Origin of the sequence: Micromonospora haikouensis (genome assembly GCF_000876225.1) — a bacterium.
Taxonomy (GTDB): domain Bacteria; phylum Actinomycetota; class Actinomycetes; order Mycobacteriales; family Micromonosporaceae; genus Micromonospora; species Micromonospora haikouensis.
In genome coordinates this window covers 3,677,508-3,734,905 of the sequence record NZ_JXSX01000001.1, presented here as the reverse complement: position 1 = coordinate 3,734,905, position 57,398 = coordinate 3,677,508, and the positions used below count along the sequence as shown (strand labels likewise).

Here is a 57,398-nt window from a genome sequence, read left to right as displayed (position 1 = left end):
GAGCGCGGCGAGCGCCAGCGCCGCACGGCGGGCGCGGCCCGGGAGCCCGGGCCGCACCCGCCGGCGGGTCAGAGCCGGGTCCACAGGGCGGGCACGTTCGGCGGCTCCCAGCCGGGTAGGGCGGTGTGGGCCTGCACGCACCGGTACGTCGCGCCGCCGTAGGTGACCTGGTCGCCCACCCGGTACGCCTGACCGGCCGTCCAGGTGCCGCCAGGCGCGGGGGTGGTCGGGGCCGGGGTGGTCGGCGCGGGGGTGGCCGTCCTCGTCGGGGACGGCGTCGGGGTGGGGGTGGGCGTCGGGGTGCCGCCGGTGCCGACCTGGAGGTCCACGCAGGAGTAGAAGGCGTTGGCGGTGTCGGCGATGTTCCAGATGGCGAGCACCTTCTGCCGGCCTGACCAGCCACCCAGGTTGACGGTGTGCGAGACGGTGGCGTCGGGCTGCCGCCCGCCCCCGTCGACGACGGCGACCCGGGTGCCGCCGATCCAGTATTCCCAGTTGCTGGTGGCGTGCCGGGCGGTGTTGGTCCAGGTGAACGTGACGGAGCTGCCGACCTGGGTGGCCGGCCAGCCCCGGGCGTCGTCGTCGAGGACGGCGAACTGGCCGATACCGGCGCTGCAACTGCGCAGCCCCTTCGGGCCCTCGACGCTCTGCGGCTCGTACTTGATCTGGCCGCAGTCGGGGACGCGACCCTGGGCGCAGAGCGCCTGCCGGCTCGGCGGTCCGGACACGTAGCCGTGCGCCTGGGCGGGCACCGCGACGGCCAGGGAGGCGACGACGGCACCCGCCGACGCCAGCGGAAGGGCGATTCTTCGACGCATGTGACGCTCCTTCGTTTCGGGGCAGGCGTCGGCGCAGCGCACCGAGCTGGGCCGACACGCCCGCCGGAGGCATGCGATGAACATAAATTAAACTTTCTTAACAGTAAACCCCACCCCCTGCCCCTCCCCGCCACCTCACGCCCCTCCCCCACCCCGGCGATCAAGAGGTTTGCGTCAACACGGAGATCAACTCTGACGCTTTTCTCTTGATCACCGGCGCGAGCCGGGCGGGGGCGGGGTGGGTGGGGGCGGGGTGGGTGGGGGCGGGGCCAGGCAGAGGCGGGGCGGGCCAGGGCGGGGTGGGGGTGGAACAGGGTGGGGCATTGGTCGGGTGTGCCGTTCGGGCAATTCATACGGATGCCACCGTGGGGACAGATAGTCGGTTCCGCTCGGACAACACGCCATTGATGGCTGTTGACCAGCTTTGCGCCCCACCGAAGGCGAAAAGGCTGCCTATCCACTAGGGAATTGGAATTGCGGGGTCGACATTCCGGCCGCCACGCAATGCCGCCGGGAAGCCCTTACCGAGGGTGATCACCGCGAGGGCGTGGCGGAGGAGGTCCGCCCAGCTCAACGACGTACCAGCGGCCGACTGCGACACGGTCGACGACCGGCGGTCACCGGACCCCTCGTCGACGACCGGACGGAACCCGCCGGAAACCGAAGACACGGGTTGACGGGCCGCACCCCCAAGGCAATCATGACTGTCACTGGGCGGCGATTGACGCGATTCCGGATCGACGAATTCTCCCACGTCAGTGGGGCTATTCGTGCTGTCCGCACGACGCGCGCCGGCCACCGTTCCGCAGGTCGGAGAAAAGCCGGCGGAACACCCGTCAGGAACGAGCGAGGAGTCCGCCGGTGAACGGGAACGACGAAGCTCCCGCGCCGCCCCGGCCACTGCCGGCGGCGCGCCCTGATCGACCGGAGGACCGCCTCGCCCTGCACGGCGGCGCACCCGTCCGGCACACCCCCTGGCCCACGTACGACAAGGGTGCCGTCTTCGTCCACCCCGAGGACGAGGAGGCCGCCTGCCGGGCCGTGCGCAGCCACCTCTACTTCCGCTACGACCACCGCCCCCAGCACGAGACCGAGTGCGGCCGGTTCGAGGACGAGCTGTGCCGCTTCTTCGGCACCCGGCACGCGCTCGCCGTGTCCAGCGGCACCGCCGCGCTCGCCCTGGCCATCATGGCGGCGCGGGTGCCCCCGGGTTCCCTGGTCGCCTGCCCCGGGTTCACGTTCGTCGCCACGCCGAGCGCGATCGTCATGGCCGGCTGCCAGCCGTTCCTCGTCGAGGTGGACGAGGACCTGCGGATGGACCTCGACGACCTGCGCCGCCGCTGGCAGCCGGGGATCCGGGCGATCCTCGTGGTGCACATGCGCGGTTTCGCCGCCGACGCCGAGGCCCTCGCCGCGTTCGCCGCCGAGATGGGCGTGCCGCTGATCGAGGACGCGGTGCCCGCGCTCGGCGCGGAGCTGCGCGGCCGCAAGCTCGGCACGTTCGGGGCGGCCGGCGCGTTCAGCACCCAGTCGGACAAGGCGCTCAACTGCGGCGAGGGCGGCTTCCTGGTCACCGACGACACCGAGCTGTTCGCCCGCGCGGTGGCGCTGTCCGGGGCGTACGAGGGGCGGCTGCGGCGGCACTTCCCCGACGCCGAGCCGCCGCTGACCGGCCTCGACCTGCCCCTGCTCAGCCTGCGCATGGACGAGATCCGGGCGGCGCTGCTGCGCGCCGAGATGGCCCGCCTGCCGCAGCGGCTGCGGCTGTTCCACCGCAACTACGACCGGGTCGCCGCCGCGCTGGCCGACGTGCCGGGCATCGCGATCCGCCGGCCGGTCGCCCCCGGGGCGTACCTCGGGGAGGCGTTCGTGTTCCGGGTGCCCGGCGGCGACGCCGGCTGGTTCGCCCGCGCGCTGTGCCGGGAGGGCATCGACGCGCGCAACATCGGCGCCGACGACGACCTCAACGTCCGCGCGTTCTGGAACTGGCGGTTCGCGTACGACACCGACGACGTGGACGCGATCCGGGCGATGCTGCCGCGCACCGCCGGCTACCTGCGCGAGGCCGTCGACGTGCCGCTGTCGTCGAACCTGACCCCCGACGACTGCGACGACCTGGTGCGGGCGGTGCGCAAGGTGGCCGCCGCGCGGGACGCGGCACCCGCCGGGCCGCCGTCGGACGGGCCGGCAGGGCCCGTGGTCGCGCCGGCCGGGGCGGCGGAGCCGGTGGGCCGATGACGGACCACCCCGCCCGCGCCGTGCCGCGCCCCGCCCTGGTCGGCATCTTCGGCGGGCTGTTCGCCGGCTACCTGGGCCTCACCGCCGTGATCCCGGTGCTGCCGGCGTTCCTGCGCGACCGGCACGCCGCCGGGGACCTGGTCGTCGGGCTGGTCGTCACGGTCACCGCCGGGACGGCGCTGCTCGTGCGGCCCGTCGCCGGCGCGCTCGCCGACCGGTACGGCCACCGCACCGTGATGCTCACCGGCGCGCTCGTCGCGGCCCTCGGCGGGCTGCTCTACTTCCTGCCGCTCGCGGTGCCGGCGCTGGTGGCGGTGCGGCTGCTGCTCGGCGCGGGCGAGGCCGCCCTGTTCACCGCCGGGGCGGTGTGGACGGTGGCGCTCGCCCCGCACCACCGCCGGGGCCAGCTCATCGGCCTGTACGGGGTGAGCATGTGGGGCGGCATCTCCGCCGGCACCTTCCTCGGCGCGACCCTGCAACAGGTCTCCTTCACCGCCGTCTGGGCGCTCGCCGCCGCCGCTCCCCTGCTGGCCGCCGCCCTGATCGCCCTGGTCCCGGTGCCGCACGGGGAACCCGGTACCGCAGCGCCCCGGGAGCCCGGGACCACCGCGCAAGGGAAATCCAGGGGCGGCGGTGGGCTGCTGCTGCGCCCGGCGCTGCTGCCCGGCACGGCGCTCGCCCTCGGCGCCGCCGGGTACGCCGGCCTGGCCGCGTTCGTCGTGCTGCACCTGGACGCGCGCGGCATCGGCTCCGGCGTGCTGGTGCTGAGCTGCTTCAGCGCCGTGTACGCCGGCACCCGCCTGGTCATCGGCCACCTGCCCGACAAGCTGGGCCCCCGCCGGGTGGCGGCCTGGTCGGCGGCCGGCGAGGCGGTCGGCCTGACGATCGTCGCGCTCGCGCCGAACCTGCCCGTCGCCGTGGCCGGCGGCGTGGTCACCGGCGTCGGCTTCTCGCTGCTGCACCCGTCGCTGGCGCTGATGGTGATGAACCGGGCCGAGCCGACGCGGCAGGGGGCGGCGATCGGGGCGTACACCTCGTTCTGGGATCTGGGGCTCGCGGTGTGGGGGCCGGTGACGGGCCTGGTGGCCGCGACCCTCGACTACCCGGCCGTGTTCGGCGTCGGCGCGGCCTGCGCCGTCGCGGCGGCGGCCATGGCGGCCTGGATCGGCCGCCCGGCGGGCGGCCACGGCGGCACCGGCAGGCCCGGGAAGCCCGGGAGCGAACGGACGGAGGCCCGCGCGGCATGAGCGACCTGACGGTCCTGTGCGTCACCGGCTGGTGCCGCAACGGCAGCACCATCATCGGCAACGTCCTCAACGAGGTGCCCGGCTTCTTCCACGTCGGCGAGCTGCACTTCCTGTGGAAGAACTCCACCGGCCGGGGCGTCAACGGGCTGTGCGGCTGCGGCCGGGAGCTGACCGCCTGCGACATCTGGTCCCGGGTGCTGCCCGTCGGGCGGCCCGCCGGCCTGTCGGCCGACGCGCACGCCGCGCAGGTGATCGCCCGCCAGCGCTCCCGGGTGCGCACCCGGCACACCTGGCGGGTGCTGCGCCGGGGCCTGCACGACGGCGAGATCCGCGCCCACGCCGAGCTGATGGGCCGGGTCTACCGGGCGGTCGCCGAACGCACCGGCGCGCACACCATCGTGGACACCACGAAGATCCCCGGGGAGGCGGCGCTGCTGGCGCACCTGCCCGGGATCACCCCCTACTACGTGCACCTGGTGCGCGACCCGCGCGCCGTGGCGCACTCCTGGCGGGAGCCGAAGCAGTACGTGTACGCGATGTCGGCGGCGCGCAGCACCGCGTACTGGCACGGGTTCAACCTGGCCTCGGCGGCGATCACCCGGCGGCACCCGCAGCGGTCGACGCTGCTGCGCTACGAGTCGTTCACCGCCGACCCGGCCGGGACGATCGACGCGCTGCTGCGGCTGTGCGGGGCCGACCCGGCCGGCAACCCGGTGCGCGGGCGCACCGTCGAGCTAGGCACCAACCACACGGTGACCGGCAACCCCGACCGGTTCCGAAGCGGCCCGACCGTGATCCGCGACAGCGACGAGGCGTGGCGGCGCACCCTGTCGGCCGCCGACCGGCTGGCCGCCACCGCCCTGGCCCAGCCCCTGTTCACCCGCTACGGCTACCGGTCGGCCGGGGCGGGCCGGCTGTCACCGACCGGCGGAAGGTAGGAGACGTGGATCTGGGGCTCACAGGACGGGTGGCGCTCGTCGCGGGCGGGTCCAGCGGCATCGGGCTGGCCTGCGCGAAGGAGTTCGCCGCCGAGGGGGCGCACGTGGCGATCTGCGGGCGGGACCCCGGCCGGCTCGCCGCCGCCGAGCGGGAGCTGGCCGGGGTGGCGAAGGGCCGGGTCAGCGCCACCGCCGTGGACGTCACCGACGCCGACGCGGCCCGCCGCTGGGTCGACGGGGTGGCCGCCGACCTCGGCGCGGCGCACGTCCTGCTGGTCAGCGGCGGCAGCCCGCCGATCGGCCCGGCCAGCCTGTTCGAGACGGCCGACTACCGGGCCGCCGTCGACCGGGTGCTGCTGCCGGCCGTCGGGCTGGCCCTCGCGGCGCTGCCGCACCTGCGCGCCGCCGGCTGGGGGCGGCTGCTCTTCGTCGCCTCGGAGACCGCCGCCGTGCCGATCGCCCCGCTGCTGCTGTCCGGGGTCACCCGGGCCGCGCTGGTCCGCTTCGCCCAGGGCCTCGCCGTGGACGTGGGCCGCGACGGGATCACCGTGAACGTGCTCGCCCCCGGCTCGGTGCGCACCCCGCCGATGGAGCGGGCCGCCGCCCGGCTCGCCGGTGACGACGGCGACGTCGAGCGGCAGCTCGCCGCCATGGGCCACCACAGCGCGCTGGGCCGGCTGGCCCGCCCCGAGGAGGTCGCGGCGGTGGCCGCGTTCCTGGCCAGCGAGCGGGCCTCGTTCGTCACCGCCGGGGTGCACCTGGTCGACGGCGGCGCGAGCGCCACCGGCCCGGACCTGCCGCACCTCACCGGCGTCCGGAAAGACACCTACGCCTGAGATCCCCATCCCGGCGGCGGCCTCGCCGGCCGGCGGCACAGCACGGAGGAGTGCGCGATGTCCACGACCAGCCCCACGTTCACCGAGCGGGACGTCTCCGAGTTCTTCGACCAGACCACCCAGACGTACCTCAGCTTCTGGGACAGCGAGGGCGTGCTGCACACCGGCTACTTCGCCGACGACGCCGACACCGACTACCACGCCGCCGCCGACCGCACCTCGGACCTGCTGGCCGCCGAGGCCGGCATCGACGCCGCGTCGACGGTGCTCGACGTCGGCTGTGGCTGCGGCAACTTCCTCCTGCGGCTCGCCGGGCAGACCGGCTGCCGGGGCGAGGGCCTGGACCTGAGCATCGAGCGGGTCCGGTTCGCCCAGGCGAAGCTCGCCGAGCGGGGCACCGAGGGGGTCACCTTCCGGCACGGCTCGGCCACCGCAATGCCGTACGACACGGCGACCTTCAGCCACGTGGTCAGCCAGGACGCGCTGTTCCTGGTGCCGGACAAGCCGCGCAGCCACGCCGAGATGCACCGGGTCCTCGCCCCCGGCGGGATCCTCGCGGTCACCGACTTCCTGCAGCCCACCACCGACATCGGCGAGGCCGCCCGCCGGCACGTCTACGACCGGGTGCGGTGGAGCGGCGGCTACTCCCTCGACGGGTACGCCGAGGCCCTGACCGCCGCCGGCTTCGAGGTGCTGACCGCCCGCAGCCTCGACACCCACATCCGGCAGACGTACCGGGTGCTCGGCGAGACGGCCCGGCAGCGGGCCGCCACCACCGACGACCCGGCCGCCCGGGAGTGGATCCTCGGCTTCGCCGCGTCCTGCGGCGAGATCCAGGCCGCCATCGACCGGGGCGAGTTCGGCTGGGGCATGTTCGTCGCCCGCAAGCCCACCGCACAGTGACGACCCGCCCCACCGCGCAGTGACGACCCGACCCCGACCGGAAGGTGTGCGCCCGATGCAACGAACCGACGTCATCAAACGGACCATCGCCGAGGTCGTCGAGGACCGCCGCAAGCAGCTCTCGCCGGGGCAGGTCTTCGTCGACGCCTTCGCCGAGGGCGGCTTCGACACCCGCGTCGACTACGACGTCACCATCACCGACTCGCTGACCAGCTCGCGGCGCAAGCCGCGCTACCCGTCGCGCAACATGCTCAAGGTGGTGGACCTGTCCCGCGACCCGCAGGAGTTCTACTGGCACGAGAGCCCCGCCCGCCCCGGCGACCCGGCCGTGGACGGCGCGGACCTGCGGCGGGAGGCCGCCAACCACTTCCACCGGTCCCCCATCCCGCCGCTTCACACCACGAAGGCGTGGGTGCAGGTGCCCGACGGGCTGTGGGACGACCCGACCAGCTTCGCCGAGTTCATCAACTACCGCCTGGTGGTGCGGCTCGCCACCGCCGAGAACGTCACCATCCTGCGCGGCGAGGGCGGCCTGCTGACCATGCCGGACATCGCCCGGCTCACCGACCCGGGCCCGTTCGGTTCCACCATCCTGTCGGCCTGCAACGAGGTGGAGCAGAACGGCAGCACCGCCGACGGGCTGATCATCAACCCGGCCGACTACTACCGGCTGCTCGGCTCCGGCACCCTGATGCGCGACGTCGAGGAGAACGGCGTGTTCATCGTCCGGACCCGACTGGTCGACCCGGGCACGGCGATCGTCGGCGACTTCGGCCACGGCGCGCTGCTGTTCGACGCCGGCCGGTCGATGATCTCCTTCGCCGAGCCGCCGCCGGGCACGTTCGCCGAGCCCGGGGTGGCGCTGACCGCCGAGATCTACGAGCGGGTGGTGCTCAACCTGCCCACCTGCTTCTTCGTGGTCAGCCTCTAGGCCGCCGCGATGTCGACGACGCCCGCGCCGCGCCCACCCGGCGACGACCCCGACGTGCTGGTCGTCGGCGCGGGCGTCGTCGGCCTGTTCTGCGCCTGGTTCCTGGCCCGCGCCGGGCACCGGGTCACCGTCGTCGACCGGGGCGAGATCGGAGACCCGGCGGCCTGCTCGTCGGGGAACACCGGCTTCGTCGGCACCCAGGGCGCCGCGCCCCTGGCCGAGCCGGGCGTGCCCGCGAAGGGGCTGCGCTACCTGCTCGACCCGGAGAGCCCGTTCCACGTGCGGCCCCGCCCCGACCCGGCCCTGCTGGCCTGGCTGTGGCACTTCCGCCGCCGCTGCACCGAGCAGCACGCGCGGGCCGCGTTCGACGTGCTGCTCACCCTCAAGCAGCGCAGCCTCGCCATCCTGCGCGAGGTGTGCGCGACCGGCCCGCTCGCCGACACCCTCACCGCCCAGGGGATGCTGCTGGCCTGCAGGACCCCGGAGGGCTTCGCGGCGGCCCGCGCCTCCGTGCCGGCGGCCGTCGCCCGGGGCGTACCGCTGCGGGTGCTCGACCCCGGCGAGCTGGCCGCCCTCGAACCGGGCGTCGCGTTCGACGTGGCCGGGGCCCTGCTCAACGCCGAGGGGGCCGCGCTGCGCATCCCCGCGTTCCTGGTCGCGTTCGCCGACGCGCTGCGGGCCGCGGGCGTCGACATCCGCACCCACACCGAGGTACGCGACTTCGAGGTGGCCGGCGACCGGGTGCGGGCCGTGCGCACCAGCGGCGGCGACCTGCGTCCCGCCGAGGTGGTGCTCGCCGCCGGGGTCTGGTCGGTGGCCTGCGCCCGCCGGCTCGGCGTCGACCTGATGCTCCAGCCCGCCAAGGGGTACGCGGTCGACGTCGCCGCCGGCGCGCACCCGCCCCGGCTGCCGATCCTGCTCAGCGAGGGGAAGGTGGCCGTCATGCCGCTGGGCGACCGGCTGCGGCTGGCCGGCACCCTGGAGCTGGTGGGGATGGACACCAGCGTCTCGCCGCGCCGGATCGACGGCATCGTGCGCACCGTCGCGTCGTACCTGCCGGGGCTGGACACCGACCGGCGGGTGCAGGTGTGGAGCGGGCTGCGCCCCTGCACCCCGGACAGCCTGCCGCTGATCGGCCGGCCCGGGGCGTACCGCAACGTGGTCGTCGCCGCCGGCCACGGGCACATCGGGATGGGCCTGGCCCCGGCCGGCGGCCGGCTCGTCGCCCAGCTCGTCGGCGGCGAGCGCCCGGAGCTGGACCTCGCGCCGTTCGCCGTGGACCGGTGGCGGCGTCGCCCGTTCGCCCGGAGGAACCGATGATGCCGTCGCGGCGCAACCGACTCGCGGAGGAACCGATGACCGACGCCCCGATCGGCGTGCTCTGCCTGGACACCTCGTTCGAGAAGATCCCCGGGCACATCCGCAACCCGGCCACCTTCGACTTCCCCGTCGTCTACCGGGTCGTCGAGGGGGCCACGCCGCAGCGGCTCGTGCGGGAGGCCGACCCGACGCTGCTGGAGCCGTTCGTGGCGGCGGCCCGGGACCTAGAGGCCGCCGGGGTCGCCGGGATCACCGGGGCGTGCGGGTTCCTGGTGCTGTTCCAGGCCGAACTGGCGGCCGCCGTGTCGGTGCCGCTGTGGTCGTCCAGCCTGCTGCAGCTTCCCATGGTGCACCGGATGGTCGACGGGCCGGTCGGGCTGCTCGTCGCCGACGAGGCGGCGCTCACCCCGCGCCACCTCGCTGCGATCGGCGCGGAACAGGTGCCGGTGCGGGTGACCGGCATGGCCGGGCAGCCGGAGTTCACCGAGGTGATGCTGGAGGGCCGCCGCGACGCCCTCGACGCCGACCGGCTCGAACGGGAGGTGCTCGACCGCGTCGACCGGCTCGCCGGGGCGCACCCGGACCTCGGGGCGCTGGTGATCGAATGCACCGACCTGGTGCCGTTCGCGCACGCCATCCAGGCCCGGCTCGGCCTGCCGGTGTTCGACATCGTGACGCTCACGACCATGCTGCACGCGACGCTGACCCGTCGCCCGTTCCCGGCCGCGTGACGAGGCGCTGACCGGAGGCCCGCTGCTGGTGGGGTCCGTCGAGAGGTAGCACACCTCATCGATTGACATTAATGTCGAGGGTGTGACGTATGACGTCTCCATGCGTACCACACCACACCCCACCCCAGGAGAGGACCGACGAACGTGAAAGGAAGGCTGAGTCGCTTCATGACCGTCGCGGGGACCCTGGTGGTCCTCGTCGTCGGCGCCGGCAGCTACGTGCTCTCGGACGCGCCGCAGGCGCGGGCCGCCACCACCGGCCCATGTGACATCTACGCCTCCGGCGGCACGCCGTGCGTGGCCGCGCACAGCACCACCCGCGCGCTGTACGGCGCGTACAACGGCCCGCTCTATCAGGTCCGGCGCGCGTCGGACAACACCACCCGCGACGTCGGCGTGCTGAGCGCGGGCGGCTACGCCAACGCCGCCACCCAGGACACGTTCTGCGCCAACACGACCTGCGTCATCACGATCATCTACGACCAGTCCGGCCGCAACAACCGCCTCACCCAGGCGCCCCCCGGCTACTGGCCCGGCCCCGCCCCGGGCGGCTGGGACAACCTCGCCGACGCGAAGGCCGCCCCGATCACCGTCGGCGGCCAGAAGGCGTACGGCGTCTACATCGCGCCCGGCACCGGCTACCGCAACAACAACACCAACGGCGTCGCCACCGGCGACCAGCCGGAGGGCATCTACGCGGTCGTCGACGGCACCCACTACAACCAGTGGTGCTGCTTCGACTACGGCAACGCGCAGACCGACGGCCAGGCGGACTCGCCCGCCATCATGGAGACCGTCTACTTCGGCGCCAACAAGCAGTGGGGCTACGGGGACGGCGCCGGCCCCTGGATCATGGCCGACCTGGAGTGGGGGCTGTTCTCCGGGGTGAACGCGGGCTACAACAAGCTCGCGCCGATCAACCACCGCTTCGTGACCGCCATGGTCAAGGGCGAGCCGAACCACTGGGCGATCCGGGGCGGCAACGCCCAGTCGGGTGGCCTGACGAACTACTTCGACGGGCGGCGTCCCAACGGCTACCACCCGATGAAGAAGGAGGGCGCGATCCTGCTCGGCATCGGCGGCGACAACAGCGTCTCCGGTCGCGGCACCTTCTTCGAGGGCGTGTTGACCTCGGGCTACCCGTCGAACGCGACCGAGGACGCCGTACAGGCCAACATCGCCGCCGCCGGATACGCGCCGGCCGGCGGCGGCACCCCCCAGCAGAACGTCCAGCTCGTCGGCGGCCAGTCCGGCCGCTGCGTCGACGTGCCCAACGCCAGCACCACCAACGGCACCCAGACCCAGCTGTGGGACTGCACCGGCGGCACCGCCCAACGCTGGACCCACACCGCCGCCAAACAACTCCAGGTGTACGGCACCAAGTGCCTCGACGCCAGCGGCGCCGGCACCAGCAACGGCACCCAGGTGATCATCTGGGACTGCCACGGCGGCACCAACCAGCAGTGGAACCTCAACGCCAACGGCACCCTCACCAACGCCCAGTCCGGGCTCTGCCTCGACGCCAACGCCGCGGGCACCGCCAACGGCACCAAGCTCATCCTCTGGTCCTGCAACGGACAACAGAACCAGCAGTGGAGCACACGTAGCTGAGCGCACCGCGACACCCGCTCGCCGGGCGCCGGCGGGCAGGCCAACCAGGGCCTGCCCGCCGGCGCGCCGCTTCCCGCCGAGACTCAGGCAGTCCGGCGCCGGGCGTACGGGGCGATGGGGTTGGCCAGGGTGCCGGCGAACTGGAGCGCCGCCGACGGGTCGGACAGGTCCACCATCTGCTGGTTGTCGCGCAACTGGAGCCGGTTGAGGCAGGAGTGCGCGAACTCCGGCGCGAACAGGTCGTGGCGGGCCAGCCGGTCGGCCAGGTGCGGCACCCGGGCGGCGTAGTCGGACGCGCAGTCGGCGACCGTACGCCAGAACTCCTCCTCGGTGAGCAGCCCCGCGTCGAGCAGGACCACGTTGAGGTGGCGCAGGAAGCAGGAGAACACGTCGGTGAAGATCGACAGGATCTTCTCGCCCTCGGGGATGTTCGCCCGGACCCGGTGCACCGCCTCGGGCAGGTCGGCGTCCGGGTTCATCACCACGATCTCCTCGGCGATGTCCTTGAAGATCGCCCGCTCCACCGCCCCGTCGCGCAGCACCAGGATGACGTTCTCGCCGTGCGGCATGAACGCCAGGTCGTAGGCGTAGAGGGAGTGCAGCAGCGGGGTGAGGTACGCGTCGAGGTAGCGGCGCAGCCACACCGGCGCGGGCAGCCCCGACTCGGCGACCAGGGCGGCGGCGAACGACCCGCCGGCCGAGTCGACGTGCAGCAGCGACGCCATGGTGGCCAGCCGCCGCCCCGGCTCCAGGCCCGGCACGGGGCTCTCCCGCCACAGCGCCGCCAGCATCTTGCGGTACGGGGAGTACCGGTCCGTCGCCGCCTCGAAGCGGCGGTTGCGGTAGCCGATCGCGGCCCGCTCCCGCAGGATCGTCAGGCCGGTCGAGGCGAGCACCTCGTCGCGGTCGATCAGGTCGGCGAGCCAGTCGTTGATCGCCGGGGTGGCCTCCATGTACGCCGCCGACAGGCCCCGCACGAAGCCCATGTTGAGCACGGACAGGGCCGTCTTGACGTAGTGCCGCTCGGGGTGGGTGACGTTGAAGAACGTCCGCACGGACTGCTGGGCGAGGTGCTCGTCCGGGCCGGGGCCGAGGCAGACCAGCCGCTGCTCGGCCACGTCGGCGGCGAACGTGACGGCGAGCCGGTTCCACCACTGCCACGGGTGCACGGGCAGGTAGAGGTAGTCGGCCGGGTCGAGGCCGAGCCCGGTGAGCGTGGCGGCGAACCCGGCGAGCGTGGCGTCGCCCAGCTCGGCCCGGTACAGGGCGTCCGCGTCGGTGTCGGCGGTGCAGGTGAAGGTGGTGTGGTCGCGGTGCGCGGCGAGCCAGAGCAGCCGCACGGGCCGGCCCACCTCGGGGGCGTACCGGTGATATTCGTCGATGCCGAAGCCGATGCGGCCGTTGTTGGCGACGAAGCCGGGGTGGCCCTCGGTCATCCGGGTCTCGACCGTCTGGAAGTCGGCGCGGGCCAGCTCGGCGGCGGGGGTCTCGGGCCGGTCCAGCTTGTACGCCCAGCCGGCCAGGGTGGAGGTGATCTCCTCCAGGTAGACCGGCAGCACCCGGTCGGTGAGGCCGAGCGCGCCGCGCAGCTCCACGCACAGGTCGAGGGCGTCCAGGGGCAGCTCCACGCCGTCGCGGCGGCGGGTGATGCTGGCCGGGTCGATGTGCCAGTGGTCGAGGGCGAGCCGGCGGGCGGCGAACCGGTAGGTGACGGTGCCGTCGTCGCTGGTCACCTCGTAGTCGGCGGACGCGCCGGGTGCCGGGGCGGCTCCGCCGGGCTCGGGGGTGAGCAGCCGCTCGTGGGAGAACTCGGCGAGGGCCTTGCGCACCAGCAGCCGGTTGGCGCGCGCCCACGTGTCGGGGGTGAGGTGGGCGACGGCGTCCTGCGGGTCCACGGTGTCCGGTCCTTGGGGTTGAGCTGCGGTGGCGGCGGCGAACCGGGCGCGGGTGCAGAAGGAGAGCAGGCCGGTCTTGGCGGGCAGCGCGACGGTGCCGGCGGGGGTGAAGCCGACGGCGGCGTTGAGGGCGTGCACGGCGGTGTTGCGCACGTCTGGCTCGACGACCACCCGGCGGTGCGCGGGGTCGGCGAACAGCCACGCCATCACCGTGGTGATGACGGCGCGGGTGAAGCCGGAGACCGGGGTGTCGGTGGGCGCGCAGAGGAAGTGCATGCCCACGTCGCCGGGGCGGGCCGGGTAGCGCCCGGCCAGCTCGACGCGCGCCGGGTCGTAGCGTTCGACGAGGAACGCGGGCTCGCCGCGCCACAGGCCGACGAACGCGTCGTGGTGCGGGTCGGCGGCGATGCGGGCGTACTCGGCGGCGACCCGGGCCACGTCGGCGTCGCCCATCAGCCAGAACGCGGCCTTCGGGTGGGTCACCCAGGAGTGCAGCAGCGCGGCGTCCGCGGCCGGGTCGAGGGTACGCAGGGCGAACTCGCCGAGCCGGGGGTCGGTGCGGGTGTAGACGATCTCCGTCACGCCCCCACCCCCGCCGGCACGCCGAACTCCTGGAACGCGATGCGCCGCTCCACCGGGTAGGGCTCGCGGCCCAGCAGCTCCCGGATGATCACCGAGTTGCGGTACGGGCCCATGCCCAGGTCGGGCGAGGTGACGCTGTGGGTGTGGGTGCCGCCGTTCTGCAGGAAGATCCGGCCGGCGTGGTCGACGCGGTAGTCGCGGGCGACGTCGAGGCGGCCGTGGGAGTCGAAGCGCAGCAGGTGGCGCACCGGGTCGAGGAAGTCCGGCACCTGGAAGCGGTAGCCGGTGGCCAGCACCAGGCCCTCGGTGGTCAGGTCGAACTCGCCGCCCTGCTCGACGTGGCGCAGCCGCAGCGCGTACCCGCCGTCGGTGTGCTCCGCGCCGGTCACCTCGGTGTTGGTGAGCAGCCGGGTGTCCACCGCAGCGGCGACGCTCTTGGCGTACAACAGGTCGAAGATGTCGTTGATCAGGTCGGCGTCGATGCCCTTGAACAGGCCCTTCTGCTCGGCTTCGAGGCGGTAGCGGGTGGCCTCGGGCAGGGCGCGGAAGTAGTCGACGTAGTCCGGGGACGTCATCTCCAGGGTGAGCTTCGTGTATTCCAGGGGGAAGAACCGGGGCGAGCGGGTGACCCAGTTCAGCTGGTAGCCGTACGTGTCGATGTCGGCCAGCAGGTCCTGGTAGATCTCGGCGGCGCTCTGCCCGGAGCCGACGACGGTGACGCTGCGGCGGCGGCGCAGCGCGTCGCGGTGCGTCACGTAGTCGGAGGAGTGCACGACGCCGTCGCCGCCGAGCCCGGCGCAGGCCGCCGGCACGTGCGGCGGGGTGCCGGTGCCGAGCACCAGGTTGCGGGCCAGGTGGGTGACGGTCTCGCCGGTGGCGGTGACCGTGGCGGTCACCGCGAACACGTCGTCGGCCGGGTCGTGCGTGACGGCGGTGACCCGCTGGCCGAAGCGCACGCTGGTCAGCTTCTGCACCGCCCACCGGCAGTACGCGTTGTACTCGCTGCGCAGCGGGTGGAACCGCTCGCGGATGTAGAACGGGTACAGCCGACCGGTCTCCTTGAGCCAGTTGAGGAACGAGAACGGCGAGGTGGGGTCGGCGAGGGTGACCAGGTCGGCCAGGAACGGGGTCTGCAACCGGACGGTCTCCAGCAGCATCCCCGGGTGCCAGTCGAAGGTGTCGCGGGCCTCCAGGAACAGGCAGTCCAGGTCGGACAGCGGCTCGGTGAGGCAGGCCAGGCCCAGGTTGTACGGGCCGAGCCCGACGGCGACGACGTCACGGGTGGGCATGCGGTCGCTTTCTGCGCGGGGTTGGGTGGTGGGCACGGTCGCCGGTCAGCCGACCGGGCAGGGGGCGACGGCGGCGGCCCGCTCGCCCACGTACCGGTCGGCGTGCCCGGCGATCAGGTCGACGACGTGCGCCACGTCGTCGAGCGTGGTCTCCGGATTGAGCAGGGTGAACTTGAGGTACTGCCGGCCGTCGACCCGGGTGCCGGCGACGACGGCCGCCCCGGAGGCGGCCAGGGCGCGGCGGGCGTGCCGGTTGGCGTCGTCGGCGAGGTGGCCCGCCGGGGCGGGCGGCAGGTAGCGGAACACGACGGTGCTCAGCGTGGGCCGGGTGACCACCTCGAAGCGGGGGTCACCGGCCAGCAGCCGCCACGCCCCGTCGGCCCGGTCGATCACCTCGTCGAACAGCTCACCGACCGCGTCGGGGCCCATCATCCGCAGGGTCAGCCACAGCTTCAGGGCGTCGAAGCGGCGGGTCGTCTGGAGGCTCTTGTCGACCTGGTTGGGCAGCTGCTCCCCGCTGGCGCGGGGGGCCGGGTTGAGGTAGTCGGCATGGTAGGTGGCGTGCCGCAGCACCTGCCCGTCGCGCACCAGCAGGGCGCTGGAGGAGACCGGCTGGAAGAACGACTTGTGGTAGTCGACGGTCACCGAGTCGGCGCGTTCGATGCCGGCGAGCAGGTGCCGCCGGGTGGGCGAGACCAGCAGGCCGCAGCCGTACGCGGCGTCGACGTGCAGCCGCGCCCCGGCGGCGGCGCACCGGTCGGCGATGGCGTCGAGGGGGTCGATGGAGCCGAAGTCGGTGGTGCCGGCGGTGGCGACGACGGCCATCACGATGTGCCCGTCGCGCTGACAGCGGGTCAGCTCGGCGTGCAGCGCGTCGGGGCACATCCTCCGGTCGGCGTCGGTGGGCACGGTGCGCACGGCGTCGGCGTCGAGGCCGAGCAGGGTGGCGGCCTTCTGCACGCTGAAGTGCCCGGCGGCGGAGGTGAGCACCCGCAGCCGGGGCAGCAGCTCGCGGCGGGGGGCCGGATTGCGGGCGCACGCCTCCTCCCGGGCCAGCAGCAGCGCCTGGAGGTTGGACTGGCTGCCGCCGCTGGTGAAGACGCCGTCGGCGGCGGGCCCGAGGCCGATGCGCCGGGCGGTCCAGTCGATGAGCCGGCGCTCGATGAGGGTGCCGCCGGCGCTCTGGTCCCAGGTGTCCAGGGAGGAGTTCACGGCGGTGAGCACGGCCTCGCCGAGCAGCGCCGGGATCACCACCGGGCAGTTGAGGTGGGCCAGGTAGCGGGGGTGGTGGAAGTAGACGGCGTCGCGCAGGTACACCTCCTCCAGCTCGTCGAGGGCGGCGGTGGCGTCGGCGAGCGGCCGGTCCAGGTCGACGGCGGCCACGGCCGGGGCGAGCGCGGCCGGGCTGACGCCGGTGAACGGGCGGTCGGTGCGGGCGATGCGGGTGCCGACCCGGTCGATGCCCTCGGCCAGCACCCGCCGGTAGTCCTCGGCGGTGCCGGTGGTCAACAGGTGGGCGCGGGGAGTGCCCGCCACGGCGTCAGCTCACCTTCTTCGCGGCGGCGATGGCCTTGGCCAGGTTCTCCAGCAGCGGCGCGGCCCCGGCGTAGGAGAAGCGCGGCACCGCGTCCCACGGCGTGACCTGGTTGGCCTTCACCGCCGGCAGCGCCGCCCAGGTGGGCTTCTTCGCCAGGTCGGCCGGCTGCAGGGCGGTGGTGCGGTTGTCCAGCAGGATCAGGTCGGCCGGGAACTTGTCGGCGTTCTCCCAGCTCAGGGCCTCGAAGTAGTCGCCCTGCTCCAGCTTCGTCGGCACCACGATGTCGACGCCCAGCTCCGCGAAGTACATCAGGTCGGTGCTGACCTTCGGGTTGGACGCGTAGAACACGTCGGGGCTGCCGGACGCGGCGAGGACCTTGATGCCGGGGTTGGCCTTGACGGCCTGCCGCACGCTCTCGGCGGCCGCCTCGAACCGGGCCTTCGCGTCGGTGACCTTCTTGGCGTTGAGGTCGGCGCCGAGGGCGGCGGCCAGGGCGGCGTACCGCTCGATGGGCCGGTTCATCGGCACCCGGGCGGTCTGGATGGCGACGGTGGGCGCGAGGGCGAGGATCTTGTCCTTGCTCTCGTCGGGGACGTACCAGAACGCGCCCGGGTCGTACATGTGGGTGACCAGCAGCTCGGGGCGCAGGGCGGCGTACTTCTCGATGCTGAACTCGCCCCAGACGTTGCCGAGCACGGTCACCTTGCCGACGTCGAGGTCGCCGGCCTGCGGCTCCTTCGAGCCGTCGGAACGGGTGGTCTCGCCGAACACGCCGACGAGCTGGCTGTCGAGTCCGAAGTCGACCAACGCCGCGGCCACGCCGGTGAAGGCGACCACGCGGGTCGGGGTGGCGTCCCGGGTCACCTTCTCGGGCCGGTCGTCCGTGAACGACCAGGGGCCGCTGGTGGCGGCCGGCGAGGCGGAGTCGTCGGCGCCGCCGCAACCGCCGAGCAGGGCACCGACGGCGAGGGCTCCGCCGGCGGAGAGCAGGCCACGGCGGGTCAGGCGCGGGCGGGACACGGGTACGGGCATGACGGCTTCTTTCCGCTCCGGGGTGGTCCGATGACCAAGGGCGAGGTTAAGTTACCCTAACCTAAGTTATTGTCAACAGCCCTCAGCGATCGATTCCCACCACACAGGAGCTTCCGCTGTCCGTCACCGACTCGTCGCCGACCGCACCCGCGCCGCCGGCGACGCCCCCCGCCCCGCCGCCGCGACGCGGCCGGCCCGCAGCCCGGATCGCCGGGCTACTGGCCGCGTTCGCCCTGCTCACGGCCGTGTGCGCGGTCAGCCTCGCCGTCGGCGCGCGGCAGCTCGGCCTCGCCGAGGTCTGGGCGGGACTGTGGGACCCCGCCTCCCCCGCCCACGCGGTGGTGCAGCAGATGCGGCTGCCGCGCACCCTGCTCGGCCTGCTCGCCGGGGCCGCCCTCGGAGTGGCCGGCGCGGTCATGCAGGCCGTCACCCGCAACCCCCTCGCCGACCCCGGGCTGCTCGGCATCAACGCCGGCGCGTCCGCCGCCGTGGCCAGCGCCGCCGCGTTCCTCGGCGTCGCCACCGTCGGCGGGTACGTCTGGTTCGCCCTCGCCGGCGCGGCGGCCGTCACCGCCCTCGTCTACGCCGTCGGCGGCGGCCGGGGCGCCACCCCCGCCCGCCTCGCCCTCGCCGGGGCGGCCCTCAACGCGGCCCTCTACTCCTACGTCAGCGCGGTGATGCTGCTCGACGCGGCCTCGCTGGAGAAGATGCGGTTCTGGACCGTCGGCTCGCTGGCCAGCGCCGACCTCGCCACGGTGGCCCGGGTGCTGCCGTTCGTCGTGGTCGGCCTGGCGATCGCCCTGGCCGCGGCCCGCCCGCTCAACGCCCTCGCCCTCGGCGACGACCAGGCCCGCGCGCTGGGCGCGAACCCCGCCGTGGTCCGCGCCGCCGTCATCGTCGCCGTCACCCTGCTCTGCGGCGCGGCCACCGCCGCCTGCGGGCCGCTGGTCTTCGTCGGGCTGCTGGTGCCACACCTCGTGCACACCCTCACCGGGCCCGACCTGCGCTGGCTGCTGCCGGCCTGCGCGCTGCTCGCCCCCGTGCTGCTGCTCGGCGCCGACGTCGCCGGCCGGGTGCTCGGCCGCCCCGGCGAACTCCAGGTCGGCATCATGACCGCCGTGCTCGGCGGCCCGCTCTTCCTGCACCTGGTCACCCGCACCCGGGCGGTGCGCGCGTGAGCGTCGTACGCGTCCGAGGCTGGTCGGTGCGGTTCCGGGCCCGCGCCCTGCTCGTCGGGCTCGGCTGCGCCCTGGCCGCCGGCGCGCTCGGCGTCGCGTCGATCGGCGGCGGCGACTACCCGATGAGCCCCGCCGACGTGCTGCGCACCCTCGCCGGCGGTGGAACCGTCGCCGAGGACTTCATCATCGGCGAGCTGCGGCTGCCCCGGCTCGTCACCGCCCTGCTCGTCGGGGCCGCCCTCGCCCTCGGTGGCGCGGTCTTCCAGGCCCTCGTGCGCAACCCGCTCGGCAGTCCCGACATCCTCGGCGTCACCCAGGGCGCGGCCACCGGCGCGCTCCTCGTCGTGGTCGTCGGCGGCGGCACCCTCGCCCTGGCCGGCGCGGCCGTGGCCGGCGGGCTGGCCACCGGCGTCCTGCTGTGGGCGGTGGCGTGGGCGCGCGGCGCGCACGGGCACCGGCTGATCCTCGCCGGCATCGGCGTCGCGGCGATCCTCACCGGCGTCAACGGCTGGCTGCTGACCCGCGCGCAGCTCATGGACGCCGCCCGCGCCGTGCTCTGGCTCACCGGCAGCCTCGACGGGCGCGGCTGGGCGCAGGCGGTGCCCGTCGCCGTCACCCTCGCCGTGGCGGTGCCGGTGGTGCTGTTCGCCTGCGGGCCGGCGCTGCGGATGACCGAACTGGGCGACGACACGGCTGCCGCGCTCGGCGTACCGGTGCGGGGCCTGCGCACGACGCTGCTGGTCGCGGCGGTGCTGCTGGTCTCCGTCGCCGCCTCGGCCGCCGGGCCGGTCAACTTCGTCGCGCTCACCGCGCCGCACCTGACCCGCCGGCTCACCCGCGCGCCCGGCCCCAACCTGGCCGCCGCCATGGCGCTGGGCGCGGCGATGCTGGTCGCCGCCGACCTGATCGCCCAGCGCGGCTTCCCCGGCCACCAACTCCCCGTCGGCGTCGTCACCGGCGCGCTCGGCGGCGGCTACCTGGTGTGGCTGCTGGCCACCGAACGCCGCGCCGGCCGGCTGTGAAAGGAGGGGCACCTTGTTGACGCATCCTGTAGAGGAAGGGCCCCTTCTCAACACCCGCCCGGCCCACCTCTCCCCGACAGAGAACGGAGCACCACCCATGCGGCCCGGCACCCCCCGGCTCAGCGGCGACGGGCTGACCCTCGCGTACGACAAGCGGACCATCGCCCAGCGGCTCGACGTGACCATCCCCGACCGGTCGTTCACCGTGGTCATCGGCCCGAACGCGTGCGGCAAGTCCACGCTGCTGCGGGCCCTCGCGCGGATGCTCAGGCCCACCGCCGGCACGGTGCTGCTCGACGGGCGTGACATCCACGCCCAGCCGGCCCGCCGCGTCGCCCGCACCCTCGGCCTGCTCCCCCAGACCTCCATCGCCCCCGACGGCATCACCGTCGCCGAGCTGGTGGCCCGGGGCCGCTACCCGCACCAGGGGCTGCTGCGGCAGTGGTCCCGCGACGACGAGCGGATCGTCGGCGAGTCGATGGCCGCCACCGGCGTCGCCGACCTCGCCGACCGCCTCGTCGACGAGCTGTCCGGCGGGCAGCGGCAGCGGGTGTGGATCGCCATGGCCCTCGCCCAGCAGACCGAGCTGCTGCTGCTCGACGAGCCCACCACGTTCCTCGACATCGCCCACCAGATCGAGGTGCTCGACCTGTGCGCGACGCTGCACGAGGAGCAGGGGCGCACCCTCGTCGCGGTGCTGCACGACCTCAACCAGGCCGCCCGGTACGCCAGCCACCTCATCGCCATGCGCGACGGGCAGGTGGTCGCCGCCGGCCCGCCCCGGGAGATCGTCACCGCCGACCTGGTCGAGCGGGTGTTCGGGCTGCCCTGCCGGGTCATCGACGACCCGGAGACCGGCTCGCCGCTGGTGGTCCCGGCCGCCCGCCGCGTACCGACCCCACGCCCCTGACCCCCACTCCCCCGGACCCCCTGGCCACCGCCCGCCCCGCGTGATCAAGAGGTTTGCGTCACGGCGGGGCCGGAAGATGACGCAAACCTCTTGGTCAACGCACGCCTGGCGGCAAGCCGTCAGGTGGGGAGGGCGCGTTGGATCTGGGAGATCAGGACGCCGCAGGCGTAGCGGTCGGCCGCGCCCACCATGCCGAGGATGGTCGCCGGATGCGGGCCGTTGTCCGTCTCCGCCGGGTCGTAGTGCATGAACACGACGAGTTCCCCGCGGTCGATGAACGGGACGAGGACCGGCTCGACGTCGAGGCCCGGCGCGAGCGTGAAGAAGGTGGTCATGGCGCACGGGTGCTGACCCAGCAGGGAGCTGCGGTGCAGCACCGACGTGGTGGCCGCGCTGACCCGGAAGTTCGGGTCGATGACCCGTAGCTCGCCGTTTCGGCCGACCCCGGCGTCGAACGAGCAGTACCCCCGGTACCCGAGGGCGCTGGCCTTTCGGACCCCTGCCGTCAGCGCTTCGACCAGCTCCGCCGGCGGTTGGTCGTCGTCGAGCACGCAACCGACCCACGTCGAGGTGGGCTGCGGCAGGTGCACGGACGCACCGAAGTACTCGACCGAACCGCTCTCCGTCACACCGAACTGGAGGCCCCAGACCGTCCGGAAGGGAACCTCCTCCTCGACGATCCACCGGTCGCTCACCTGCTCCAGCTGGTGGAACAGCGACCGGTTCAGCCGGTCCTGCAACCTCCGGGTGAAGATCGCGATCCCGCTGTACACCTCGGTGCCGGCCGGCTTGAGCACCGCCGGCCGGCGGTCGGCCCGCACGATCTGCCGTACCTCGGCGGGGGTGGCCACCTGCCGGCGCGGCAGGTAGTCCGGCGCGATCAGGGTCTCCAGGACCGTCTTGTTGTTGAGGCGGGCCAGCAGGTCCGGGGCGACCCGGGCCGGCGCGGCCCGCAGCTGCGGGTCCTGCGGGGGAAACTGGAACTCCAGCAGCTCGCCCCGCCCGGCGGCCTCCCGGGCGAGCCGCACCGCCTGCTCGCCGGAGCGATACTCACGCAGGTCGCTGGGCGTCTTGAGGCCGCACCGGCTGAGCAGGCGCAGCGACTTGTCGGCGCTGGCCCCGCTGCTGCAGATGACCGCCGACTGGTGCGGCAGGGTCAGGTGGAGGCCGGTGACCATGTCCAACCCGTTGTGCAGGCCCGCGCCCGCGCTGGTCAGATAGCGGCTGCCGGCGGTCTCCACCGGGCTGGGCGGCCGGGCCAGGACCACCCCGTCGTGCGCGAACACCTGTACTTGGATAGGCCCATCCATTGGATCTCCTGACATGCCGGCCCCGCACAGGGGGCCTCGGGGTGTGGCGAGAAGCCCGGTACGCCACGGCCGCGAGCTGCGGAGCACGTGGCGGGTGAGGCATGGCGTACCGGTCCTGGTGAGGCCGCTCGGCCGCGAGAGTCGGGCGTGCCGCGTGCACCGGCCGGACGGATCCGGGCTGGGCCGGTCAGGTAGCGGCTGGCTTGTGGTCAGCGCTGCGCCGGCGCGATGCACACCAGCAGCCGATGTGTGATCAACCAGTCACCGACTGCGTCATGATCGACATCATGATCGGTGAAGCATAGTCAGCGCCCTGCGGGCGCGCGGATGGGCCGGACAGCCGAGTGGGACCGGCCCATTTCGCCACCGCCGCGCTAGGGGTCCACCCCACCCGAATTCTAGGGGTGTACGCCGCTTGGCCAGGCTCCGTAGCGTCGGGCCCCGTCGGGTCGTCGTTCCCCCGCACCGCACCGGACCGGGAACGGATGTGGGCGATCGTGGGCCCGCCCGCGACCGGAACATGGCGAGGGCGGGTCGTTCGGCGGTGGCCCGGCACCCTGCGGTACGTCCACCCGCGACACGTCCCCGCCACGGCATTGTCGTGCTGCGGTACGTCCGCCCCACGGCACCACGGCCGACCGGCCGCCTCGGCCCGCGCCTCTCCCGGTCGTCCCCATTCACTCGGAGGTTGGGCTCATGCCTGTTGGGTTCGCTGATGGCGCGGTGGACGCCGGGGGTCTGGACCTGGCGGGTGATCTGCGGCGGGTGGTGGTGTGGCCGGCGCGGGCGGGTTCGGTGTCGGGGGTGGTGTCGTGGCCGGTGGGTGTGGCGGGTTCGGGTGTCGTGGTGGTGGCGGGGCTGGTGGGGGTGTTGGCGCGGTATACGGGTCAGTCGGAGGTGGTCCTCGGGCTGGCCTCGGGTGGTGTGGTGCGGGTGGATGTGGCGGATGATCCGGGGTTTGGTGAGTTGCGGGGTCGGGTGGAGGCGGCGTTGGCGGCTCCGTTGTCGGCGGCGGCTGCGGAGTCGGTGGGTCCGGTGGTGGTGGGGTTGGCCGATGGGCCGGTGGCCGAGGTGGGGCCGGGTGTGGTGGATACCGGTCTGGTGGTGTGGGTGGCCGGTGACGGTTCGGGTCTGCGGGTGGACTTTGCGGTGGAGGAGTTCTCGGACGGTTGGGTGCGGGGGTTTGTGGATGCGGTGGTGACGCTGGTGGTGGCGGGGTTGGGTGAGCCTGGGCGGGGGTTGTCGGGGTTGGGGTTGGTGTCGGCGGTGGAGCGGGATCGGTTGTTGGGGTGGGGTCGGGGTCCGGTGCGGGAGGTGCCGACCGTGCCGATTCACGAGTTGGTGGTGGGCTGGGCACGGCGGTCACCGGAGGCGGTGGCGGGCGTGGCTGGTGGCGAGGTGTTGACGTACGGGGAGTTGGAGCGCAGGTCGGGGTTGCTGGCGGGGTTTCTGCGGTCGGCGGGCGTCGGTGTGGGCGATGTGGTGTCGTTGGCGTTGGATCGGAGTTTGTGGACGTTGGTGGCGGCGTTGGGGGTGTTGCGGGCGGGTGCGGCGTATACGCCGATGGATGTGGCGTGGCCGGCGGAGCGGATGCGCCTGTTGTTGGCTGATCATGGTGCGCGGGTGGTGTTGACCGTGGGTGAGGTGGTGTCGCGGGTGCCGTGCCCGGGTGGGGTGCGGGTGGTGGCGTTGGACGAGGAGTGGCCGCAGATCGAGGCTGCCGGTCCGGTGGACCTGCCGACGGTGGGGGTGGATGGGCCGGCGTTCGTGATCTACACGTCGGGGTCGACGGGCACACCGAAGGGTGTGGTGTTGACGCACGAGAAGCTGACGAACTTCCTGGCCTGGATGGCCGACGAGTGCGCCATCGGCCCCGACAGCAGAATGCTGCACTCGGCCGCGCCGGTCTTCGACGCCGCGTTCGGGGAGGTCTTCGCCACGCTCATCTCCGGTGGCCAGGTCGTCGTCTGCTCCCGCGACGACCTGCTCGACGTACGCCGGCTCACCGGGCTCATCGAGCGGCACGGCGTCACTCACACCTTCGGGCCCGCGACGAACGTCGCCCCGCTCGACCCGACGGCCTGCCCCAGCCTGCGCTGCGTCGTCCTCGGCGGCGAGGCCGCACCGCCGCAACTCGTCCAGCGCTGGCTGGCGGCGGGCGCCCGGGTCATCAACGCGTACGGGCCGGCGGAGGCGTCCGTGGCGTGCACCTGGTACGACGCCTCCACCGGCTGGGGCGGACCCTACGTACCCATCGGCTGGCCCATGCCCAACCGACAGATCCACATCGTCGACACCCACCTCAACCTCGTCCCCGCCGGCATGCCCGGCGAAATCCTCATCACCGGCCACGGCATCGCCGACGGCTACCTCAACCGCCCCGAACTCACCACCCAACGATTCGTCACCGACCCCCACACCGGCCAACACGCCTACCGCACCGGCGACCTCGCCCGCTGGAACACCACCGGCGCCCTCGAAATCCTCGGCCGCATCGACCACCAGATCAAAATCAACGGCATCCGCATCGAACTCGGCGAAATCGAAACCACCCTCGAACAACACCCCGACGTCACCACCGCCATCGTCACCCGCCGCGACGACAACAACACCCCCCGCCTCATCGCCTACGTCACCGGACGCGACGGACGTACCCCCACGCCGGAGGCGCTGCGCGAGCATGCCGCCGCCATCCTGCCGTCCTACATGGTCCCGGCGGTCGTCATGGTCCTGGACCGGTTCCCCGTCGGCGGCACCGGCAAGATCGACCGGGCTGCGCTCCCCGCCCCGGACGGCCGCCGCCCCGATCTCGGCGTCGACTACGTCGCACCTGGCACCGAGCACGAGCGACTCGTCGCCACGGTGTTCGCCACCGTCCTCGGCATCGACCGGGTCGGCGTCCACGACAGCTTCTTCGACCTCGGCGGCACGTCCCTGCAGTCGGCGGCCGTGGCCACCGGCATCGACGAGGCCGCCGACGTGGTCGTCCCCGTGTCCCAGATCCACCGCACCCCGACCCCGCACGCGCTCGCCGCGTGGCTCGCCACCGCGCCGCGGCGTACGGGCACCACCCCGGCCGCCGGCCAGGGCCGCCAGCGTCCCGGGCCGGTGCCCCTCGCGCAGCAGGTGGCCAAGTGCCTGATGTCGCCCCTGGAGGTCGTGGTCCCGGTGAGCTGGTGGGTCGAGGGCGACCTCGACCTGCGGGCGTTGATGGCCGCGCTCGGCGACGTGCACCGCCGGCACGAGGCCCTGCACGCCCGCTACCGACGGGTGGAGCCGCCGGTGGCGCTGGTCCCGGCGAACCCGGGTATGCCGCAACTGCTCCTGCTCACCGACGCCACCACCACCCAGGACGCCCTCGACCAACTCGCCGACGCCGTCCAACAACCCCTCGACTACACCCAGGGCCGCAACTGGCGCACCGCCATCATCCGCGACCGCTCCACCAACCGCACCCTCCTCGGCATCGGCATCCACCACATCGCCTTCGACGGCTGGTCCCACACCCTCCTCGTCCACGACCTCACCCACGCCTACACCGCTCGTAAGGCCGGACAGTCACCCACCTGGGACCATCCGGCGCCCACCCTCCGCCAGATCCACGACGAGTACGCCCGGCTCCGCGACGCCGCCGACCTGCCCGCCCAACGCGCATACTGGCGTGGCCAACTCCACGGCCTACCCCGGCAGGGCGACGGTGGGCCGACCGTGTCGCTGGAGCAGGCCCTCGCCTGGGGCCCGAAGGCCGGGCACACCGTGACGGTGCCGCCCGAGGTGATGCAGCGGTGGGACCGGGCCGCCCGGGAGCACCGGTTCAGCCGCTCCAGCTACTTCGTCGCCGCCTTCGCCACCGCCCTGCGCGCCGTCCACCACCAGGACGACATCGGCCTGCTGATGGTGGTCGCCAAGCGCGGCAGCCGGGTGCTCGACTCCGCGTTCACCACCCGACTCAACCTCAACTGCGTGCGGGTGCGCTTCGACGGGCCGCAGGACGACAAGCTCGTCCTGCGGGTCCACGAGACGGTCGCCGACCTGATGCGGGCGCAGGACGTGCCCTTCGCGGAGACCGCCGACGATCCCGCGGCCGGGCTCTCCAGCGAGGTGGTCGCCAGCCTGCCGACCTTCGTCTACCAGGACAACGTGGTGCTCCCGCTGGACCTGCCCGGCTGCCGCACCGAGGAGGTCGTCGACCCGTACGCCCGGGAGGTGTCCAACGGCCTCACCGTGGAGGTGCTGCCCCGCGCCGACCACGCCCTCCTGCGCGTCACCATCCGCACCGACTACCTGCCGTACCGCTTCGCCGAGGAGCTGAACGGCCACATGCTGCGCTTCCTCGAGGCCGGTCCCGCGCCGGCTCCGGGCCGCTGATCGAACGTCGTACCCCCTCATGCCGTGGGCGCGGACGGCCGCGTCCACGGGGTTTCCTGGTTTCCCGAACCGGCCCTGCCTACGGGCGACGCCGGTCCTGATCGGAGGTTTGGCTCATGTCTGTCGGGTCCGTTGGTGGTCAGGCCCAGGCTCCGGGGCTCGCCGGCCCCGGCACCGACTTCGAGGCCCTCGATCTGGTGGGTGATCTGCGTCGGCCGATGGGGTGGCCGGCGCGGGCGGGCTCGGTGTGGCGGGCGGTGCAATGGCCGGCCGGCGCGGCGGCGTCGGGCGCTGCCGTGGTGGCGGGACTGGTGGGGGTGTTGGCGCGGTATACGGGTCAGTCGGAGGTGGTCCTCGGGCTGGCCTCGGGTGGTGTGGTGCGGGTGGATGTGGCGGATGATCCGGGGTTTGGTGAGTTGCGGGGTCGGGTGGAGGCGGCGTTGGCGGCTCCGTTGTCGGCGGCGGATGCGGCGTCGGTGGGTCCGGTGGTGGTGGGGTTGGCCGATGGGCCGGTGGCCGAGGTGGGGCCGGGTGTGGTGGATACCGGTCTGGTGGTGTGGGTGGCCGGTGACGGTTCGGGTCTGCGGGTGGACTTTGCGGTGGAGGAGTTCTCGGACGGTTGGGTGCGGGGGTTTGTGGATGCGGTGGTGACGCTGGTGGTGGCGGGGTTGGGTGAGCCTGGGCGGGGGTTGTCGGGGTTGGGGTTGGTGTCGGCGGTGGAGCGGGATCGGTTGTTGGGGTGGGGTCGGGGTCCGGTGCGGGAGGTGCCGACCGTGCCGATTCACGAGTTGGTGGTGGGCTGGGCACGGCGGTCACCGGAGGCGGTGGCGGGCGTGGCTGGTGGCGAGGTGTTGACGTACGGGGAGTTGGAGCGCAGGTCGGGGTTGCTGGCGGGGTTTCTGCGGTCGGCGGGCGTCGGTGTGGGCGATGTGGTGTCGTTGGCGTTGGATCGGAGTTTGTGGACGTTGGTGGCGGCGTTGGGGGTGTTGCGGGCGGGTGCGGCGTATACGCCGATGGATGTGGCGTGGCCGGCGGAGCGGATGCGCCTGTTGTTGGCTGATCATGGTGCGCGGGTGGTGTTGACCGTGGGTGAGGTGGTGTCGCGGGTGCCGTGCCCGGGTGGGGTGCGGGTGGTGGCGTTGGACGAGGAGTGGCCGCAGATCGAGGCTGCCGGTCCGGTGGACCTGCCGACGGTGGGGGTGGATGGGCCGGCGTTCGTGATCTACACGTCGGGGTCGACGGGCACCCCGAAGGGTGTGGTGTTGACGCACGAGAAGCTGACGAACTTCCTGGCCTGGATGGCCGACGAGTGCGCCATCGGCCCCGACAGCAGAATGCTGCACTCGGCCGCGCCGGTCTTCGACGCCGCGTTCGGGGAGGTCTTCGCCACGCTCATCTCCGGTGGCCAGGTCGTCGTCTGCTCCCGCGACGACCTGCTCGACGTACGCCGGCTCACCGGGCTCATCGAGCGGCACGGCGTCACTCACACCTTCGGGCCCGCGACGAACGTCGCCCCGCTCGACCCGACGGCCTGCCCCAGCCTGCGCTGCGTCGTCCTCGGCGGCGAGGCCGCACCGCCGCAACTCGTCCAGCGCTGGCTGGCGGCGGGCGCCCGGGTCATCAACGCGTACGGGCCGGCGGAGGCGTCCGTGGCGTGCACCTGGTACGACGCCTCCACCGGCTGGGGCGGACCCTACGTACCCATCGGCTGGCCCATGCCCAACCGACAGATCCACATCGTCGACACCCACCTCAACCTCGTCCCCGCCGGCATGCCCGGCGAAATCCTCATCACCGGCCACGGCATCGCCGACGGCTACCTCAACCGCCCCGAACTCACCACCCAACGATTCGTCACCGACCCCCACACCGGCCAACACGCCTACCGCACCGGCGACCTCGCCCGCTGGAACACCACCGGCGCCCTCGAAATCCTCGGCCGCATCGACCACCAGATCAAAATCAACGGCATCCGCATCGAACTCGGCGAAATCGAAACCACCCTCGAACAACACCCCGACGTCACCACCGCCATCGTCACCCGCCGCGACGACAACAACACCCCCCGCCTCATCGCCTACGTCACCGGACGCGACGGACGTACCCCCACGCCGGAGGCGCTGCGCGAGCATGCCGCCGCCATCCTGCCGTCCTACATGGTCCCGGCGGTCGTCATGGTCCTGGACCGGTTCCCCGTCGGCGGCACCGGCAAGATCGACCGGGCTGCGCTCCCCGCCCCGGACGGCCGCCGCCCCGATCTCGGCGTCGACTACGTCGCACCTGGCACCGAGCACGAGCGACTCGTCGCCACGGTGTTCGCCACCGTCCTCGGCATCGACCGGGTCGGCGTCCACGACAGCTTCTTCGACCTCGGCGGCACGTCCCTGCAGTCGGCGGCCGTGGCCACCGGCATCGACGAGGCCGCCGACGTGGTCGTCCCCGTGTCCCAGATCCACCGCACCCCGACCCCGCACGCGCTCGCCGCGTGGCTCGCCACCGCGCCGCGGCGTACGGGCACCACCCCGGCCGCCGGCCAGGGCCGCCAGCGTCCCGGGCCGGTGCCCCTCGCGCAGCAGGTGGCCAAGTGCCTGATGTCGCCCCTGGAGGTCGTGGTCCCGGTGAGCTGGTGGGTCGAGGGCGACCTCGACCTGCGGGCGTTGATGGCCGCGCTCGGCGACGTGCACCGCCGGCACGAGGCCCTGCACGCCCGCTACCGACGGGTGGAGCCGCCGGTGGCGCTGGTCCCGGCGAACCCGGGTATGCCGCAACTGCTCCTGCTCACCGACGCCACCACCACCCAGGACGCCCTCGACCAACTCGCCGACGCCGTCCAACAACCCCTCGACTACACCCAGGGCCGCAACTGGCGCACCGCCATCATCCGCGACCGCTCCACCAACCGCACCCTCCTCGGCATCGGCATCCACCACATCGCCTTCGACGGCTGGTCCCACACCCTCCTCGTCCACGACCTCACCCACGCCTACACCGCTCGTAAGGCCGGACAGTCACCCACCTGGGACCATCCGGCGCCCACCCTCCGCCAGATCCACGACGAGTACGCCCGGCTCCGCGACGCCGCCGACCTGCCCGCCCAACGCGCATACTGGCGTGGCCAACTCCACGGCCTACCCCGGCAGGGCGACGGTGGGCCGACCGTGTCGCTGGAGCAGGCCCTCGCCTGGGGCCCGAAGGCCGGGCACACCGTGACGGTGCCGCCCGAGGTGATGCAGCGGTGGGACCGGGCCGCCCGGGAGCACCGGTTCAGCCGCTCCAGCTACTTCGTCGCCGCCTTCGCCACCGCCCTGCGCGCCGTCCACCACCAGGACGACATCGGCCTGCTGATGGTGGTCGCCAAGCGCGGCAGCCGGGTGCTCGACTCCGCGTTCACCACCCGACTCAACCTCAACTGCGTGCGGGTGCGCTTCGACGGGCCGCAGGACGACAAGCTCGTCCTGCGGGTCCACGAGACGGTCGCCGACCTGATGCGGGCGCAGGACGTGCCCTTCGCGGAGACCGCCGACGATCCCGCGGCCGGGCTCTCCAGCGAGGTGGTCGCCAGCCTGCCGACCTTCGTCTACCAGGACAACGTGGTGCTCCCGCTGGACCTGCCCGGCTGCCGCACCGAGGAGGTCGTCGACCCGTACGCCCGGGAGGTGTCCAACGGCCTCACCGTGGAGGTGCTGCCCCGCGCCGACCACGCCCTCCTGCGCGTCACCATCCGCACCGACTACCTGCCGTACCGCTTCGCCGAGGAGCTGAACGGCCACATGCTGCGCTTCCTCGAGGCCGGTCCCGCGCCGGCTCCGGGCCGCTGATCGAACGTCGTACCCCCTCATGCCGTGGGCGCGGACGGCCGCGTCCACGGGGTTTCCTGGTTTCCCGAACCGGCCCTGCCTACGGGCGACGCCGGTCCTGATCGGAGGTTTGGCTCATGTCTGTCGGGTCCGTTGGTGGTCAGGCCCAGGCTCCGGGGCTCGCCGGCCCCGGCACCGACTTCGAGGCCCTCGATCTGGTGGGTGATCTGCGTCGGCCGATGGGGTGGCCGGCGCGGGCGGGCTCGGTGTGGCGGGCGGTGCAATGGCCGGCCGGCGCGGCGGCGTCGGGCGCTGCCGTGGTGGCGGGACTGGTGGGGGTGTTGGCGCGGTACACGGGTCAGTCGGAGGTGGTCCTCGGGCTGGCCTCGGGTGGTGTGGTGCGGGTGGATGTGGCGGATGATCCGGGGTTTGGTGAGTTGCGGGGTCGGGTGGAGGCGGCGTTGGCGGCTCCGTTGTCGGCGGCGGATGCGGCGTCGGTGGGTCCGGTGGTGGTGGGGTTGGCCGATGGGCCGGTGGCCGAGGTGGGGCCGGGTGTGGTGGATACCGGTCTGGTGGTGTGGGTGGCCGGTGACGGTTCGGGTCTGCGGGTGGACTTTGCGGTGGAGGAGTTCTCGGACGGTTGGGTGCGGGGGTTTGTGGTTGCGGTGGGGACGCTGGTGGGGGCGGGGTTGGGTGAGCCTGGGCGGGGGTTGTCGAGGTTGGGGTTGGTGTCGGCGGTGGAGCGGGATCGGTTGTTGGGGTGGGGTCGGGGTCCGGTGCGGGGGGTGCCGGCCGTGCCGATTCACGAGTTGGTGGTGGGCTGGGCACGGCGGTCACCGGAGGCGGTGGCGGGCGTGGGTGGGGGCGATGTGGTGGCGTTGGCGTTGGATCGGAGTTTGTGGACGTTGGTGGCGGCGTTGGGGGTGTTGCGGGCGGGTGCGGCGTATACGCCGATGGATGTGGCGCGGCCGGCGGAGCGGATGCGCCTGTTGTTGGCTGAGTCTGGTGCGCGGGTGGTGTTGACCGTGGGTGAGGTGGTGTCGCGGGTGCCGTGCCCGGGCGCGGTGCGGGTGGTGGCGTTGGACGAGGAGGGGCCGCAGATCGAGGCTGCCGGTCCGGTGGACCTGCCGACGGTGGGGGCGGATGGGCCGGCGTTCGTGCTCTACACGTCGGGGTCGACGGGCACCCCGACGGGTGTGGTGTTGACGCACGAGAAGCTGACGAACTTCCTGGCCTGGATGGCCGACGAGTGCGCCATCGGCCCCGACAGCAGAATGCTGCACAGCTGCACGCCCGTGTTCGACGTGGCCCTGGGCGAGATCTTCACCGCACTCACCTCCGGTGCGACCGTCGTCGTCTGCTCCCGCGACGAGCTGCTCGACGCCCGCCGCCTCACCGACCTGATCGCCAAGCAGCAGGTGACCCACGCGTTCTGCCCGCCGACCAACCTGGCGGCCGTCGACCCGGCCGACTGCCCGAGCATGTCGTGCCTGACGCTCGCCGGGGAGCCGGTGCCGCCCCGGATGGCGCAGCGCTGGCTGGCCGCCGGCGTACGGCTGATCAACGCGTACGGGCCGGCGGAGGCGTCCGTGGCGTGCACCTGGTACGACGCCTCCACCGGCTGGGGCGGACCCTACGTACCCATCGGCTGGCCCATGCCCAACCGACAGATCCACATCGTCGACACCCACCTCAACCTCGTCCCCGCCGGCATGCCCGGCGAAATCCTCATCACCGGCCACGGCATCGCCGACGGCTACCTCAACCGCCCCGAACTCACCACCCAACGATTCGTCACCGACCCCCACACCGGCCAACACGCCTACCGCACCGGCGACCTCGCCCGCTGGAACACCACCGGCGCCCTCGAAATCCTCGGCCGCATCGACCACCAGATCAAAATCAACGGCATCCGCATCGAACTCGGCGAAATCGAAACCACCCTCGAACAACACCCCGACGTCACCACCGCCATCGTCACCCGCCGCGACGACAACAACACCCCCCGCCTCATCGCCTACGTCACCGGACGCGACGGACGCACGCCATCGGTGCCCGCGCTGCGCGAGCACGCGGCGGCGGTGCTGCCGTCCTACATGGTGCCGGCCGTCGTCATGGTCCTGGACCGGTTCCCCGTCGGCGGCACCGGCAAGATCAACCGGAGCGCCCTGCCCGCCCCCGACGCCCAGCGCCCCGACGTCGGCGTCGACTACGTCGCGCCCGGCACCGCCGACGAGCAGCTCGTCACCACGGCCTTCGCCACCGTCCTCGGCATCGACCGGGTCGGCGTCCACGACAGCTTCTTCGACCTCGGCGGCACCAGCCTCCAGTCCGCCGCCGTGGCCGCCGCACTCGACGAGGCCACCGACGCCGTCGTCCCCGTGTCCCAGATCCGCCGCACCCCCACGCCCCACGCGCTCGCCGCGTGGCTCACCACCGCGCCGCGTCGCCCCCGGGTCGAGGCGGAACCGTCGGGTGCCGCCCGCTCCGGGCCGGCGAAGCCGGTGCCGCTGACGCTGTCGGTCGCCAAGTGCGTCTGGCTCCCCTTCGAGCTGGTCTGCCCGACCACCTGGTGGGTGGAGGGTGAGCTCAATCTGCGGGCGTTGATGGCCGCGCTCGGCGACGTGCACCGCCGGCACGAGGCACTGCACGCCCGCTACCGACGCGTCGACCCACCCGTCGCGATCATCCCGCCCAACCCCGGCATGCCCCAACTGCTCCTGCTCACCGACGCCACCACCACCCAGGACGCCCTCGACCAACTCGCCGACGCCGTCCAACAACCCCTCGACTACACCCAGGGCCGCAACTGGCGCACCGCCATCATCCGCGACCGCTCCACCAACCGCACCCTCCTCGGCATCGGCATCCACCACATCGCCTTCGACGGCTGGTCCCACACCCTCCTCGTCCACGACCTCACCCACGCCTACACCGCCCGCCTCGCCGGCAAGGCCCCCGAATGGGACCGCCCCGCGCCCACCCTCCGCCAGACCTACGACGAGTACGCCCGGCTCCACGACGCCGCCGACCTGCCCACCCAACGCGCATACTGGCGCACCCAACTCCACGGCCTCCCCCGCCAGGGCGACGGCGAGCTCAAGGTGCCGCTGGAGCAGGCCCTCGCCTGGGGCCCGAAGGCCGGGCACATCCTCACCGTCAGCCCGCAGGTCCTGCAGCGCTGGGACCAGGCGGCCCGGGAGCACCGGTTCAGCCGCTCCAGCTACTTCGTCGCCGCCTTCGCCACCGCCCTGCGCGCCGTCCACCACCAGGACGACATCGGCCTGCTCATGATCGTGGCCAAGCGCGGCAGCCGCGTCCTCGACTCCGCGTTCACCACCCGGATCAACTCCAACTGCGTGCGGGTCCGGTTCGAGCCCGGTCAGGACCTGATCCGGCACGTCCAGCAGACCGTCGACGAGCTGATGGCCGCCCAGGACGTGCCGTTCTCGGAGAGCGCCGCGGACCCGGCCGTCGGGCTGCCCAGCGAGGTCGTCGCCGGCCTGCCCGGCTTCGCGTACCAGGACAACGTGGTGCTCCCGCTGGACCTGCCCGGCTGCCGCACCGAGGAGGTCGTCGAACCGTACGCCCGGGAGGTGATGAGCGGGCTCACCGTCGAGGCGATCCCCCGCCACGCCGACGCCCTGCTGCGCATCACGATCCGCACCGACCTGCTGCCGTTCGCCCTCGCCGAGGAGCTGGGCGCCCACATGCTGCGCTTCCTCGAAGCGGGCCCCCAGGTCACCGGCCCGGCGCGCTGAGGGTCCCGCCCCCGTGCGGCCCCGGGCGGCCGCCGGCCCGCCGGTGCCGGTCGACCGCCCGGGCGTGCGCGTGGGCGATCAGCCGGTCCACCTCCGGGAGCAGGTCGACGCCGGGACACAGGACGCACGCCCAGCCGTGCAGGCCGTACGCGGGGTGGGGCATGATCTCGCCCTGCCGGGTGAAATCGATGCCGGCCCGGTGGTCGGGAAAGCGCGCGGGCGGGTAGCCGAACCGGCGCTGGAACTCGGCACGGCCCAGTTCGACGTTGAGGCGGTGGACGTCGGGCCGGTCGAGGCGCGAGTCCTCGTCGAACCCGGGCGTGTCGTGCGCGACGATCGTGGCGAACGGCCGGCGGCGGTCCGGGCCGACGAAGAAGAACCGCTCGCCCCAACTGGCCGGCGGTGCGCCCGACGCCGCGTCGGCCCGCACCTGCGTGACTGCGGGCAGCGCGAGGATCCGCTGGGCGAGGTCGGCCTCGGTCGGGAGGCCGGCGGCGGGGACGCTCGGGGGAGGCTGGCTCATGACCTCTACCGTATCGTTGAACTCCCTTGTGAAGCTCGCGCCGAGAATCAGGCGGCGGAGCCGGCGGTAAGCATCAAACGGGAGGTCGGGTGCGCAGGAGTTCCTACCGGCCGGCCGACCTCGCGCGCGAGCACGGCATCTCGACGCAGACGGTCCGCAACTACGAGCGCGACGGGGTGCTGCCCCCGGCCCGGCGCACGCCCAGCGGCTACCGCGCCTACACGGCCGTGCACGTCCGGGCGTTGCGCGCCTACCTGGCGCTGATCCCGGCGCACGGGTACGCCGCCAGCGGCGAGATCATGCGCGCCGTCAACGCCGGTGACCTGGACGCCGCCCTGCGGGCGATCGACCGCAGCCACGCCCAGCTGCTGCGCGACCGGGAGACGCTCGACGCCGTCGAGGTGGCCGTGGGCCTGCTCACGCGGCCACCGGCGGCGAGCCGACCCGACCGGCCCCCGACGTCCCGTCCCGACCTGTCACCGGTGGGCGGCCCCCACCAGCCACCGACGGGCCGACCCGAGCGGCCGCTGGCGATCGGTGGTCTCGCCCGCCGGGTCGGCGTGACCCCGGCGGCCCTGCGCAAGTGGGAACGGGCCGGCATCCTCGCGCCGAGCCGGGGTCAGGCCACCGGCTACCGCCTCTACTCGGCCGACGACGTGCGCGACGCCGAGTTGGCCCACCTGCTGCGGCGCGGCGGCTACCGGCTGGACCACATCGCCACGGTCGTGCGGCAGGTCCGCGACGCGGCCGGCACCGAGCCGCTGGCCGAGTCCCTGGAGAACTGGCGGCGGCGGCTCACCGACCGGGGCCGCGCCATGCTCACCGCCGCCGCGCGACTCGCGGAGCACCTGTCCCCGCCGGACGACTGACCCGCGCGGCGGGCCAACCCCCGCAGCCTGCGCGGGTGACCGCAGCAGGCACCCGCGCGGCGACCGGGCCGGTCACGCGCCGGGGCAGCGCCCGGACAGGGCGTAGCGCAGCAGGACGACGTCGCCGATCTGGCGGACCTCCGCCAGGCCCGCGCGGCGGCCGGGGTGCCACGGGAACCGGCCCTCGCCGGGGAAGCGTGGCGCGCGGCGGTCGCCGACGAAGAACGGGGCGACCACCAGGTGCAGCTCGTCGGCGAGGCCGGCGCCGAGGAACAGGGCGTGCACGGCCGCGCCGCCCTCCACCATGAGCCGGCGCACCCCCCGGGCGGCCAGGTCGGCCAGCACCCGGCAGGGGTCGACCGGGTCGCCGCCGTCGGCGACGGTGGCCAGGCCGCCGAGCCGGTGCCGGGTCCGCGCCAGCACGGACGTGGCACAGTAGACGACCCGTTCGGCGTCCCCGACGGTGAAGAACCGGGCCGCCGGGTCGAGGTCGCCGCTCGCGGTGACGGTCACCTTCGTCGGCGACGGCGGCAGGCCGCGCGCGGCCCGCTCGGTGCGCCGCTGCGGCGAGCGGATCACCAGGCGCGGATCGTCGGCCCGGACGGTGGCCGCGCCGACGAGGATCGCGTCGCACCCGGCCCGCACGGCGTCGACCCGGTCCAGGTCCGCCTCGTTGGACAGCAGCAGCCGCTGGTCGCTGGCGTCGTCGATGTAGCCGTCGATCGACATGGCGCAGCTGAGCAGCACGTACGGCCGGGGCGTGGCGGGCGCGCCGGCGGCCGGCGCGGCGTCCTGCGGGGTCGGCGCGGCGGCGGTCACCGGACGAACGGGAGGTCGATGGTGTGGGCGGCGCGGTCCACCTTGGCCGCGAGGTAGCCGGCGTTGGCGTCGGACAGGTGCAGCCCGGTGGGCACCCGCTCGGCCACCTCGATGCCGAGCCGGCGCAGCTGGTCGGCCTTGTCCGGGTTGTTGCTGAGCAGGGCCACCCGCTCGGCGCCGAGGGCCGCCAGCATCTGCGCGGCGACCGTGTAGTCCCGTTCGTCCGCGCCCCGCCCCAGGGCCAGGTTCGCCTCGTAGGTGTCCAGCCCGGCGTCCTGCAGGGCGTACGCGTCGAGCTTGGCGTAGAGGCCGATGCCGCGCCCCTCCTGGCGCAGGTAGAGCAGGAGCCCACCGGCGGCGGCGATCCGCTCGACCGCCTCGCGCAACTGCGGCCCGCAGTCGCACCGCTGGCTGCCGAACACGTCCCCGGTCAGGCACTCGCTGTGCGGGCGGACCAGCGGCGGTGACCCGCCGGCGGCGGCCCGGTCCACCGCGACCGACCAGTCACCGAGCCCGAACGCGAGGTGCTCCCGGCCGTCCACGAGGCCGTGGAACGAGAACACCCGGGCGGTGGTGGCGTAGCCGTCGGGGAAGCGCAGCGGGACCGTCACCTGGGTCCGGATGGTCGCGACGGGCAGTGCTTCGGACATCGGTCTCCTTCGTCGGACGGTCAACCGTGCACGCCGGTGCGCGCCGGACGCGACACCCACCGGGCGGCGCGGGCGGTGGCGACGGGGGCCGGGGACACGACGGCGGTCGCCGCGGGTGGCGGAAGCCGGCGGGCCAGCAGCACCACGCCCCCGGGCAGGCTCGCCACCAGCGCCAACGCCCCGTACACGGTGGCGGCGGCAACGCCCTCGGCGGCGGTCAGGCCGGCGGCGGCGAACGCCCACGCGGCCACCCCCTCGCGCGGCCCGAACCCGCCCACGTTCAGCGGCAGGATCATCGCGAGCAGCGCGAGCAGCGTCAGCGGCAGCAGCCGGGACAGCGGCGCGTCGACGCCCGCCGTGCGGGCCGCGACGACGAACGTGGCCAGGTGGCCCGCCAGCACCACGGCGGAGGCGACCAGCACGCCGGCCCAGGTCCGCCGGCCCAGCACGCCGGAGCGGACGTCGGCCACGGCGGTGCGCAGCGCCCGCGCCCACCGCGACGCCCCCGACCGGGGCGCGACGCGACCCAGCAGCACCGCGCCCAGGCCGGCGGCGACGACCAGCCCCGCCGCCGCCGGCAGGTGCTGCCGCACCGGCGACGGGAACGCGGCCAGCACGCCCACCGCGAGGACCACCGTGACCGCCTGGCCGGCCGTGCGCTCCCAGACCACGGCCCGCACGCCCCGGCCGACGTCCCCGCAGTCGCGGCCGTGACGCACCGCGCGGTCGACGTCGCCGAGCACCCCGCCGGGCAGGGTGGAGTTGAGGAACACGGCCCGGTAGCAGTGCGCCACCGCCTCGCGCAGCGGCAGCCGGACGCCCAGCCCGGCGGCGACCAGGCTCCACCGCCACGCGGCGCAGACGGTGGTGACCAGGCCGATGCCGAGCGCCGCCGCGACGGCCGCGCCGTCGATCAGGCGCAGCCCGGCGACGAACGGGCCGCTGCCCAGCCGCCAGAGCAGGGCCGCCAGCACCGCGACCCCGGCAAGGGTGCGCGCCCACCCCCAGAACGACCGGGGCAGCCGGCCGACGCGTGTGGCGGGCGACGCCGCCGGTTCCGTGCTCGCTGGCAAACCCGGACCTCCCTGCACGATCATCTTCCCTCCGGGTTCACGTGTGGCACGCCCGGATGGTTCACCCGCAGCCGGCGAGCAGGTCGGCGTGGTCGACCAGGACGTCGAGCGTACCGGCGTGGGCGGCGGCCCGCCGGGTTCGGCCGTACGCCGTGGTCCGCCCGGTCAGCTCGGGCCGCTGCTCGCGGGCGGCGCCCAGCCAGCCGGTGAACCACTCGGCGGTCAGCTCGGCGCGGTCCGGGCCGAGCCGCCACGGGCTGGGCCGGGTCAGCACGTCGACGCCCCGGCGGGCGAACGCGGCCACGCAGGCGGCGACGGCGTCGGGGCCGAGCAGCGCGCCCCGGCCGAGGGCGACGCGCCGCTGGTGGTCGTCGAACGCGGCGGCGACCTCGGCGTCCAGCGGGTCGGCGGGGGTCAGCCGCACCCGGCCGACCACGGTGAGGGTGAACAGCGTGGGCCGGCCGGCGCAGGCCGCCACGATCCGCTCGACCTCCTCGGCGGTGAGCATGTCCAGCAGCGCCGACGCGGTGACCAGGGACGCGTCGGCGAGGTCGGCGGCGGACAGCCGGGTGATGTCACCCTGCCGGGTCTCCACGGTGACCTCGCCGCCGCCGGAGGCGGCGAGGCCCGCCAGGGCGGCCCGGGCCCGCTCCAGCAGGCCGGGGTCGCGGTCGTGGAGCACCCAGTGCTGCGGGCCGGGCAGCCGGGGGGCCAGCCAGCGCCCCATCGACCCGGTGCCGGCGCCCAGGTCGTGGATCACGACCGGCCGGTCGCCGGCGAGGCGTCGGCGCACCGGTGCCAGCAGGTCCACCGCGCGGGCCGCCGCGTCGGCGGGCTCCCGCAGTCGCAGCCAGCCGGCGAAGGCGGCGGTGTCGTCGCCGTCGCTCATGTGCCCCGCCGCACCGTCGTGGCCGTCGTCGCGCGTGCGGACCGTCGGGTTCCCGGTGCCGTGGCCGTCGCGCGGGTGGGCCGTCGGGCCCCCGCCGCCATGGGCGTCGCTCATGTCGCCGCTCCCTTCAGGACCGCCGCGAGGATGGTGGAGGTGGTCGACCAGTCGGTCAGGGCCGGCCGGCGGGCGCGGGCGGCGCGGCGCAGCCGCTCCCGCAGGCCGGCGTCGCCCAGCCAGGCGCGCAGCGCGCCGGCCAGCGCCGCCGGGTCGTCGGGCGGCACCAGCAGGCCGGGACGTACGCCGTCGGGGGCGTGGCCCAACGCCTCGGGCACGCCGCCGACGTCCGTGGCCAGCACCGGGATGCCCCGCGCGAGGGCCTCGGTGACGACCATCCCGTACGTCTCGCCGCGCGAGGCCAGCACCAGCAGGTCGGCGGCGGCGTACGCGGCGGCGAGGGCGGGGCCGGTGCGCGGGCCGAGCAGTTCCACCCGCCCGGTCAGGCCGGACCCGTCGGCCTGCCGGCGCAGCCGCCGCACGTGGGCGGGGTCGCGGGTCAGCGTGCCGACGCAGGCGCACCGCCACGGCAGGTCCGCCACCGCCGCCAGGGCCGCCAGCAGCACGTCGTGCCCCTTGTGCGGGGCGAGGGCCGCGACGCAGAGCAGCGCCGTACCGGCGGCCGTGCCGGCGACCGGTGGCGCGGGGTCGACCCCCGGCACGGCGACGTGGACCCGGTCGGCGGGCAGCCCGTACCGGTCGAGCAGTCGGCGGCGGGTCCACTCGCTGGTGGCGACGGCGGCCGTGGCGGCGGCCAGGGCGCGGGCCTCGGCGGCGTCGTCGCGCGGCATGTGGACCAGCACGACGAGCCGCAGCCGGTCGGCCTGCGCCTCCAGCTCCTGCGGCGTGACCGAGACGACGAGGCCGTCGAGCAGCACCACCGCGCCGTCGGGCAGGGCGGCGAGCCGGGCGGCGAGGTCGGCCCGCGCGGCCGGGCCGGGCGTCGGCCAGTCACCGGGCACCGGATGCTCGTGGACCCGCCAGCCGGCGTCGGCCAGCCCGGCGCAGACCCGCCGGTCGTAGTGGTTGCCGCCGCTGGGCGTGGCCGGGTCGTCGATGTCTCCGGGGAGCACCACGTGCACCTCGGGACGGGCGCCGGCGGGAGCCGCCCCGCCGGCCGGGACGCCCCCGCCGGCCGGGACGCCCCCGCCGGCCGGGGCCGGGGCTGTCACAGGGGCCGCTCGTAGCTGGCCCAGGCGACGTGCGACTCGTGCAGGGTGACGGTGATCCCGGCCAGTCCCCGCGCGCCCGCGCCGAGATCGCCGGCGTGCACCCGGTCGGCGAGCCGGTCGGCGACCGTGCGGGCCAGCACCTCCGTGGTCGTGTTGACCCCGGCGAACGCGGGCTCGTCGTCGAGGTTGCGGTAGGTCAGCTCGCCGAGGACGGCGCGCAGCTGCTCGGTGGCCAGGCCGATGTCGACGACGATGCCGTCGGCGTCCAGGTCGGGGCGGCGGAACGTGGCGTCGACGACGAACGTGGCCCCGTGCAGGCGCTGCGCCGGGCCGAAGACGTCACCGCGGAAGCTGTGGGCGATCATCATGTGATCGCGGACGGTCACGCTGAACACGGGTCACTCTCCTGGTAGGTGATGAGGTGGCACAGGGCGGGCAGGCTGCCGTCGGTGAGCCCGGCGAGCACGTCGGGCAGTTCCGCGAACGGCGAGCTGCCGGTGATCAACGCGTCGAACGCGGGGTCGGCGAGCAGTTCGAGGGCGAGGGCGAGCCGGTCGGCGTACGTGCGGCTGCCCCGGCGGGCCGGGGCGACCATGCCCACCTGGCTGCTGCGTACGGTCAACCGGCCGGAGTGGAACGCCCCGCCCAGCGACAGCCGCACCGCGCGGTCGCCGTACCAGCTCAGCTCCAACGCCGTGCCTTCCGGGGCGAGCAGCTCCAGCGACCGCTGGAGCCCCTCGGACGTGGCGCTGGCGTGCACCACCAGGTCGCGCCCGCCGGTGGCCCGCTCGGGGGTGGCGAAGTCGACGCCGAGCGCGGCGGCGACGGCGGCCCGGGCGGGGTCGGCGTCGACCAGTTCGACCCGTACCCCGGGGAAGCGGGCGAGCAGCGCGGCGACCCCGCAGCCGACCATGCCCGCGCCGACGACGCTCACCCGGTCGCCGATCAGCGGCGGGGCGTCCCACAGGGCGTTCACGGCGGTCTCCACGGTGCCGGCGAGCACCGCGCGGGCCGCCGGCACCCCGTCGGGCACCGGCACCACGGCCGAGGCGGGCACGACGTACGCGCTCTGGTGCGGGTGCAGGCAGAACACGGTCCGCCCGCGCAGCTCGGCCGGGCCCTGCTCGACGACGCCGACGCTGAGGTAGCCGTACTTCACGGGGGCCGGGAAGTCGCCCTCCTGGAACGGGGCGCGCATCGCGGTGTGCTGGTCGACGGGGACCCGGCCGGCGAAGACGAGGGTCTCGGTGCCGCGGCTGACCCCCGAGTAGCGGGCGCGCACCAGCACCTCGTCGGGGGCGGGGGCGGGCAGCACCGCGGGGCGGATCTCCCCCACCCCGGGCTCACGCAGCCAGAACGCGTACGCCTCGCCGGTCACCGGAATGTCCTCGTCGCCACCGTCGTCCTCCTCGCCCGCCGAACCATTTGGCCGGCAGATCCGTGTTGTCTGTCGACAGCCCGTCGAACAGCAGTCTCTCGATCATCAAACACGGAGGCACGGTGCGCAGGGTTCAACACGGTCCGCTGGCAGGACTGGTCAGCCTGTTCGTCCTGCTGGCGGGGATCGGCGCGACCGTCGGCCTCGGCCCGGCGGGCTGGCTCGCCGGCACGGCGTACGGGATGGTCCTGTGCGGGCTGCTCGCCCGGGCGCTGCGCGGGGCGGGCGGCTCCGGCCTGGGGCCGGCGGACGTGGTGACGTTGGGCCGGGCGGTGCTGATCGGCGGGGTGACGGCGCTGGTGGCCGACGGGTTCACCCGGGCCGCGCCGGTGCCGTTGCTGGTCGGCCTCGCCGCCGTGGCGCTGCTGCTGGACGCCGTCGACGGGCAGGTGGCGCGGCGCACCGGCACCGCAAGCGACCTCGGGGCCCGGTTCGACATGGAGGTCGACGCGTACCTCATCCTGCTGCTGGGCGTGCAGCTCGCGCCCACGGCCGGGGTCTGGGTGCTCGCCCTGGGCGCGATGCGGTACGCCTTCGTGGTGGCCGGCTGGACGTCGCCGTGGCTGCGCGGGACGTTGCCGCCGCGGCAGTGGCGTAAGGTCGTCGCCGCGCTCCAGGGCATCGTCCTGGTCGTCGCCGCGGCCGGGGTCCTGCCGCCGGTCGGGGCGACGGTGCTGCTGGCCGGGGCGTTCGCGCTGCTCGTCGAGTCCTTCGGGCGCGACGTGGGGTGGCTGTGGCGGCACCGCCCGGTCGCCGCGACCGACGGCGCGGCCCTGCGCCGGGACGAGCCGGTCCGGGTGCCGGCCCACCTGCCGGCCTGACCGCCCACCCCCTGCACGGGAGAGAAGACGACGTGACGAACCACACGGGCGACCCGACCGACGCGGCCGGCGACGACCCGCCCCGCGCCACCGGCGACGGCACGACGGGCGCCACGGGCAGCGGCACGACCGGCGACGAGACGACCGACGCCACTGGCGACGGCACGGGAGGCGACGAGGGTCGGCGCGCGGCGGACGACGCGGGCCGGCCGGTCGAGGTGCCGGGGCGGGGTCGACGGGTCCGCCGGGCGGTCGGCGGCCCCCTGGCCGCGCTGCTCGTGGCCGCCGCCCTCACCGCGCCGGACCAGTTGCGGGAGCTGAGCCCGGCCGCGTTCCTGCGGCTGCCGGTCGAGGCGCTGATCGTCGCCGCCGCCCTGCTCGCCCTGCCGCCGCGCCCCCGCCGGGTGGTCGCCGCCCTGACCGGGGCCGCCCTGGGGCTGGTCACCGTGGTCAGGCTCATCGACCTGGGCTTCCAGGTCGCCTGGGACCGCCCCTTCGACCTGGTGTCGGACTGGGTGCTGTTCGACGACGCGTACGCGTTCCTCGCCGGCTCGGTCGGCCGGGCCGGCGCGGTCGGCGCCGCCGTGGGCGTCGTGCTGCTCGCCGTGGGCCTGCTCGTGGCGCTGGCGCTGGCCGCGCTGCGCCTGGCCACGCTGCTCGCCCGGCACGACACCGGGGCGAGAAGGGCCGTCGCGGCGCTGACCGTCGGCTGGGTCGCCTGCGCCGCCCTCGGGGTGCGGATCGTCCCCGGGGTGCCGGTGGCCGACAGCGGCGCGACCGCCCTGGTCCGCTACCACGCGGACCAGGTGCGCGGCGGGCTGTCCGACGGCGACGTGTTCGCCGCCGAGGTCGCCGCCGACCGGTTCCGGGACACGCCGGGTGACCAGCTGCTGACGGCGCTGCGCGGCAAGGACGTCGTCGTCGCGTTCGTCGAGAGCTACGGCCGCGACGCGGTGGAGGAGCCGGAGTTCGCGCAGGTCGGCACGGTGCTCGACGAGGGCACCCGGCGGCTGCGGGCGGCCGGGTTCACCTCCCGCAGCGCGTACCTGACGTCCCCGACGGCGGGCGGCGGAAGCTGGCTGGCCCACGCCACGCTGCTGTCCGGGCTGTGGATCGACAGCCAGCAGCGGCACCGCAGTCTGCTCGCCACCGACCGGCTCACCCTCGGCGGGGCGTTCCAGCGGGCGGGCTGGCGGACCGTCGGGGTGATGCCCGGCGCGCTGGCCGACTGGCCGGAGGGGAAGTTCTACGGCTACGACCAGTTCTACCCGGCCCGGGAGCTGGGCTACCGGGGGCCGAAGCTGGGCTACTTCCTCATGCCGGACCAGTACGCCCTGTCGGAGCTGCAGCGCCGCGAGCGGTCGGCCCCCGGCCACCCGCCGGTGATGGCCGAGATCCCGCTGACGTCCAGCCACTCACCGTGGACGTCGTTCCCCCGGGTCATCGACTGGGACGACGTGGGCGACGGCTCGGTCTACCACCGCAACTCGGCGGTGGCCGACGTCGGCGGCAAGCCGGTGCGCCGCACCGCCGCCCAGATCCGCGCGGACTACCGGCGCACCGTCGAGTACACGCTGAAGTCGCTGATCTCCTACGTGGAGACCTACGGCGACGACGACCTGGTGCTGGTCTTCCTCGGCGACCACCAGCCCTCCCCGGTCGTCACCGGCGAGGACGCCAGCCGGGACGTGCCGGTCACCGTCGTGGCCCGCGACCCGAAGGTGGTCGACCGGATCGACGGCTGGCAGTGGCAGGACGGGCTGCGGCCCGGTCCGGGCGCGCCGGTGTGGCGGATGGACACCTTCCGGGACCGCTTCCTCACGACGTTCGGGTCCCAGCCCGACCCCGGGGCGCCGCCGGCCGCCGCGCCGCGCTGACCGCGGTGCCGTTCGGGCCGGTCAGGCCGCTGTGGCGCCGGGGGCGGTCAGGCCGCCTCCCGCCCGGAGCGGGGGTGTTCGGGCCGGGCCGGCGCGGCGGGTCGGGGACGGGGCGCGGGGGCCTGCGCTCCCGTTGCGGCGTCGCCCCGGGCCAGCCGCATGGCGCGCTCGGCGTTCAGCAGCGGGTCGCACGGGGCCTGCCGGCCGCCGCAGAGCAGGTTCTGGCAGCGGCCGGTGGCGTCGGGCTGGTGTGCCTCGGCGACGTCGTACGCCAGCCGCCACAGCAGCGTGTCCGTCACGTCGCTCGGCGGAGCCGTGTCGTGACTGGACCGGTGGTGCGTTGTGCCGGACACGCGGAAACCCCTCTCGTCGTCGCTACCCGAACAGGTTGACCGGCATTCCGGCCCGCTAAACCCGCCCCGGGCAGGCGGTTGGTCACACCCCGCCGATTGTCGTTCCCCGCCGCAAATGCGGTTGCCGGCGTCGCCGACGGCAAACCCGAGTGGTCCAACCAGTTGACGGGTTGATGTGGGCGGGGCCACACTGCACCGCATGACCTTCGTCCCTGTCCCCCGGGGTTCCGTCTCCGACCACGTCTTCGCCCAGCTCCGCGACGCCGTCGTCAGCGGCGCGTACCGGCCCGGGGACACCCTGCCCGGCGAGCGGGAGCTGGCCGCCGCGTTCGCGGTGAACCGGCACGCCGTGCGCGAGGCGCTGCGCCGCCTGCAACAGCTCGGCCTGGTCCGGGTCAGCCAGGGCGGCGCGACCCGGGTGCTCGACTGGCGGGTGCACGCCGGGCTCGACCTCGCCCTGTCCCTGGTCCGCTCCGGCGACGTCCTGCCGGTCGACACGCTGGTGCGGGACATGCTGGAGATGCGCGCCTGCATCGGCGTCGACGCCGCCCGGCTCTGCGCCGAACGGGCCGACGCGGCGACGCGGGACACCGTCACCCGCGCCGTCGAGGAGTACGCCGCGCTCGCGCCCGACCTGCCCCGGATGGCCGAGGCCAACATCACCCTGTGGCGGCACGTCGTGCGCGGCTGCGGCAACACCGCGTACCTGCTGGGTTTCAACAGCCTCGTGGCCGGCGCGCTCGCCGTCGGCGAGGTGCCGCCGCAGCGGCGCGCCGCCGAGCTGCTCGACGTCGCCGGGCACCGGCGGCTCGCCGCCGCGATCGCCGCCGGCCGGGGCGACGACGCCGCGCGGCAGGCCCGGTCCCTGCTCACCGCCGCCCTCGCCGCCCCCGCCGCGCCGGGACAGGAGTGCCGCGCATGATCCCCGCCGTGCTCTACGCCGTGCCCGCGTTCCTGCTGCTCATCGTCGTGGAGGCGCTGTCCTACCGGTTCGCTCCCGACGACGACGAACGGGGCTACGAGCTGCGCGACACCGCCACGAGCCTCACCATGGGGGCGGGCAGCCAGGTGATCGGCTTCCCGTGGAAGCTGCTCACCATCGGCCTGTACGCCGGCCTGTGGACCGTCGCGCCGGTGCAGCTCTCCCCCACCAGCGTCTGGACCTGGGTGCTGCTGTTCCTCGCCGACGACCTGGCCTACTACTGGTTCCACCGCACCCACCACGAGGTGCGGCTGTTCTGGGCCAGCCACGTGGTGCACCACTCCAGCAGGTTCTACAACCTGTCGACCGCGCTGCGGCAGAGCTGGACGCCGATGACGTCGCTGCCGTTCTGGCTGCCGCTGGCCCTGCTCGGCATCCCGCCGTGGATGATCTTCCTCCAGCAGTCGGTCAGCCTGCTGTACCAGTTCTTCCTGCACACCGAGCGGATCCGGGTGCTGCCCCGGCCGATCGAGTGGGTGTTCAACACCCCGTCGCACCACCGCGTCCACCACGGCGTGAACGCCGAGTACCTGGACCGCAACTACGGCGGCATCCTGATCGTCTGGGACCGCCTGTTCGGCACCTTCGAGCCGGAACGCGCCCCCGCCCGGTACGGGCTGACCACGAACATCGGCACCTACAACCCGCTGCGGGTGGCCACCCACGAGTACGCGGCGATCTGGGCCGACGTGCGCGCGGCGGCGTCCTGGCGGCACCGGCTGGGCCACCTGTTCCGCCGGCCCGGCTGGCGGCCGCTGCCGGGTCCGGCGGGGGCGGTCCGGGCCGCCGGGGGCACCCGGTGAGGCGGCTCGCGCCGTTCGGGCTGGTCGCCGCCGTCGAGCTGGTCGGCGTGGCGCTCGACAACCTGGTGCTCCAGTGGCTGGCCAAGCCGCTGCTGGCCCCGCTGCTGCTGCTCTGGCTGCTGCGGCCCGGCCCCGGCGGTCCCGGTGCCGGGCGGGCCCCCGCCGGCACGGCGCGCACGGGCGGGCGGCGGCGCTTCGACGCGTTCGCGCTCGGGCTGGTCTTCGCCACGGCCGGCGACGTGGCGCTGCTGCTGCCCGGCGAACCCGCGTTCCTGGTCGGCATGGGCTTCTTCCTCGGCACCCAGGTCAGCCTCGTCGTGGCGTTCACCCGGCACCGGCGGCCGCCCGTGGCGGCGGTCGCCGGCTACCTGGCCCTGTGGGCGCTGGCCAACGCCGCCCTGTGGGGCCCGCTCGGGGCGCTGCGGCTGCCCGTGCTCGGCTACAGCCTCGCGCTGTGCCTGATGGCCGCCGCGGCGGCCGGCGTGTCGGCGCGCGCGGCGGCCGGCGGGGCGCTCTTCCTCGTGTCCGACCTGCTGATCGGCGTGGACGCGGCCGGCACCGCCCTGCCCGGCCACGGCCTGCTGGTGATGGGCACCTACGTCGCCGCGCTGCTGCTGCTCACCACGGCGTGGGCGGCGGCCGGCGGCCCGGGTGCGGCCGACCGACCGCACCGGACCGGGGCCGACCGCGCGGCGCGGCGCGGCCCGGCGGCGCCCTGACCCGCCGCCGGCCCGCCCCGGTGCGGGGGCGGGCCGGCGGTCGGCGCGGGCGGTCAGCGTCGGCGGCCGTACGCCCCCGCGACGATCGACACGCCGATCGCGGCGAAGACGACCTGGATGAACAGCTCGATCCAGTCGACGCCCGCGGTGTCGTCGACCCCGAGCGCCCCGGCGACGAGGGTGCCGAGGATCGCGGCCACCACGCCGATCAGCAGGGTGAGCCAGATCGGGATGCTCTGCTTGCCGGGCACGACCAGCCGACCCAGCGCGCCGATGATCAGACCGATGATGATGGCGGTGAAGAAACCGGTGACTTCCACTGGGCCGTTCCTCTCGAGGGGTTGTCGCGTGCACCTCCACCGTGCCCCCGGTGGCCGGGGCGGCAAACCCGCCGCCACCTGACCGGCGGATTCTTCACACGACTGTCACGGTCCCGCGCGGCAACCGTCATGCCGCCGGCCGGGCGCGGTCAGCCGGCCGAGTGGGCGTACCGGGCGGCCCGCTCGGCGAGCCACAGCCAGCGGCGCTGCACCTCCCCGCCGGTCGCTGCGACCATGGCGAGGGCGTCGCCGCGCACGGCGGTCAGGGCCGCCGCGTCGGCCGCCGGGTCGTCGAGCACGGCCGCGCCGTCGCGGAACGCCTCGGCCTCGGCCGACCCGCCGAAGCGGGGGGCGACCTCGTCGCGCCAGAAGTCCGCCCAGGCCAGCTCCGGGTTCCAGGAGAACCGGGCGTACGCCAGATAGCTGATCTCGTTGGTCGGGTGGTAGGCCGCCGCCTCGGCGAAGATGGTCAGCCCGCGCATCCCGGCCGCCCCGGAGCGGGTGGCCATGTCGGCGTACATCTCGGGCACCCAGGAGTGGCGCTGCCGGTTCCACTGCGACCCGGCGTGGGTGCGCAGCACGTTCGTGGTGTGCGGCAGCCGGTCGACGTGGGCGGCGGTGAGCCGGTCGCGCTGGTCGTACCAGAAGCCCCGGTTGACGCAGTACTGGTAGGCCACGTCGTCGGGCAGGTCGGCGAGGGGCCGCTGCGCGTCCAGGTCGAAGATGTTGTCCCAGTAGACCTCGACGAGGTGGCGCAGCGGCACCCCGGCCGGGCCGGGGCGGCGGGCGGTCTCCAGCAGGGTCGGGTAGACCGCGCGCATCGCCTCGTACGACCAGGAGGTGCGCTCGCCGCCGGTGCGCCGGGCGCAGCGGGCGCAGGCGCAGCTGCCGTAGTCGCCGGTCTCGAAGTTGATCCCGCCGACGGGCAGGGTGTCCAGCAGCCAGTCGATGGCGTCGCGGTGCCAGGCCAGGTTGTCCGGCTGCGACGGGCAGGCGGCCATCATGTACTCGCTGGCCGGGAAGTGCAGGTCGCCGAACTCGTCGATGTCGAAGCCGACCTTCTTCGGCAGCTCCGCGGCCAGGTCGGGGCGCTGCCGCAGCCAGGTGGCCAGGTTGTAGCGGTGCCGGCCGTCGAAGTAGATGCCGCCGTAGGCGTTGATGCCGACCCCGGCGATGATCCGCACGCCCCGGGCGTTGGCGTACTCGCACAGGTCGCGGGCCGCCTCGACGCCGCCGTGGGCGTCGCGCAGCAGCCCGTACACGACGATGCCGCCGATCCGCTCGCGGCTGCAGAAGTCGACGAGCCGCCGGTAGTCGGCGCCGAACGCGTCGGCGGACTTCGCGTACGGGTTGAGCGCGCCGATCTCCTGCTGGCCGAGCTGCCGGGTGTCCCAGTTGGTCGAGTGGTCCCAGGTCCACAGGGTGCGCAGCGGCAGCCCGGGTGCGGCGGCGGACGCGCCGACGGGCAAACCGGCTCCGGTGGCGCGGTCGACGAGGTCGCGGGCGGCGTACACCAGGCCGGCGAAGGGGTCGCCGGTGAGCCGGATCTCGCCGGCCTCCGGCACCTCGACGCGGTGGCCGCCCTCGGGCAGCGCCGGGTCGACGGCGAGGCGCACCGGCACGGCGTCGGGGCCGCCGTCGCCCCACGCCTCACGCAGCAGCCCGGCGGCGTACGGCGCGTGCTCGGCCCCGAGCACCCGCACGCCGGCAACCTGGCGGTACGACGACATCATGTCCTCCCGAGGGTGTGGCTGGTGGCGGCGAGGTAGTCGGCCACGTCGAGCGTGGTCCACACCCCGTGCCGCCAGTAGGGGTCCTGTTCGACGAGGGCGCGGGCGGCGGTCGCGTCGGCGGCCCGCAGCACCAGCACGGAGGCGGTCAGGTCGGCGCGCGCACCGGCGACCAGGGCGGTGCCGTCGGCGAGCAGGGCGCGCACGTGCGCCAGGTGCGCGGCCCGGTGGGGTTCGCGCCGGGCGGCGGCGTCGGCGGCGAAGGCGGCGGTGACGAGGTACGTCGGCTCGAAGCGCAGCGGCGCGCCCGCGTCCTCGGGGCGGGCCGGGCCGCCCACGCCCGCCCCGCTGATGCCGCTCACGCCCCGGCCGCTCACGCCCCGGCCCCGCTCACGCCTCGGCCCCGATCGCGCCGAGCAGCCGCCGCATGGCGACCCGGTAGACGGCCTGCGGGCGGCCCGCGCCGGTGCTCACGTGCACGCCGACCTCCTCGGCGAAGCCGGCCGCCCGCAGGGCCTTGAGCAGGCGGCGGGCCGAGCGCGCCTCCACCCCGTACGCGTCGGCCAGCCCGCGGGCGGTGACCTGGTCGGGGTCCATCTGGTGCAGGGCCTCCAGCAGCCGGCGCGTCGACAGCGGCCCGATGCGCAGCTGCTCGGAGACGCGCAGCACGCCCGGGGCGGTCTCCCGCAGCCGGGGGCGCACGGTGGTCTCCCGGCTGGAGTAGACCTCGCCGTCGGGGAAGACCACGTGGGTGTCGCCGCTGTGCCGGCCCAGCGCGAGGGCCTTGCGGGCGTTGTCCTCGGCGGCGGCGATGGTGGTGCCCGCGCCGAAGCCGACGGCGTGTTCGACGTCGACCCCGCGCAGGGTGAGCAGGGAGGCGTGCCCGTCGCGGTGCCGGGCGATGGCGCTCTCCACGGTGCCCCGGGTGGTGGTGATCAGCATGGTCCGGTCGTCGACGGTGGCGAGCCGGCCGCGCATCCGCTCGGCGTGCTCCAGCAGCGCCTCCCGCACCCGCAGCCGCTGCCGCTCGGCCTGGTACGGGTCCTGCGCCCGGTGCGTCGACGCGCCGAGGTCGACCATCATCACGGCGATCTGGGTCGCCCGGGACTGGCGTACCTCGGCGGCGAGCCAGGCCCGGCGCAGCGCGTCGCGCACCGAGGCGCGGGTGTGCTCGACGCGCCACACCGGCACCCCGCTGTCGGCCAGGTCGCGGTGCACCGCGCCGAGGCAGGTCAGGCACGCCTCGACGGCGCCGGAGGCGTAGCGCTCGCGGTGGTAGGCGGTGATCTCGTCGAGCCCGGAGAAGAGCAGCCCGGAGGAGTCGGCGATCGGCAGGATCTCGGTCGGCGGGGCCACCTCGATGTCGTGGTACGTCTCGCGGACGATCTCGGCCTCGATGGTGTCCACGCTGACCCGGGGCAGCTTGCCGCCGCTGGCCAGCAGCATCCGCGACAGGGTCCGGTAGAGGTCGATGCCGGCGTGCGGGACGTAGTCGATCTCCGCCCGCAGGTCGCCGGCCGCGCTGGCGAACGCGTACGGGATGCGGCCGGTGAACAGCAGCACCTGGCACACCTCGTCCAGCTCGCGGGCGAGGTCGGGGGCCTGTTCGGGCCGGGTGTAGGCGCGCGCGGTGACGGTGTCCGCGCGGCCCTCCCCGGCCGCCACCTCCTGCACGAGCCGGATCGAGTCCTCCGGGCCGATGATCCCGATCACGATGCTGCCTCCATGTGGTGCGCCGCTGGCCTGGGGTGGGTGGGCTGCTCAGCCGGTGCAGACTGTGCCGACGAGGCCGGCACTGACCGGCGACGCCAGCAGGACCAGCACCGAGGCGACGTCCTCGGGGCGACCCAGCGCGGCCTCGACCGCGGCGATCCGCCCGCCGTCGGTGCCGTTGGCCCGCGCCTCGTCCAGCGACCGTCGCATCAGCGGCGTGTCGATGTCCCCCGGGCAGAGCGCGTGCACGCGGATCCCCTGTGGACCGAGCTGGCGGGCCAGCGTGAGCGCCAGACCGTGCAACCCTCCCTTACTCGCGCCGTAGGGTACCGAGCCGGAGCCGGTCTGCACGCCCGCCTTCGACCCGACCAGCACGAGCACCCCGTCGCCCCTGCTCAGGTGCCGCGCGGAGTGCTTGGCGACCAGGAACGGGCCGGTGAGGTTGACGGCGATGACCCGCGCCCACAGCTCGACCGGCACGTCGCGCACGTCCAGGCCCTGGCCGCGCATCACGCCCGCGACGTGCAGCACGGCGTCGACCCCGCCCAGGTCGGCGGCCACGGCGTCGAACGCGGCGGCCACCTCGTCCTCGACGGTGACGTCCGCGCCGCGGGAGCAGGCCGTCGCCCCGGCCGCGCGGGCCCGCGCGGCGGCGCGGTCCGCGCCGGCGGAGTCGGCGTCGAGCACGGCGACGGCCGCCCCGGCGTCGGCGGCGGCGACCACGGTGGCCAGGCCGATGCCGGACGCCCCGCCGACGACGACCACCCGCCGGCCGGCGAGCAGGCCGCCGCCGGTGCCCGCCCCGGACGGCGGGACCCCGTCGCTCACGCCCGCACCGTCCGGCGTACCGCGTCGGCCACGGTCGCGGCCTCGGGCACCACGACGGCCTGCAGGGCGGGCGCGGCGGGCATCGGCACGTCCGGGGCGGCCACCCGGGCGATCGGCGCGCGCAGGTCGGCGAAGCACTCGGCGGCGGCCCGGGCGGCGATCTCCGCGCCGAACCCGCCGGTGAGGTTGGCCTCGTGCGCGACGACCAGCCGGCCGGTGCGGGCCACCGACGCGGCGACCGTGTCGAAGTCGAGGGGGTTGAGCCAGCGCAGGTCGACCACCTCGGCGTCGATGCCCTCCCCGGCCAGGGTGGTGGCGGCGTCGAGGGCCGCCGACACCATCCGGGACCAGGCGACGACGGTGACGTCGGTGCCGGACCGGACGACCCGGGCCCCGCCGACCGGTTCCACCGGGGCGTCGGTGCGCACCGGGCCCCGGGTCGGGTAGAGCATCCGGGCCTCGGCGACGACCACCGGGTCGTCGCTGACGACGGCGGTGCGCAGCATCTGGTACGCGTCGTCGGGGGTGGCCGGCAGCGCGACCCGCAGGCCGGGGGTGTGCGCGAAGTACGCCTCCGGCGAGTGCGAGTGCTGGGCGCACGCCCCGGGCGAGTAGCCCTGCTGCATCCGGATCACCAGCGGGGCCTTCCAGCGCCCGGCGCTGGAGTAGCGGATGGTGGCGATCTGGTTGACGATCTGGTCCATCGCCACGAACGAGAAGTCGGCGTACATGATCTCGGCGATCGGCCGCAGGCCGGTCATGGCCGCGCCGAGGGCCATGCCGAGGAAGCCGGTCTCGGAGATCGGGGTGTCGAAGATCCGGTCGGAGCCGAACCTCTTGTGCAACCCCTTCGTGGCGCCGAACGGCCCGCCGGGCAGGGCCACGTCCTCGCCGAAGTAGACGGTGTCGGTCCGGCTGTCCAGGGCCCAGGTGAGGGCCGCGTTGACGGCCTGGATGTAGCGCAGCGACTCAGACATAGACGTGCTCCCTCGCGGTCGCCGGGTCCGGGTGGGGCACGGCGCGGGCGGCGGTGACGGCGGCCTCGATCTCGGCGTCGACCTCGGCGTCGATCGCGTCGAGCCGGGCGGTCAGGTCGGCGTCGGCGGCGGCCCGGATGCGGGCCAGCGGCTCGCGTTGCCGGGCGGCGGTGATCTCGCCGGCCGGGCGGTAGTGCTGCGCGTCGCCGCTGTAGTGGCCGACGAGGCGCTCGGTCATGGCCTCCACGATGGACGGTCCGGAGCCCTCGCGGGCCCGGTCCACGGCCTCGGCGACCGCGCCGTACACGGCGTCGGGGTCGTTGCCGTCGACCACCCGGCCGGGCAGGCCGTAGCCGGCGGCCCGCTCGGCGAGCTGCTTGACCCGCACCATGTCCGAGATGCGCGACATCTCGGAGTAGACGTTGTTCTCCACCACCAGCACCAGGGGCAGGTCGAGCACGGCGGCGAGGTTGAGCGCCTCGTGCACGTTGCCCTGGTTCATCGCGCCGTCGCCGATGCTGACCACCGACACCGCGCCGCTGCCGGTGCGCTGCGCGGTGAGCGCCGCACCCGTCGCGATCGGCACCCCGGCGCCCACGATGGAGTTCTCGCCGACGAACCAGCGGCCCGGGTCCGACAGGTACGGCGAGGCGGCGCGCCCACCGCACAGCGCCGAGTCGCGGCCCATCATCTCGGCGAACAGGCCGGTGAGGTCGACGCCCCGGGCGATCGCCCAGCCGTGCCCCCGGTAGGTCGCGGTGACGTGGTCCCCGTCGCGCAGCGCCCGGCAGGCGCCGACCGGGATGGCCTCCTGGCCGTTGCACAGGTGGATCGAGCCCGGGATCTCGCCGGCGTCCTTGAGGGCGGTCAGCCGCTCCTCGAACCGGCGGATCCGGGCCATGAGCCGATAGTCGTCCGGCAGCCCCATCACACCCCCCAGAGATAATTGAGCCTTATTCCGGCTCGTTGGTTGTGGAGCCTAGACCAGCAGTCCAAGGCTATGGAAGAGTGCTGAAGCAAGTTTGTGGCCGTTATTGGTCTCTAATTTGGGAGCGGGCATGGAGATCGTCGAGGTCGAGTCGGCGGTGCGCGGCGACGCGCACTTCGTCCAGGTGCACACGGCGGACGGGCTGACCGGGGTCGGCCAGTCCGCCTGCTGGGGCTACCCGACGGCGGTGCACGCCGTGGTGGAGGCGTTCCGGCCCTACCTGATCGGGGCGGACGCCGGCCGGATCGAGCACCACTGGCACCACCTCTACCGGATGGGCCCGTTCCGCGGCTCGGTGCTCACCGCCGCCGTCTCCGCCGTCGACCTGGCCCTGTGGGACCTGCTCGGCAAGCGGCTCGGCGTGCCGGTGTGGCAGCTGCTCGGCGGCCGGGTGCGCGAGAGGATCCGGCTGCACCTGTTGCTGGGCGGCACCGGCGCACAGGCCCTCGCCGCCGAGGCTGCCGCCGCCGTCGCCGACGGCTTCACCGCCGTGAAGTTCGACCCGCTGCCGGCGAACTACGGCGACCTGTCGCAGGCCCGCCTCGTGGCCGAGACCGAGGCCACCACGGCGGCGGTGCGCGACACCGTCGGCGCGGACGTCGACCTGCTGATCGAGCTGCACCGCAAGCTCACCCCGTTGCAGGCCGAGGCGGTCGTGCCGGCGCTGGCCCGGCACCACCCGCTGATGGTGGAGGACGCGATCCAGATCGACAGCGTGAGCAGCCAGGCCGGGGTGCTCCGGCGGGCGCCGGGCGTGCCGATGGCCAACGGGGAGCGGCTGCACACCATCTGGGAGTTCAAGGAGTTGCTCGCCCAGGGCGGCGCGCAGTACGTGCGGCCCGACGTCGGGCTCGCCGGCGGCCTCAGCCACGCCCGCAAGATCGCCGCGCTGGCCGAGGCGCACCACGCGGCCGTGGTCACCCACAACTGCCTCGGCCCGCTGCTGACCATGGCCTCCGTGCACCTGGACACGGTCATCCCGAACTTCGTCACCCAGGAGTACTCGCCGCTGGACGATGCGCTCGCCGACGGCCCGGCGCGGGCCTGCGTGCGCCGCGAGGGCGGGTTCCTGCCCGTGCCGCAGGACCCCGGGCTGGGCGTCACCCTCGACCTGTCCGACCCGACGCCGCTGGACCTGACCGGCCGTCCGCTGACCCGCATCCCGCTGCGCGCCGACGGCTCCGTCGCGTACGCGGTGTAAGAAAGGGCCCCTGTCAACGCCTGCGGTAGAGAAGGGAACCCTTCTCACCGCAGGCGCAGGCGGCGCGGGGTGGGGTGCGGTGGGGTGGGCGACGCGGGTGCGGTGGGGGCGGCGCACACCGCCCCGCTAGGCGGGTGGCGGGTGGCCGGGGTGGTGGAACACCTGGTGCGCCCACAGCGGCTCGCCGTCGGCGTCGGCGATCTCGGCGAACAGGTGCGCCAGCGACGCCGTCCACCGGGCCTGCACCGGCGAGGCGGCGGTGACCGCGCCGGCGTGGGCGAAGCCCGAGCGGGTCCGCAGCACGCAGATCAGCAGCAGGTCGCGCCGGTAGATGGCGTACTCGTAGATCCCCGCCTCGTCGAGCAACGCGGACAGCTCCGGCCACACCTCGGCGTGCCGGCGCTCGTACTCGGCCTCGGCGCCGGGACGCAGCCGGTACAGGTGGCACACCTGCTCCCCCGGCCCGGCCGTCGCGCCCGCCGGGGCGCTCACTTGCCGGAGCCGGCCAGCGCGCCGGAGACGAGCTGCCGCTGGAAGACCAGGTAGATGACCAGCACCGGCAGCAGGGCGACGATCAGGCCGGCGCTGACCAGCGGCACCGACACGTCGTACTGGCCGCTGAGCAGGGAGACGCCGACCATCAGCGTCTTGCTGTCCGAGCCGCCCATGATGACCAGGGGCAGCAGCAGGTCGTTCCACATCCAGACGAAGTTGAAGATGGCCAGCGCCGCGAGGGCCGGGGTGGCGATCGGGGCGAGCAGCCGGAACAGGATGGTCAGGTGCCCCGCGCCGTCGACCCGGGCCGCCTCGATCAGCTCGTCGGGCACCTGCTGGAAGTAGCCGGCGAGCTGGTATGTGCCCAGCGGCAGCCCGAACGCCGCGTACGCCAGGATCAGGCCCTGGTATTCGCCGGACATGCCCAGGTCCAGCACGGTCTGGTAGAGCGGGTAGATGATCGCCTGGCTGGGGATGGTCAGGGTCACGATGATCAGCAGGAAGACGACCTTGCGACCGCGGAAGCGCAGCTTCGTCACCGCGTACGCGACCAGCAGCGCGGCGAGCACCGACAGCACCAGCCCTCCGACGGTGGTGATCAGCGAGTTGAGCAGCAGCCGGGGCATGTTCATCCGGCGGAACGCCTCGAGGTAGTTGTCCAGGGTGATCCCGGCGGGCAGGCCCAGCGGGTCCTCGGCGAAGCCGGCCTGCGTCTTCAGCGAGCTGACCACGGTGAACAGCAGCGGGTAGATCGCTGCGACGGCGACGACGACCAACGCGAACGTCAGCAGGTAGCGCCCGATGCGGGCGGAATGGCGCGCGTTCATCGCGGCTTACGGGTCCCCTCTGTGAACATGTGCCGCACGCTGAAGATCGACAGCAAGGCGACGAAGACGAACAGGGCGATGCCGATGGCCGAGCCGTAGCCGCGGTCGAGGAACTGGAAGGTGGTGAGGAAGACCAGGTACTCGGGGAGCATGGTGGCGTCGCCCGGCCCACCCTGGGTCAGCGCGTAGATCAGCGGGAACAGCCAGATCAGCACGCCGGAGGCGCAGAGCACGCTCCAGTACGCCACGGTCGGGCGCAGCATCGGCACGACCACCGAGAACAGCCGCCGCCAGAAGCCCGCCCCGTCGAGGTACGCCGCCTCCAGCGTCTCCTCGGGGATGGTGGCCAGCCCGGCGAGGTAGGTCATCACGCCGAGGCCGAAGAAGCTCCACAGGGCGACCGCGACCAGCGAGAACAGCGCGCTGTGCCGGCCGTTGAGCCACTCGATCGCCAGCGGCTGCAGGCCGACGCCGCGCAGCAGGGCGTTGAGCGGCCCGTCGGGGGCGAGGATCTGCCGGAACATGATGCCGACAACGATGGGCGCGATGGTGTACGGCACGAAGTAGACGGCGCGGAAGAACTTCCAGCCCGGCGAGCGCTGGTGGATGAGCAGCGCCAGCACCAGCGGGACCACGATCCACACCGGCAGGGTGGCCACCACCAGCAGGGCGTTGCGGAAGCTGGTGCGCACCATCGGGTCGTCGAACATCCGGGTGTAGTTGTCGGCCCCGGCGAACTCGCTGCCGCCGAACCCGCTGGACGACTCGAAGCTGGTGAGCACGCCCCGCGCGAGGGGCACCAGCTTGAACAGCACGGCCAGGGCGAGCGCGGGCAGCACCAGCGCGGCGCCGAGCCACCATTCCCGGGCCTGTCCCGGCCGGCGGGCCCGGCGGCGGCCGGGCGCGGGCGGGGCGTCGGCGGCCACCGGCTCCGACACCGGCGCCGTGGAGATCGTCATCAGGGTTCCTCCCCCGGGGCTGGCCGGGCGGGGCGACGAGGGTCGCCCCGCCCGGGGTGGCTAC

General features: G+C 74.3%; 49 protein-coding genes (2 of these 49 cut by a window edge). 22 read left to right on the top strand and 27 right to left on the bottom strand.

Annotated elements, in window-relative coordinates:
• Positions 1-84 carry the 5' end (the start) of a DUF305 domain-containing protein gene (locus TK50_RS15290; protein ID WP_052503794.1) on the bottom strand. 594 nt of this gene lie to the left of the window's left edge, so 84 of the gene's 678 nt are visible here — the first part of the coding sequence; it begins with the start codon at positions 82-84; the stop codon falls past the left edge of the window.
• On the bottom strand, positions 69-818 hold the full coding sequence (locus TK50_RS15285) for a lytic polysaccharide monooxygenase (RefSeq protein ID WP_043963343.1): 750 nt from the start codon (positions 816-818) through the stop codon (positions 69-71). The genes TK50_RS15290 and TK50_RS15285 overlap by 16 nt, the downstream gene beginning before the upstream one ends.
• An 861-nt stretch (positions 819-1,679) precedes the next feature.
• On the opposite strand from TK50_RS15285, the gene TK50_RS15280 reads away from it, so the two are divergent.
• The 9 genes from TK50_RS15280 (at position 1,680) to TK50_RS15240 (ending at position 11,573) form a co-directional block, all read left to right on the top strand.
• Complete coding sequence (locus tag TK50_RS15280; RefSeq protein ID WP_043963342.1) at positions 1,680-3,056, top strand: DegT/DnrJ/EryC1/StrS family aminotransferase; 1,377 nt, start codon at positions 1,680-1,682, stop codon at positions 3,054-3,056.
• On the top strand, positions 3,053-4,303 hold the full coding sequence (locus TK50_RS15275; RefSeq protein WP_043963341.1) for an MFS transporter: 1,251 nt from the start codon (positions 3,053-3,055) through the stop codon (positions 4,301-4,303). The genes TK50_RS15280 and TK50_RS15275 overlap by 4 nt, the downstream gene beginning before the upstream one ends.
• Entirely contained in the window at positions 4,300-5,241 is a 942-nt protein-coding gene (locus TK50_RS15270; protein ID WP_043963340.1) for a sulfotransferase, read from the top strand. The genes TK50_RS15275 and TK50_RS15270 overlap by 4 nt, the downstream gene beginning before the upstream one ends.
• Positions 5,242-5,246: 5 nt before the next feature.
• Positions 5,247-6,077 carry an SDR family NAD(P)-dependent oxidoreductase gene (locus TK50_RS15265; RefSeq protein ID WP_043963339.1) on the top strand — a complete coding sequence of 277 codons (831 nt, stop codon included), beginning with the start codon at positions 5,247-5,249 and terminating at the stop codon, positions 6,075-6,077.
• A 57-nt stretch (positions 6,078-6,134) separates the two neighbouring features.
• Positions 6,135-6,980, top strand: a complete 846-nt coding sequence (locus TK50_RS15260) for a methyltransferase domain-containing protein (protein ID WP_043963338.1) — start codon at positions 6,135-6,137, stop codon at positions 6,978-6,980.
• Between the two features lie 55 nt (positions 6,981-7,035).
• Entirely contained in the window at positions 7,036-7,911 is an 876-nt protein-coding gene (locus TK50_RS15255; protein ID WP_043963336.1) for a family 3 encapsulin nanocompartment shell protein, read from the top strand.
• A 9-nt stretch (positions 7,912-7,920) separates the two neighbouring features.
• Complete coding sequence (locus tag TK50_RS15250) at positions 7,921-9,231, top strand: NAD(P)/FAD-dependent oxidoreductase (protein WP_043963335.1); 1,311 nt, start codon at positions 7,921-7,923, stop codon at positions 9,229-9,231.
• Positions 9,232-9,266: 35 nt separating this feature from the next.
• Complete coding sequence (locus tag TK50_RS15245; protein WP_043964634.1) at positions 9,267-9,962, top strand: aspartate/glutamate racemase family protein; 696 nt, start codon at positions 9,267-9,269, stop codon at positions 9,960-9,962.
• A gap of 168 nt (positions 9,963-10,130) precedes the next feature.
• The gene (locus tag TK50_RS15240; RefSeq protein WP_043963334.1) at positions 10,131-11,573 is read left to right on the top strand and encodes an arabinofuranosidase catalytic domain-containing protein; all 1,443 of its coding nucleotides are present in this window, start codon (positions 10,131-10,133) and stop codon (positions 11,571-11,573) included.
• An 83-nt stretch (positions 11,574-11,656) separates the two neighbouring features.
• On the opposite strand, the gene TK50_RS15235 is transcribed toward TK50_RS15240, so the two are convergent.
• From TK50_RS15235 to TK50_RS15220, 4 genes are read right to left on the bottom strand one after another with little or no spacing between them, the layout of a single operon-like run.
• Entirely contained in the window at positions 11,657-14,050 is a 2,394-nt protein-coding gene (locus TK50_RS15235; protein WP_082106332.1) for a GNAT family N-acetyltransferase, read from the bottom strand.
• Positions 14,047-15,339, bottom strand: a complete 1,293-nt coding sequence (locus TK50_RS15230) for a lysine N(6)-hydroxylase/L-ornithine N(5)-oxygenase family protein (protein WP_043963333.1) — start codon at positions 15,337-15,339, stop codon at positions 14,047-14,049. The genes TK50_RS15235 and TK50_RS15230 overlap by 4 nt, the downstream gene beginning before the upstream one ends.
• 45 nt (positions 15,340-15,384) lie before the next feature.
• Complete coding sequence (locus TK50_RS15225) at positions 15,385-16,875, bottom strand: pyridoxal phosphate-dependent decarboxylase family protein (RefSeq protein WP_043963332.1); 1,491 nt, start codon at positions 16,873-16,875, stop codon at positions 15,385-15,387.
• A 4-nt stretch (positions 16,876-16,879) separates the two neighbouring features.
• Positions 16,880-17,908 (bottom strand): ABC transporter substrate-binding protein, encoded by a 1,029-nt coding sequence (locus TK50_RS15220; RefSeq protein WP_043963331.1) that lies wholly within the window; start codon positions 17,906-17,908, stop codon positions 16,880-16,882.
• 68 nt (positions 17,909-17,976) lie between these two features.
• Here TK50_RS15220 and TK50_RS15215 point away from each other — a divergent pair, with 68 nt between their 5' ends.
• The 3 genes from TK50_RS15215 (at position 17,977) to TK50_RS15205 (ending at position 21,018) form a co-directional block, all read left to right on the top strand.
• Positions 17,977-19,086 (top strand): FecCD family ABC transporter permease, encoded by a 1,110-nt coding sequence (locus tag TK50_RS15215; RefSeq protein WP_043963330.1) that lies wholly within the window; start codon positions 17,977-17,979, stop codon positions 19,084-19,086.
• Positions 19,083-20,108, top strand: a complete 1,026-nt coding sequence (locus tag TK50_RS15210) for a FecCD family ABC transporter permease (protein WP_043963329.1) — start codon at positions 19,083-19,085, stop codon at positions 20,106-20,108. Before TK50_RS15215 ends, TK50_RS15210 begins: the two co-directional genes overlap by 4 nt.
• Positions 20,109-20,205: 97 nt before the next feature.
• On the top strand, positions 20,206-21,018 hold the full coding sequence (locus TK50_RS15205; protein WP_043963328.1) for an ABC transporter ATP-binding protein: 813 nt from the start codon (positions 20,206-20,208) through the stop codon (positions 21,016-21,018).
• A gap of 119 nt (positions 21,019-21,137) precedes the next feature.
• Here TK50_RS15205 and TK50_RS15200 read toward each other — a convergent pair whose 3' ends face one another.
• A complete protein-coding gene (locus TK50_RS15200) occupies positions 21,138-22,304 on the bottom strand; it encodes an ATP-grasp domain-containing protein (protein WP_241773997.1) in 1,167 nt (388 codons plus the stop codon).
• A 720-nt stretch (positions 22,305-23,024) separates the two neighbouring features.
• Here TK50_RS15200 and TK50_RS15195 point away from each other — a divergent pair.
• The 3 genes from TK50_RS15195 (at position 23,025) to TK50_RS15185 (ending at position 34,254) form a co-directional block, all read left to right on the top strand.
• Entirely contained in the window at positions 23,025-26,696 is a 3,672-nt protein-coding gene (locus tag TK50_RS15195) for a non-ribosomal peptide synthetase (RefSeq protein WP_043963326.1), read from the top strand.
• Between the two features lie 116 nt (positions 26,697-26,812).
• Positions 26,813-30,514 carry a non-ribosomal peptide synthetase gene (locus TK50_RS15190; protein WP_043963324.1) on the top strand — a complete coding sequence of 1,234 codons (3,702 nt, stop codon included), beginning with the start codon at positions 26,813-26,815 and terminating at the stop codon, positions 30,512-30,514.
• A 116-nt stretch (positions 30,515-30,630) separates the two neighbouring features.
• Positions 30,631-34,254 carry a non-ribosomal peptide synthetase gene (locus TK50_RS15185; RefSeq protein WP_043963323.1) on the top strand — a complete coding sequence of 1,208 codons (3,624 nt, stop codon included), beginning with the start codon at positions 30,631-30,633 and terminating at the stop codon, positions 34,252-34,254.
• On the opposite strand, the gene TK50_RS15180 is transcribed toward TK50_RS15185, so the two are convergent.
• Positions 34,235-34,777 carry a DUF6194 family protein gene (locus TK50_RS15180; protein ID WP_063838579.1) on the bottom strand — a complete coding sequence of 181 codons (543 nt, stop codon included), beginning with the start codon at positions 34,775-34,777 and terminating at the stop codon, positions 34,235-34,237. The genes TK50_RS15185 and TK50_RS15180 overlap by 20 nt on opposite strands.
• 89 nt (positions 34,778-34,866) lie before the next feature.
• On the opposite strand from TK50_RS15180, the gene TK50_RS15175 reads away from it, so the two are divergent.
• A complete protein-coding gene (locus TK50_RS15175) occupies positions 34,867-35,646 on the top strand; it encodes a MerR family transcriptional regulator (protein ID WP_043963322.1) in 780 nt (259 codons plus the stop codon).
• 72 nt (positions 35,647-35,718) lie between these two features.
• On the opposite strand, the gene TK50_RS15170 is transcribed toward TK50_RS15175, so the two are convergent.
• From TK50_RS15170 to TK50_RS15140, 7 genes are all read right to left on the bottom strand, one after another.
• Positions 35,719-36,393, bottom strand: coding sequence for a RibD family protein (locus tag TK50_RS15170; RefSeq protein WP_255700278.1), 675 nt, complete (start codon positions 36,391-36,393; stop codon positions 35,719-35,721).
• Between the two features lie 68 nt (positions 36,394-36,461).
• On the bottom strand, positions 36,462-37,115 hold the full coding sequence (locus tag TK50_RS15165; RefSeq protein ID WP_043963321.1) for a GTP cyclohydrolase II: 654 nt from the start codon (positions 37,113-37,115) through the stop codon (positions 36,462-36,464).
• Positions 37,116-37,135: 20 nt separating this feature from the next.
• Positions 37,136-38,212 (bottom strand): lysylphosphatidylglycerol synthase transmembrane domain-containing protein, encoded by a 1,077-nt coding sequence (locus tag TK50_RS15160; RefSeq protein WP_082106331.1) that lies wholly within the window; start codon positions 38,210-38,212, stop codon positions 37,136-37,138.
• Positions 38,213-38,249: 37 nt separating this feature from the next.
• Entirely contained in the window at positions 38,250-39,077 is an 828-nt protein-coding gene (locus tag TK50_RS15155; protein ID WP_043964629.1) for a methyltransferase domain-containing protein, read from the bottom strand.
• 110 nt (positions 39,078-39,187) lie between these two features.
• Positions 39,188-40,213, bottom strand: a complete 1,026-nt coding sequence (locus tag TK50_RS15150; RefSeq protein ID WP_043964628.1) for a glycosyltransferase family 4 protein — start codon at positions 40,211-40,213, stop codon at positions 39,188-39,190.
• 86 nt (positions 40,214-40,299) lie between these two features.
• Positions 40,300-40,698: a 6-pyruvoyl trahydropterin synthase family protein gene (locus TK50_RS15145; RefSeq protein WP_043963320.1), complete on the bottom strand. Its 399-nt coding sequence runs from the start codon at positions 40,696-40,698 to the stop codon at positions 40,300-40,302.
• Positions 40,686-41,681 carry a zinc-dependent alcohol dehydrogenase gene (locus tag TK50_RS15140; RefSeq protein WP_043963319.1) on the bottom strand — a complete coding sequence of 332 codons (996 nt, stop codon included), beginning with the start codon at positions 41,679-41,681 and terminating at the stop codon, positions 40,686-40,688. The genes TK50_RS15145 and TK50_RS15140 overlap by 13 nt, the downstream gene beginning before the upstream one ends.
• Before the next feature lie 122 nt (positions 41,682-41,803).
• Here TK50_RS15140 and TK50_RS15135 point away from each other — a divergent pair, with 122 nt between their 5' ends.
• Positions 41,804-42,562: a CDP-alcohol phosphatidyltransferase family protein gene (locus TK50_RS15135; protein ID WP_043963318.1), complete on the top strand. Its 759-nt coding sequence runs from the start codon at positions 41,804-41,806 to the stop codon at positions 42,560-42,562.
• Positions 42,563-42,594: 32 nt separating this feature from the next.
• Positions 42,595-44,439 carry a sulfatase-like hydrolase/transferase gene (locus TK50_RS15130; protein WP_199486031.1) on the top strand — a complete coding sequence of 615 codons (1,845 nt, stop codon included), beginning with the start codon at positions 42,595-42,597 and terminating at the stop codon, positions 44,437-44,439.
• 47 nt (positions 44,440-44,486) lie between these two features.
• On the opposite strand, the gene TK50_RS34410 is transcribed toward TK50_RS15130, so the two are convergent.
• On the bottom strand, positions 44,487-44,738 hold the full coding sequence (locus tag TK50_RS34410; protein ID WP_063838578.1) for a hypothetical protein: 252 nt from the start codon (positions 44,736-44,738) through the stop codon (positions 44,487-44,489).
• A gap of 253 nt (positions 44,739-44,991) precedes the next feature.
• Here TK50_RS34410 and TK50_RS15120 point away from each other — a divergent pair, with 253 nt between their 5' ends.
• Genes TK50_RS15120 through TK50_RS15110 form a run of 3 tightly spaced genes read left to right on the top strand, consistent with a single transcriptional unit; the run spans position 44,992 to position 47,296 of the window.
• Complete coding sequence (locus TK50_RS15120; RefSeq protein WP_043963317.1) at positions 44,992-45,714, top strand: FadR/GntR family transcriptional regulator; 723 nt, start codon at positions 44,992-44,994, stop codon at positions 45,712-45,714.
• Positions 45,711-46,577 (top strand): sterol desaturase family protein, encoded by an 867-nt coding sequence (locus TK50_RS15115; RefSeq protein ID WP_043963316.1) that lies wholly within the window; start codon positions 45,711-45,713, stop codon positions 46,575-46,577. The genes TK50_RS15120 and TK50_RS15115 overlap by 4 nt, the downstream gene beginning before the upstream one ends.
• On the top strand, positions 46,574-47,296 hold the full coding sequence (locus tag TK50_RS15110) for a lysoplasmalogenase family protein (protein WP_043963315.1): 723 nt from the start codon (positions 46,574-46,576) through the stop codon (positions 47,294-47,296). Before TK50_RS15115 ends, TK50_RS15110 begins: the two co-directional genes overlap by 4 nt.
• Before the next feature lie 53 nt (positions 47,297-47,349).
• Here the strand turns inward: TK50_RS15110 and TK50_RS15105 are convergent, their stop codons facing one another.
• The 7 genes from TK50_RS15105 to TK50_RS15075 all read right to left on the bottom strand — a co-directional run bounded on the left by TK50_RS15105 (position 47,350) and on the right by TK50_RS15075 (position 53,792).
• On the bottom strand, positions 47,350-47,616 hold the full coding sequence (locus TK50_RS15105) for a GlsB/YeaQ/YmgE family stress response membrane protein (protein WP_043963314.1): 267 nt from the start codon (positions 47,614-47,616) through the stop codon (positions 47,350-47,352).
• Between the two features lie 149 nt (positions 47,617-47,765).
• Positions 47,766-49,349 carry a hypothetical protein gene (locus TK50_RS34175; RefSeq protein WP_158499178.1) on the bottom strand — a complete coding sequence of 528 codons (1,584 nt, stop codon included), beginning with the start codon at positions 49,347-49,349 and terminating at the stop codon, positions 47,766-47,768.
• On the bottom strand, positions 49,346-49,708 hold the full coding sequence (locus tag TK50_RS15095) for a YciI family protein (RefSeq protein ID WP_158499177.1): 363 nt from the start codon (positions 49,706-49,708) through the stop codon (positions 49,346-49,348). The genes TK50_RS34175 and TK50_RS15095 overlap by 4 nt, the downstream gene beginning before the upstream one ends.
• Before the next feature lie 28 nt (positions 49,709-49,736).
• Positions 49,737-51,059 carry a helix-turn-helix domain-containing protein gene (locus TK50_RS15090; protein ID WP_043963311.1) on the bottom strand — a complete coding sequence of 441 codons (1,323 nt, stop codon included), beginning with the start codon at positions 51,057-51,059 and terminating at the stop codon, positions 49,737-49,739.
• A 48-nt stretch (positions 51,060-51,107) separates the two neighbouring features.
• Positions 51,108-51,887: an SDR family NAD(P)-dependent oxidoreductase gene (locus TK50_RS34170; RefSeq protein WP_052503793.1), complete on the bottom strand. Its 780-nt coding sequence runs from the start codon at positions 51,885-51,887 to the stop codon at positions 51,108-51,110.
• A complete protein-coding gene (locus tag TK50_RS34165; RefSeq protein ID WP_043963310.1) occupies positions 51,884-52,864 on the bottom strand; it encodes an alpha-ketoacid dehydrogenase subunit beta in 981 nt (326 codons plus the stop codon). The genes TK50_RS34170 and TK50_RS34165 overlap by 4 nt, the downstream gene beginning before the upstream one ends.
• Positions 52,857-53,792 carry a thiamine pyrophosphate-dependent dehydrogenase E1 component subunit alpha gene (locus TK50_RS15075; RefSeq protein WP_043963309.1) on the bottom strand — a complete coding sequence of 312 codons (936 nt, stop codon included), beginning with the start codon at positions 53,790-53,792 and terminating at the stop codon, positions 52,857-52,859. Before TK50_RS15075 ends, TK50_RS34165 begins: the two co-directional genes overlap by 8 nt.
• 130 nt (positions 53,793-53,922) lie before the next feature.
• Here TK50_RS15075 and TK50_RS15070 point away from each other — a divergent pair, with 130 nt between their 5' ends.
• Positions 53,923-55,053 carry a mandelate racemase/muconate lactonizing enzyme family protein gene (locus TK50_RS15070; RefSeq protein ID WP_052503792.1) on the top strand — a complete coding sequence of 377 codons (1,131 nt, stop codon included), beginning with the start codon at positions 53,923-53,925 and terminating at the stop codon, positions 55,051-55,053.
• 126 nt (positions 55,054-55,179) lie between these two features.
• Here the strand turns inward: TK50_RS15070 and TK50_RS32280 are convergent, their stop codons facing one another.
• The 4 genes in view from TK50_RS32280 to TK50_RS15050 are tightly spaced (at most 60 nt apart) and all read right to left on the bottom strand, a layout consistent with a single transcriptional unit that may run on beyond the window.
• Positions 55,180-55,545, bottom strand: coding sequence for an L-rhamnose mutarotase (locus tag TK50_RS32280; RefSeq protein WP_052503791.1), 366 nt, complete (start codon positions 55,543-55,545; stop codon positions 55,180-55,182).
• Positions 55,542-56,375, bottom strand: coding sequence for a carbohydrate ABC transporter permease (locus TK50_RS15060; RefSeq protein WP_043963308.1), 834 nt, complete (start codon positions 56,373-56,375; stop codon positions 55,542-55,544). Before TK50_RS15060 ends, TK50_RS32280 begins: the two co-directional genes overlap by 4 nt.
• Positions 56,372-57,334, bottom strand: a complete 963-nt coding sequence (locus TK50_RS15055; protein ID WP_043963307.1) for a carbohydrate ABC transporter permease — start codon at positions 57,332-57,334, stop codon at positions 56,372-56,374. Before TK50_RS15055 ends, TK50_RS15060 begins: the two co-directional genes overlap by 4 nt.
• Before the next feature lie 60 nt (positions 57,335-57,394).
• A protein-coding gene (locus TK50_RS15050; protein ID WP_241773996.1) for an ABC transporter substrate-binding protein crosses the window boundary here: on the bottom strand, positions 57,395-57,398 show its 3' end. It continues 1,298 nt past the right edge of the window; the window shows 4 of its 1,302 coding nt (coding positions 1,299-1,302); the start codon falls outside the window, past its right edge; the stop codon is at positions 57,395-57,397.

Excerpts from the sequence above, each read along its gene's own strand:
- TK50_RS15285 (WP_043963343.1), bottom strand. The coding sequence starts at position 818 with ATGCGTCGAAGAATCGCCCTTCCGCTGGCGTCGGCGGGTGCCGTCGTC.
- TK50_RS15275 (WP_043963341.1), top strand. The coding sequence starts at position 3,053 with ATGACGGACCACCCCGCCCGCGCCGTGCCGCGCCCCGCCCTGGTCGGC.
- TK50_RS15270 (WP_043963340.1), top strand. The coding sequence starts at position 4,300 with ATGAGCGACCTGACGGTCCTGTGCGTCACCGGCTGGTGCCGCAACGGC.
- TK50_RS15260 (WP_043963338.1), top strand. The coding sequence starts at position 6,135 with ATGTCCACGACCAGCCCCACGTTCACCGAGCGGGACGTCTCCGAGTTC.
- TK50_RS15255 (WP_043963336.1), top strand. The coding sequence starts at position 7,036 with ATGCAACGAACCGACGTCATCAAACGGACCATCGCCGAGGTCGTCGAG.
- TK50_RS15250 (WP_043963335.1), top strand. The coding sequence starts at position 7,921 with ATGTCGACGACGCCCGCGCCGCGCCCACCCGGCGACGACCCCGACGTG.
- TK50_RS15245 (WP_043964634.1), top strand. The coding sequence starts at position 9,267 with ATGACCGACGCCCCGATCGGCGTGCTCTGCCTGGACACCTCGTTCGAG.
- TK50_RS15240 (WP_043963334.1), top strand. The coding sequence starts at position 10,131 with ATGACCGTCGCGGGGACCCTGGTGGTCCTCGTCGTCGGCGCCGGCAGC.
- TK50_RS15230 (WP_043963333.1), bottom strand. The coding sequence starts at position 15,339 with ATGCCCACCCGTGACGTCGTCGCCGTCGGGCTCGGCCCGTACAACCTG.
- TK50_RS15220 (WP_043963331.1), bottom strand. The coding sequence starts at position 17,908 with ATGCCCGTACCCGTGTCCCGCCCGCGCCTGACCCGCCGTGGCCTGCTC.
- TK50_RS15205 (WP_043963328.1), top strand. The coding sequence starts at position 20,206 with ATGCGGCCCGGCACCCCCCGGCTCAGCGGCGACGGGCTGACCCTCGCG.
- TK50_RS15195 (WP_043963326.1), top strand. The coding sequence starts at position 23,025 with ATGCCTGTTGGGTTCGCTGATGGCGCGGTGGACGCCGGGGGTCTGGAC.
- TK50_RS15190 (WP_043963324.1), top strand. The coding sequence starts at position 26,813 with ATGTCTGTCGGGTCCGTTGGTGGTCAGGCCCAGGCTCCGGGGCTCGCC.
- TK50_RS15185 (WP_043963323.1), top strand. The coding sequence starts at position 30,631 with ATGTCTGTCGGGTCCGTTGGTGGTCAGGCCCAGGCTCCGGGGCTCGCC.
- TK50_RS15180 (WP_063838579.1), bottom strand. The coding sequence starts at position 34,777 with ATGAGCCAGCCTCCCCCGAGCGTCCCCGCCGCCGGCCTCCCGACCGAG.
- TK50_RS15165 (WP_043963321.1), bottom strand. The coding sequence starts at position 37,115 with ATGTCCGAAGCACTGCCCGTCGCGACCATCCGGACCCAGGTGACGGTC.
- TK50_RS15160 (WP_082106331.1), bottom strand. The coding sequence starts at position 38,212 with ATGATCGTGCAGGGAGGTCCGGGTTTGCCAGCGAGCACGGAACCGGCG.
- TK50_RS15155 (WP_043964629.1), bottom strand. The coding sequence starts at position 39,077 with ATGAGCGACGGCGACGACACCGCCGCCTTCGCCGGCTGGCTGCGACTG.
- TK50_RS15120 (WP_043963317.1), top strand. The coding sequence starts at position 44,992 with ATGACCTTCGTCCCTGTCCCCCGGGGTTCCGTCTCCGACCACGTCTTC.
- TK50_RS15115 (WP_043963316.1), top strand. The coding sequence starts at position 45,711 with ATGATCCCCGCCGTGCTCTACGCCGTGCCCGCGTTCCTGCTGCTCATC.
- TK50_RS34175 (WP_158499178.1), bottom strand. The coding sequence starts at position 49,349 with ATGATGTCGTCGTACCGCCAGGTTGCCGGCGTGCGGGTGCTCGGGGCC.
- TK50_RS34165 (WP_043963310.1), bottom strand. The coding sequence starts at position 52,864 with ATGTCTGAGTCGCTGCGCTACATCCAGGCCGTCAACGCGGCCCTCACC.
- TK50_RS15075 (WP_043963309.1), bottom strand. The coding sequence starts at position 53,792 with ATGGGGCTGCCGGACGACTATCGGCTCATGGCCCGGATCCGCCGGTTC.
- TK50_RS15070 (WP_052503792.1), top strand. The coding sequence starts at position 53,923 with ATGGAGATCGTCGAGGTCGAGTCGGCGGTGCGCGGCGACGCGCACTTC.
- TK50_RS15060 (WP_043963308.1), bottom strand. The coding sequence starts at position 56,375 with ATGAACGCGCGCCATTCCGCCCGCATCGGGCGCTACCTGCTGACGTTC.
- TK50_RS15055 (WP_043963307.1), bottom strand. The coding sequence starts at position 57,334 with ATGACGATCTCCACGGCGCCGGTGTCGGAGCCGGTGGCCGCCGACGCC.